The organism is Gemmata algarum (genome assembly GCF_034097035.1).
GTDB lineage: Bacteria > Planctomycetota > Planctomycetia > Gemmatales > Gemmataceae > Gemmata > Gemmata algarum.
The window spans coordinates 1-43,925 of record NZ_JAXBLV010000214.1 but is presented as its reverse complement, the minus strand read 5'-3'; the positions used below and the strand labels follow the sequence as shown (position 1 = coordinate 43,925).

Genomic DNA, 43,925 nt, shown 5'->3' with positions numbered 1-43,925 from the left:
GTGGGCTCGGCGCGCAGCAGGTCGGGCGTCCAACACCCGCAAACGTGTTCGCTCGGAAAGAGTGCCTTTCCCTGGGACCGCGGGCGTCCCGCCCGCCTGGGTGTCCCTGTGATACCGCTCGGCGGACGACCGCCAAGCGACGCCATATGTGCAGCAGCGGGCGGGACGCCCGCGGTCCCAGGGGAAGCGAGCCGAAGGCTACTCGGCCTTCGCGGTCTCGGCGTACTCCTTCAGCGCCTTCTCGTGCTTCACGAGGTCCGCCTTCAGCTCGCGCAGGCGCATCTGGCGCTTCTCGATCTCGGTCTCCTGGTCGTCGAACTTCTTCAGGTACCGCTTGAAGGTCTCCGACTCCTTCGGCGCCCGCTCGATGTTCTTGCGGAGCCGCTCCTGGTCGTCGGCGATCTCCTTGAGGGCCGCCTGCTCTTCCGCGATTCCCTTCTGCACGTCTTCCACTTTGCCGCGCAGGTCCAGCAGTTTCTTGAACACCTCGCGCACCGCCGGCTTCACGTCTTTCAGTGTCGCGTAGTCGCGGAGCTGATCGGCGCTGGCCGCCGTGAGGTTACGGTTCTCGGTCCCGGGCGCCTCTTCCGTGACTTCCAGCGTGCCCAGCGCCCCGGCCTTCACGGGCACCTCGAACCGGTAAAAGCTCCGGGTGCGGTCGTCCGGCTTGGCGGGGCTGACGAGCTTCCATTCCGTGCCCACCGGGTGCTCGACGATGACCACACGGTCCTGCGGGTTGCGGTTACGGACGAGGTACGTCGTCGTTTTCTTCTGCCCGGAGCGGATCGTCAGAAACCCGTCCGCGACCGCGGCCGACAGGAGCGTGCGCTGGATCGGAGCGACCTGGGGCACCACTTCTGTCCCGAGATCGATGGCATAGCTGATGAGCCGCGTTTCGTTCGGCTTGATGTCCGGGAGCCGCGCGTCGCCGGCGAACGTGCCGCCGTCGTACACCGTGACCGGCCCCTGCGCGAGGTGCAGCTTCGTCTTGTTCACGAGCTTCAACCCCAGCAGCGGGTACTTGGCCAACGTCTGCGCGTTGTAGATGCTCACCCGCGTGCCCTCGACCGCCTCGTTCACGAGCGGCACGAGCGCGGACTTCTGCTTCGCGAGCGTGATCGGCTCCTCGATCGTGTACTCGAACATGTCGCCCAGCGCGCCGTCGGCCACGGCGAGCGCCCCGGCCTTCTTGTCGAGCGGGTCGCGCACCGTCGGCTGCGCCGGGCGCTCGGAATCCGGCGGGGTCGAGTTCCCGCGCAGGCGGTTGACGTACTCGGAGTAGCTCAGCCGGTCGCCGTACAGGTCGCGGACGTTGGGCCGCGGCACCCGCGTCGGGTACACGCCGAAGTTGCCGAGCTGGTTACCGCCCTGAATGCCGAACTGACCGCCGAGGTTGCCGAACTGGCCGATCTGCCCGCCTTGAATGCCGGTGAATTGCCCGCCCTGGATGCCGCCGAGAAAGTTCGCGCCTCCCTGAAAATTCCCGGCGAACCCGCCGCCCGGCCCGTTCGCGTTCTGGCCCATCGCCGGGTTGCCGCCGTTGTTGCCCATCGCCATGCCCATCGGGTTCGCGAGCGGGTTCAGCCCGCCCTGGTACATCGGCGGGCGCAGCGACGCGAACAGGTCCGGTTCGACCATCGGGCGCGGCACGAACAGCGGGTCGTACAGGTCCATCTGGAACGACATCGGCCGCCCGGCCACGAGCCCGATCTTCACGTTGTTCCAGTCCTCGTCGGTGGTGTTCTCGACGGTCGCCCAGCCCTGGAGGCGCGTGGCCCCCTTGTCCTCGACCGACAGCCGGTAGCTCGGCTTCCAGAGCGGCGCCTCGGCGACGTAGCCCACCGCGACCTTGCGCTTGCCGGCCCCGCTGAACATCACGGACACGGCCTTCTTGTTGTCGCCGCGGGCCGTCGCGAGCAGTTCCAGCGCCTTCTTGAACTCCGCCTGCATTTCGGCCCGCACGAACTTGATCCGCTTGAGCTGCTTCAGCTCGGCGGTTTGCAGCCCGTCGTCGGTGAGCAGGTTCATGATCTCGCCCGGGTCCGGCCCCGTCGCGGGCACCGGCTGGCGCTCGACGCTCACGATCTGCCCGACGGTGACGACCCCGCCCTTGTCCGCGACCTCGACCTTCTCGCCGCGGAGCTGGTGCATGAGCTGCCCCATCGTCGGGTTCTCGGTCACGTCCACTGCGAGCCCCTTCAGGGTGACTTCGAGCGGCAGTCGGTTGTCGTAAGTGACGGCGCGGACCTTTCCGCCGTCCTTGTCCGTGAGCACCAGACTCTTGAGGAGGTCGTTGACGTCGCTCTCGTCGAACCGCAGGTCGAGGCGGGCGTCGCCGTTCACGTCCCCTTCGCGGTGGAAGTACGCCACCCCGGCGCTGAACAGCACCACCCGGGTGACCGGCAGTTTGGCCGCCGGCGGGAGGTTCGGGTCCGTGGCGGCCGGGGCAGGCGTCAGCCGCGCCTCGGGCTGTTTGGGTTGTTTGCCGTCCGGTTGACCGCCGCCGCGTGCGAGCGGCGCGAGGGCCATCAGGCCGAACGTCAGCCCGACGACCGGCAACAGGTGGGAGGGGCGCATCACATCGATTCCCGTGTGAGAATGGGGAGGGCCGAAAGCCGACGCGAGTGTAACGGAACGAACCCGCGTGCGTTGGTCGAGGCGCGGAAATGGCGCGGCCCCGCGCCGACGAGCGGCGCGAGGCCATCGACCCACAAGCTTAATGGAATGCGCAACCTGCGCCGACTTGCGCGGCGGAGCCGATTACGGCATCATGGGTCGGGCAGGGGCTCCCGGTTGGCGTGGCAAGGAGGGGATGGTGGACACGTCGATCGGCTGTCCGGTGTTCGGGTCGATCGGCGGGTGCTTCTCGTTGAGCACCTCGATCACGCGGGCGGTGATGTCCGCTTCCGGGGCGACGTAGAACGGCTGGGCCGCCGGCGGCTTCAGTTTCAGCTCCTTGATGTACGGGCTCTTCAGCTCCGCGGCCGTCGAGGCGTCGGGGTACGCGAACACGATCTGGAACCCGTTCTTCTTGGCGGTGCTGTCGACGGCGGCCTTAATCATGTCGTACAGGTCATTAATAATCACGCTAGCGTCATCATGAGTCTGCTTGTCCAGCTCGCGGCTCTTGTCCTCGATCTGGCGGGCCAGCTCCTGCACCTGCTTGGTCAGCTCGCTGTCCTTCGGCTGGTTCAGTTTCTCCCTGAGCGTGGTCTCGAGTTTGGCGTGTTCCGCGCGCAGGGCCTGGAGCGGCATCAGCCGCTCGCTCCGTCTCTGGTTCAGCACCCACACCTGATATTTCGCCTGGTTGAACTCCCACATGACCGAGGCCATGTTGAACACCGCACTCTTCTGGCCGGCGTCCGGCTTCGTTTCGTCCGCGGGCTTCGCGTGCGACGAGGTGGACGCACCGGAAACGACAACGGCCCCCAGGATCGCGCCCGCCGTGGCCACCAACACATACCGACTGCTCATGTGTACCCGTCCGTGGTGTCAAGCCCCGAAACCAGTTGAGATGGTACCGGAGCCACGGCGGGCGCCAAGAAAAATCGTTCGTGCGGGCCGTGCGGCGTCACGGTCTCATTGCCCGTCCGTGAGCATCGCGCGGAGCACCTTGTAATCGGTCTTCCCGGTGCCCAGCACCGGGAGCGCATCGAGCTGTTTCACGTCGTCGAGCCGCATTACCCCGCGGTGCCCCTCGCCCTGTAACAGCGCGTTCGCGTCGCGCAGGGAAATGGGTTCGGTGGTGAACAGAACAACGCGGCGCCCGCCGGGCGTTTCGATCCCCTCCACGGCGACTCGCGGCCCCTGGTCCGTCGGCGGGTACTTCTGCGCGAAGGGCTCCTCCAGCGCCGGGAGCGAAATCATCTCGCCGCCCGCTTTCAGGAACCGCTTCAGGCGGCCGTGGAACACGATCTCGCCGCGCTCGTCGATCGCCGCGAGGTCGCCCGTGACGTACCAGCGCGTCCCGTTGATCTCCTCGAACGGCGGCGGGCCGTCGTGGCCGATGTACCCGCCGAACACGTTGGGACCGGCGACGTGGAGCATCCCCATCTGGCCCTGCGGCAGCACGGCCTTCGTTTCGAGGTCGGTGACGCACACCTCCACATTCGGAAGCGGCGGCCCGATGGTGCCGTGCCGGTGACTCCCCGGGCGCACCACCGACACCACGGGCGCGCACTCGGTGATCCCGTAGCCCTCGATGATTTCCGCGTGCGGCGCGACCTGCTTGGCCTTCTCGAACAGTGTGTCGGACGCCTTCTCCGCGCCCACCACCACGAGCCGGAGCGAGTCCAGTTCGCCGGGCTTCGCGCGGTCCAGAATGTAGCTCACGAACGTCGGCGTCCCGGCCGCGAGGGTCGGTTTGTACGCCGCGATCTTGCGGGCCAGCGCGCCGGCGTCCGTGGGGTCCGGGTGGTGAACCACGCGCACGCCCACGAACAGCGGGAGCAGGCCGGTGATCGTCAGCCCGAAGCTGTGGAACATCGGCAGGAAGCCGAGCACCGAGTTGTTGCGGTCCACGTTGAGCGCGTCGAGGCAGCCCCTCTGGTCGCTGATGATGTTGGCGTGCGTGAGCGGCACCGCCTTCGGCGCCTTCTCGCTCCCGCTGGTGAACAGGATCACCGCGTGCCGGTTCGGGTCGCTCGGGATGCGGCCGAGCAGCGCCGACGCCGCCCACCCACCGAAGTACCGCACCGCGACCAGCCGGCGGAGCAGCCCGAACTTCCCGAGCGAAGCGCGCACGTCCTCAAGGAAAAGATATTGCGTCCCCGGCACTTCCACCCGCGTGCGGTCGATGAACGCCTTCGAGGTGACCACGTGCGTGAGGCCCATCAGCTTCGCCGCGTGCGCGAGGTTGCCCGGGCCAGTGGTCCAGTTCAGCATCACCGGCAGCTTCCCGGCGAGGTGCAGCCCCAGGAACGCGAGGTCGCACGCCACCGCCGCGGGCAACATGAGCCCCACGTTCGGCGCGTCGAGGTCGCGGAACTTCGACGCCATCGCCCAGGCGCCGACGATCATCTTCTCGTAGGTGACGCCGCCCGCGAGGTCGTCGGCCGCGATCACCTGGTCCTTGCGCCGCACGGCCTGGTTCAGGAACGCCGCGGGGAGCGTTTCGCCCAGAATTTCGAGCTTCGCGCTGTCCGCAGGCGGGGCGAACCAGCCCGGGGGCGGGGGCTTGGGCGGCGCGCTCTGCTGCAACCCCTCGGCCAGCGCCCACAGCCCGCCGATGGTGGTGGGGACGGTGTCGGAGCCGAACCCGAACCGCTGCTCCACCTGGAGCGACACGTCCATCGCGTCGAGGCTGTCTACCCCGAGCTGGTTCAGGCTTGCGTCGCCCGCGTTCTCCTCCGGAGCGAGGGGGCGCTTCAACTTCTCTTCCAGCAGTTGGGCGACCGCGGCCTTGGTTTCGGGCTTCACCTTCGAGAGGTCGAAATCGGGGGTCTCGACGACCGGCGGGGGAAAGGTGTGGATCCGCTCGCCGAACAGGAAGTGCCGCGGCACGAACGTCGGCTCCTCGCGCGGGGCGTCCGCATTGAACCACGCTTCGAGCCACTTGTTGACCAGTTCCCGCTTCGGCTCCGGGCGCTGGTCGGGGGTGAACGCTTCCAGCGTGAGCGTGACCGGGCGCCGGGGGGCCAGAACGAACAGGTTCGCGACCCACAGCCCGAAACCGCGGGTGACCCCGCGCGTGAGCGACGGCTTCCCGTCGGCCCAACTGAACATGCTGCCCCACAGCCCGCGGGTGCGGACCAGCACCACGGTCACGTTCGGTACGGCCGCGAGCACGTCGGCGGCGGTGCGGGCGCCGCCGAGCCGCTCGGTGCCGTCGCGCGAGAGCCGCCCGCTCGGCCACAGGATCACGTTACCGCCGCCGCGGAGCGTCGCGATCACCTCGCCCACCGCCTCCTCGGCCCGCCGCCGGTCCTCGGCCGACGCCTTCACGATGTCCGGCATCTTGATCGCGCGGAGCAGCCACGCGATCGGCGCGAACAAGGGGCCTTTAAAGTTGGACTCGAGCAGGAGCGGCCGGACCTTGAACCGCGGCCACAGGCGCACGAGCAGGTTCGGCGGGTCCGCGTACGCCGGGTGGTTCGGCATAAAGAGGTACGGCCCGGGGCGCTTGAGCACGTCCTCGGTACCGACCAGCGTTAGCTTGTAGCGGAGCGACAGCAGCGCCCGCAGGAACGCCCACGCCACCCACCGGACCGCCCACAGCATTGGTCACCCCTTGGCCCGCTCCCGACTCAGGTTCGCGGCGCCGGTCAACGGCCGCGGCCCGCTCGCCGCTGGTTGAGAACCTGAAACTCGGAACCGGCACCCCGTACCGTAGCTCATTCGGATTTGGAACGTGGAACTTGAGGCGGCCCCGGCAGACCAGCGGGGCCGCGGCCCGCCATGAAACGGGCACCGGCAGCGGACGTTATGCGTGAGATTAAGTTATTGACACGCCGCTCCGCGAGTGAGAACGTGAACCCGCTGTCCCCGACAGGAGTTCCGATGCGCGCAGCGGTTCTGGCTCTCGTCACGGTCGGGCTGATCGGTTCGCCGGGCACCGCCCGGGCGGCCGACGACTCCAAAGAACTCATCGTAGGCGCGTGGGAACTTGTCTTCAGCGACGCCAAGGATGTACCCGTCGGCACCCGGCTCGAATTCACCAGAGACGGCAAGGTGAAGATGACGGTGCGCACCGACGGTAACGGCCCCCCGGTCGAGGACACGTACAGCGTTGAGAAAGACGTTCTCACGCTCGGCGGTCCGGACCGCAACAAGCGGGGCGGCGATTCGGGCCGCATTCGCCTGCTGAACAAGACCACGCTCGTGCTCCACGACGAGCGCGAAGACAAGGTGCTCGTGTTGAAGCGCGTCCACTCCAAAAAATAGAGCCGACTCGATGAATCGTCGCGACCTGCTCCGGGCGTCCGCACTGGGCGCGCTCTCGACTGTTTCGGGGGACGTGGGCACGCCACGCGCCTTCGGTGCCGGCACGACTTCGGGCGACGAAGCGGTCCGCAAATACCTCGCGGGGGAAGCCCGGCGGATCTCCGTCATCGGGCTCGCCGGCGCGACCACGCGCGCCGAATGGGAGAAGGCCCGGCCGCGCCTGAAGCGCGAGTTTCTCGACATGCTGGGGCTCGACCCGCTGCCGGAGAGAAGCCCGCTGAAGGCGACCGTTACCGGGGCGCTCGACCGCGGCACCGTGACCGTCGAGAAACTGCACTATCAGAGCTGCCCGGGGCTGTACGTTACCGCAAATCTGTACCGCCCGAAGGACGTGGCCCGGGCCACGAAGCTCCCGGCAATCCTGTACGTGTGCGGGCACTCCGGCCGGGGCCGCGACGGCAACAAGACCGCGTTCCAGGACCACGGGCTGTGGTTCGCGTCCAACGGGTACGTGTGCCTCGTCGTGGACACGCTCCAGCTCGGCGAGATCGCGGGCAAGCACCACGGCACCTACAACCTGAACCGGTTCTGGTGGCACTCCCGGGGCTACACGCCGGCCGGCGTCGAGTGCTGGAACGGCGTCCGCGGAATCGACTATCTTTGCTCGCTCCCCTACGTCGACGCCGAAAAGATCGGGGTGACGGGCATCTCCGGCGGCGGCGCGACCACCAACTGGGTCGCCGCGGCCGACGACCGCGTGAAGGTGGCGGTCCCGGTTTCGGGCGTCAGCGATCTGGAGTGCTACGTCGGTGACGAAGTCGTCAACGGGCACTGCGACTGCATGTTCTTCCACAACCTTTACCAGTGGGAATGGACGACCGCGCTCGCACTTTTCGCCCCCAAACCGCTACTTTTCGCCAACAGCGACAGCGACGCGATCTTCCCGATGAGCGGCAACAAGCGCATCATCAAGCGGTTGCGGAAGTGCTACGCCCTGTTCGATGCCAAGGAGAAGGTGGACGAACACGTCTCGAAGGGCGGCCACGACTACCGGCCGGACCTGCGGATCGCCATCTTCAGCTTCTTCCACAAGCACCTCAAGGGCGACAACACCCCCGTCAAGGACGCCGATTTCCCGAAGATCGACGGCAAGGACTTGCGCGTCTTCCCGGAAGACAAGGACCTCCCGAAAGACGCGATCAACGCGACCGCCGATGAGGTGTTCGTTCCGGTCGCGAGAGTCGAAGTCCCGGCTGAGAAGAACTTCACGGACTGGAAAGCCGGGTTGCTGAAGCAACTCCATGAGCGGGTGTTCCGCGCGCTGCCGGAGCGGGTGCCGGAGATCCGCACCACGCGGGCTTGGAAGTCGGAGATCTCCGTCGCAGAGGACCACGCGCCGTTCTACGGCTTCACGCTCAGCGCCAAAACGGACGGCGACAAGGTACTCACCCTCCTCGTGCTGAACCCCGACGAGGAACCGGACCAGGTCGAGAGCGGATGGGGCAATCGGTTCGCGGGTAGCGTGTTGCGCGTGGCGGTGGCCCCGCGCGGCGGGTTCGGGTTGGCCTGGACCCGCAAGAACCCGCCGAACACCGTGGAGCGATCGTTCGCGCTGCTGGGGCGCACCGCGGACACGGGCCGCGTCCTCGACGTGATGGCCCTGCTGTCTCACTGGAAGAAGCTAACAACCGACGCCGACAAGCCGGTTCAGGTGCGCGTAGCGGGTCGCGGCCCCGCCGGGGTCATTGCGGCCTACGCCGCCATACTTGCTCCGGGCACTGTTCAGGAAGTCGTGCTCATCGACCCGCCCGTTACGCACCGCGACGGCCCGCATTTCCTGAACGTGATGCGGGTGTTCGATGTCCCGGACGCCCTCGGACTGCTCGCCCCGACCGTGCGCCTGACTTTGGCCGGCGAGCGCGCGAAAGACAAGGCGTTCGAGCGCACCGCGGCGGTTTTCGCGGCGGCCGGCGCCAAGGACAAGTTGAAGCGCGAGTAACGCCGTTTTTACATTTTCGCTCAAGTTCCCTTGCGGCCGGCGGGTGCGGCGTTATAAGGCCGACCGCAATCACGCCAAAACGCGGAGGGAACACGGAATGGCGCTTCTCAATGGTCGCCAGTTGGTGCGGGGGCTGGCGTTCGCCGGCGTTGCCACCGCGGGGTACGCGTTCGGGGTCACCAGCGACCGCGCCGCGGCCCAGCCCCAACCCCAACCCGCCGGACTGCCCGGCGCGCCGACGCTGCCGCCCGGCCCCGGACTCCAACCGCAGCCGAAAAACGCGGCCCCGCTCCCGCAGGCAGAACCGGACCGCCGAGTGGTTGCGTACATTCACGGCAACATTCCGATCACCCGCGGCGACCTGGGCGACTTCCTGATCGCCCGCGGCGGCCACGAAAAGCTCGAGCTGCTCGTCAACAAGCGGATCATCGAACTGGAAGCCGAGCGCCGCAAGATCGTCCTTACGACGGTCGAGATGAAAGCCGCGCTCGAAGAGGACGTGCGCGGGCTAGGCATCACCAAGGACGACTTCGTCAAGCACATCCTGCCGAAGTACGGCAAATCGCTGTACGAGTGGACCGAGGACGTGATTCGTCCGCGCATCCTGCTGACCAAGATGTGCCAGGGCCGCGTCCAGGTGTCCGACGAGGACATTCAGAAGACGTTCGAGAACCGCTTCGGCGAGCGCCGCGCGGCGAAGATCATCACCTGGAACGAGAACGACTTCCGCACCGCTCAGAAACAGTGGGACGAGGCCCGTAAGAGCGACGACGACTTCGACCGCGTCGCCCGGATGCAGGCGGACCCGAACTTGGCGGGCGCCGGCGGTCAGGTGCGGCCGATCGGCAAGCACTCGGAAACCGAGAACGACGCGGTCCATAAGGAGTTGTACAAGCTCCAGCCGGGTGAGCTGAGCGCCATCTTCAAGGTGCCGTCCGGGTTCATGTGCATCAAGTACGTCGCCCCGGTGCCGGCCGAAGCGAACGCTAAGCTGGACGAAAAAATGAAAGAAGCCCTCCGCAAGGAGCTGTTCGCCCAGCGGTTGGAGCGGGAAATTCCGAAGTGCTTCAAAGAACTGAAGGACGCGGCCCAACCCCAAGTGTACCTGAAGGGACCGCCCAGCGCGGCAGAGTTCCGTGAGGGCGTGAACCAGATCATCAATCAGGCCGGCGGCGTCCCGACGCTACCGGCGGCTCCCACCCCGCCCGCACCGAAGCCGTAAGCTTGCACGGGATCGGGGCGGATGATCGTGGGGCCTTGCTCGCCCTCGTGCATGTCACCGCTTCACAAAGACAGGTTTTGACAGGATCGAAGACAGATTGATTTGAAATCCTGTTTATCCTGTCGATCCTGTCAAAACCTGTCTGCTCAAAAGACTCGGGGGGCTCACGCCCCCCGCTCGCCTTCACTTGATCTTCTTTCGCTCCTTCAGATCGTACTTTTCACCCACGGTCACCTCTTCGTAGTCCTTGTCGCCGTCGGTAGCCTTCTTCGTGTCGTAGAACGCGACCTTCGTCCGGCCGATCACCTCGGCCACGCTTCCGCGAACGACCAGCGCGGTGCCCTCGTCGATGCCGATGCCCAGGTACTGCGGGTACCGCTTCATCAGCCCGGTCATGTCGGCCGTCCGCTTGCGCGCGAAGAAGTGCTGATCGACCGCGCAGCCGGGCAGGAACCCGAACCCGCGCTCGTAGCCCTCGGCGGCCATCACCGTGTTGCCCAGCGGGTGCCCGCGCGGCATGAACTCGCTCTGGATGCTCGCTCCGGCCGAGCTGCCACCGATGACGCCGCCCCGACCGAGCACCTCGCGGAACCGCTTTTCGGTGAGCGTCCCCTCGTAGGCGTCCACGAACCGCCACTGGCGCCCGCCGCTGAACCACACGCCCTTTGCCTTCGTGAGCACGTCCGAGAACTTCGGGTCGTCGGCCTCTTTGCGGTCGCGGGTGTGCAGCGCGACCACGTGCTTCGCCCCGTTCCGCTTGAGCGCCACCTCCTCGACCGATTCGGGCGCGAGCGGGTCTTCCATCGCGGTGGTGACGACCACCAGCGTCGAGTCCGGGCCGCCGGCCAGCTCGATAAACTTCTTCCAGATGTTCGCCCCCGCACCGCCCCCGCCGACGATCACCAGCGCGCCTGTCTTCACGTCCGGAGTGGGTGGTTTGACAGGCGGGAACGGCTCTTTCGCGGCGCGGTTGAGGGCCGCGCGCTGGAGTTGAACGAGGTCGAGCAGCGAGCCGGCCTTGTACTCGTCCGCCGCCGCGGCCCGGCCCGCGCCCTTCGCGATACAGACCGTGACCGTCGAATCGCCGATGACCCGCGCCACGCGCCCGCGCACGAGAACCGCCGTGCCCTCGTCGAGGCCCAGCCCGACGCGCGTCGGGTGCGACGCGATCACCCCTTCGAGCCGCTTCTCGCGCTTCCGGGCCACGAAGTGCTGATCGACCACGAACCCGGGGAGGAACCCGAACCCGTCGCCGAGTCTCGCGGTGTCGGTGCCGCCGGCGATCATGAGGTCGGTCATGACCGCGGCTCCGGCGGAGGTGCCGCCGATGATCCCGCCCCGCGCGTGCAGCCGGTGCAACTCCTTCTCGACCAGCGTGCCGCGGTACGCCGCCGTCAGTTTGTTCTGATCGCCCCCGCTGAACCAGACCGCGGTCGCCTCGGTGAGCGGCTTGACGAACGCAGGGTCGTTGGCCTTCTGCGCGTCCCGGGTGTGCAGCGCCACGACCGACGCGGGCTTCAGCTCCTCCCACGGCGTCAGAAACGAGCTCACCTTTTTTGGGTCGTCGACGTCGGCGCTGGCGGTTGGGATCACGACGATCTTCGCCCGGTCCTTACCGGCAACGTCCACGAACGCCCGGCGCGCGTCCGCGGGGAGCGTCCCGCCGCCGACGATCAGCAGCGGCCCGGGCAGCCCGCGTGGGTCGAGCGGGGCCGGCGGCGGAACCCCGGCTTCCGACGGCACCGGTGCGGCACCGGCGTGCGAGGCGAGGGCCGTAAAAAGCAGAACGAGCGCCGCGGCGCGAGCGGTCGGCATGCGGGCCTCCAAGGTGGTTGGTGCGGTCACAGCCCGATCACGCCCGGCCGCTTCCGGAGCTTGCGCACGAGCGCGGGCGGGAGCTTGTTGCTGCCCAGCGAGCAGGACGCGAGGTTCGGGAGCGTGCCCGGGTCGCCCAGCGCGGCGGGGCCGGTCTTCAGCCGGTTGTCGTCGAGGTCCAGCTCGATCAAGTTCTGAAGCGCGGGGGCCGCGAGCAGCCGGGCCACGGCCGCGTCGGTGAGCCGGCACTCGCGCAGCCCGAGCCGCCGGAGCGGCGCGAACTTCGGGCCGGTGAGCCGCCGCGCCGCCGTCGGGCCGACGGGCTGCCCGGACAGGTCCAGGTGCCGCAGGTCGGGCAGGTTCAACTTGGCGAGGAACCGGTCGAAGTGGCCCGCGGTCAGGGTGCCGGGGCCGCGGTACCCGGCCAGCCGCAGCGCCCGCAGCCCGGCCAGCGCGGGGTTCGCCGCGAGGCCCGCCAGGGCCGCCGGGCCGAACAGGCTGTTGTGCGACAGGTCGAGCTGCTGGAGGGCGGTGAGCCGCCGGCACACGGCGAGGGCCTTGAGGTCGCCCGGTGGCAGGGCGGTCCAGGTGAGTTTGAGGACGCGAAGGGCCGGCGCCCACGGGGCCGCCGCGAGGGCCGCGGCCGCGCCCGGGCTGAGCCCGCACGCGGTGACGCTCAGGGCCCGCAGGGCGAACCCGGTCGCGCCGGCGAGGGCCTCGAACCGCCCCTCGGTCATCATGTTGTACTCGCACTTCAGGTCGGCGAGCGCCGGGAACGCGCGGGACCGCGCGAACGCCTCCCACGCGGCCGGGGGGGCGGTGCTGCCGGCGAGCGTCAAGGTGTGCAGCCGCGGCAGCGGCGGGAGCCCGCACAGCGCCTCGAACACGTCGGCCGGGAACTGGCCGCCGACCGACAGCACGCGCAACTGGCGGAACCACGGCGCGGCGCCCAGCACGCGGAACCCGGCGGGCGACAGGTCGTTGCACGGCCCCGAGAACGTCTCGAGCCCGCCCCACGGGGCCGCCGCCAGCGCGTCGCACACCGCGTCCTCGAACCGGGACGCCAGGAACAGCCCACGCAGGTTCCGCAGGCGCGGGCACGCGGCCAGCGCCCGCACTGCGTCGCTCGTCTCTTCCACCGCGCCCGGGCGGAACTGGATCGTGAGCCGCCGCAGCCCTTCGAGCACCGGGTACTTGAGCAGCGCGAGCAACTGTTCGGGGCTGACGAACGTGAGCACCAGCCACCGGGTCGGGACCCGCTCGAAGGCCCGCGCGAGGGCGGCGGCGAGCGGGCGCACGGCCCGCACCCCGGGGTGCCGGTCGCCGTCGAACGAGAGGAACCGCGAGAACCCGCGGTGCGACACCCACCAGTGCGACTCGTCGCCGCCCGCGGCCAGCCCGCCGCCGAACTCCGGCCGCGACTCGGGCGCGTGGGCGGTGAGCCACAGCCGCAGCTCCTCGTCGCGCTCCAGCAGCTCCGGGTACTCCGGGTCCTCGGGCGTGGCCGCCGCGAGCCGGCACTGGGTGCGGATGAACTCGCCCTGCTCCGGGCGGCCGTTCTCCTGGAGCCAGTCGGCGTACACGAGGCGCGCGGTGTCGTCGTCCGGGTTGGAGACGATCGCGCGGAGCAGGGCGTCGGCGTCGGTGTCCGTCATGCGGCAGTGGAGCGGCGCGCGGGGGCCGGTTCTCGGGATCGAGCATCCTGAGCGGGGGCGCCGACCCCCGTACCACGCGCAACCCGGATGAGTGCTCACCCGGATTGGGATACGCGTGTGGTTGTGGAGGCAGTTTAGCGTTTGCGCCGGGGGGGTGATATTGCGAACCGCCGGCGTTCAGAAAATTTTGCCCCGGGCGCCGGGGCCGGGCCGCGCGATCACACCCACAGCCCGGGCCGCTTCCGGAGCTTGGCGTGGGCCTCTTTCGCGACCCGGCTGCCGCGCAGGTCGCAGTACCCGAGTCGCGGGAACGTTTTCGGGCTGGCCAGTTTGACCGGCCCCTTGCCCGCGTTGTTGTTCCCCAGGTCGAGCAGCGTCACGTCCGGCAGGCCCTCGGCCTCGCACAGCACGCGCGTCCCGGCCTCGCGCAGCCCGCACCCGTTGAGGTCGAGCTTCGTGACGCGCGAGAAGCCGCCGGCCGCCAGGGTCCGCGCCCCGGGCACCCCGACCGGCAGCTCGTCCAGCATCAGGTGCCGCAGCTCCGGCATGTCGAGCGCCGCCAAAAACGTCTGCACGGTGCTCGCGTTGAGCGGGCTCTTCGGGGGGTTGCACCGGTTCAGGTTGAGCAGCCGCAGCCCGCGCAGGTGCGGGCCGCGGGCGAGCGCGGTCAGCCCGCCCGGCCCCACCGGGTTGCCGCTCAGGTTCAGGTGCTTCAGCCCGGCGAGCCCGGGCGCCGCGGCGAGCGCCTGGACGCTCCCGACCGTGACCCGGCAGCCACTCAACTCCAGCACGCGGAGCGAACCGGCGAAGCCCGCCTTGACCAGCGCCGCGACCCCGTCCTTGCGCACCTCCACGCCCTCCAGCGACAGGTGCCGCAGCGGCCACGGGGCGCGGGCCAGTGCGTCCAACGGCACCCGGAGCTGGTTCAGTTCCAGCCGGGCGAGTCGCGGGAACGAGTCGGACGCGACGAACCGGCGGCTCGCGGCGGCCGTGGGCTCGACATCGCCCACGAGCGCGAGGTGAACCAGGTTCGGCATCGGCGGCAGCTCGCCGAGGGCGCGGAACGTGTCGCGGCTGTTCATCCACAGGCACAGCGACCGCAAGTTGCGGAACCACCCGGCCGTGCCCAGCGCTTTCAGCCCGGCGTAGGTGGTCTCGCCGAGCAGCAGGGCCTCCAGCGCGCCCAGGTTGGGGGCCTTCGCTAGCACACGCGACTCGTCCGGTGTGAGTTCGAACTCAAGGTCCAGTCGGCGCAAGTTGGTGAGATGCGACGAGCCGACGATCCCGCGCACCGCCGCGGCCTCGTCTTCGTCCGCGAAGTAATCCAGCGACAGCCCGCGGAGCCGGGCCGCCAGCGGGCCGTTGACCACGCCCGCGACCTCTTCCCCGTAGGCGTCTTCGAGCCGCAGCGTGCTGATGGTGGCGCTCCGAAACGCCTGCCCCAGGGCGGTCGTGATGCGGTCGATGTTCTCCTCGGGCTCCTCGTCGTAGTCGGTGTACTCGACCGCGTCCGGGAACCCGCGGCGGTACGCGCCATCGCCGCCGTAGGAGAAGCTCCGGCCCCACTCCAGATCGGCCGGCAGCTCGGGGTGCGTGTCGGCGGCGTGCGCGTCGAGCCACCGGGCCAGCTCCTCTTCGAGTTCGAGGAGGGCGGGGTACTCCGGGTCGTCGTAGGGGCGCTCGGCGAGCCGGCACTGCACCCGGATGTAATCGGCCCGCGCCGACGGGCCGCGGGCCGGGGACGGCTTCCCGTCGGGCGCGTGCTCGTCGAGCCAGTCGGCGTAGGCGAGCCGCGGGGTGTCCTCGTCGGGCTGCTCGCGGATCGCGTCCAGCAGCGCGGCCTGATCGCTCATGGGTCGTTCCGTTCGGTGCTACACCAGCCACCCCCGCGCGCGGTGGAGCGCGGCGCGGTCCGCGGGCCTGATCGGGTTGACGTCCAGGTTGAGCGCGGCGAGCAGGGGGAGCCGGTCCGGAACGAGCAGGGCCGCCGCCTTTTTCAGCGTATTGTTGTACACGCTCAGTTCGAGCAGGCCCTGGAGGTGCTGCGACCGGGCCAGCGCGGTGAGCCCGCGGTCACCGATTCCGCACCCCGCGAGGCGCAGGCGGGTCACGTTCGCGAGGTGCGGGTTGGCCGCGAGGGCCTTCGCGCCGGCGTCGCCGAGCGGCCACCCGCCGAGGTCCAGGTGCCGAAGGCGCGACAAGCTGAGCCCGGCCGCGAACCGGGCCAGCGCGTCCGGCCGCACGCGCGTGGGGCCGGCGGACAGGTCGAGCGCGGCGAGGGCTGGGAACCGCGCCCCGTTGCCGAGCGCGGCGAGCCCCGCCTTCGTGAACCGGTTACCCCACACCTTGAGCGCGCGCAAGCGGGGCGCGGCGGGGCTCGTTGACAGAGCCGCGGCGCTCGTATTGGTCAACCGTCCGCCGGACGAATCGAGCGTGTGCAGTTGCGGAAACCACCGCGCGCCGAGCAGCGGGGCGAACGTGTCGTCGTCCAGGCCGGAAATCGTGAGATCCGCGAGCCGCGGAAACCGGCCCCCGGCGAGCCGAGCCGCGATACGGCCGGTGTCGTCACAGAACTCGAAGGTGAGCCGGGCCAGTTCGGGAAACCCGGTGGCACTCCCGAGCGCCTTGAGCGCAGTCGGCTGGAGGTTCCAAACGGTCAGCGATTCGAGCCGCGGCGCCCCGGCCAGCGCCCCGAGCAGCGGCCCTTGCAGCGGGCGCTCCACGCGCCTCATGAGTACGTCCCGCAGTCCGCGGAACCACGCGGCTCGCGCTAGCGCTGGAATATCTTCCCGGCGCCCGGACAGCGCCGGGAGGGCGAGCGTGCGGAACCGGTCGGGGTTCGCGTTCAGTGCGGCCAAGCCGGCCACCGTGCTGGGGATGGACAGTTCCAGGTGTTCGAGGTTCGCGACCACCGGCGAGCGGCCGATCACGCGAATGAGCGCGTCCCCGCCCTCGGCGTCGGGCTCGATCGGGCTGACAGTCAGACCGGTGAGCACCCGCGCGGCCGGTTCTGCGAGCACGCGCGCTAGCACGTCTGGAGTCATTCGGTGTAGCGCGAGGTGGCGAACGGTCGTGTTCGCAACGAGATCGGGCAACCCGGCACATGCGCGGCCAACCTGCTCGTTGCCCGGCGGAACACGACCTTCATGATGGGAAGCGTGGTCTACCTCCCAATCGGCGACGGCGAAGTGCGGGAACCCCCGCCGGAACTCGCGCTCGTGCTTGAACCCTGGCGGCAGTTGTGGCGCGGTGAGCCGCAGCGCCAACCCGAACCGCAATTCGACCTCCGCGGACCGTTCGAGCAGCTCGGGGTATTCCGGATCGGCAACGGAGCAGCGCGCCAGCCGGCACTGCGTGCGAATAAACTCCGCCTGAATCGGCGCGTCGTGCTCGTCGAGCCAGTCGGCGTACACGAGCCGCGGGGTGTCGTCCCCCGCGTTCGCGATGACGGCTTTCAGCAGGGCGTCTTCCTCGCTCATGCCGCGATCATAGCCGACGACCAAATGGCACGCGAACAGGGGAACGAAAACGCGCGCCGGCGGTCCGCCGCTTGACCGCCCTCGGGTGCCGGTTTACGATACCCTGTAATCCCACCCAACCGCGCACGAACCCGCCCTACGGGCCGGCGCACCCTCGCTCGACCAGCCCACCGCGTCAGGCTCCTTCGGAGGCCCTCACCATGCGCCGGTTCACGTTCGGCCTCGCGGTCCTCTCCGTGATGGCCGGGAACCTCTCGGCCCAGCAGCCGCCGCCGGGGCTACCATCCCCCCGCGTGCAAAACGTATTCCCCGCCGGAACACGGGCCGGCACGTCGGTCGAAGTCACTGTCACCGGAACCGATCTGGAAGAGCCCGAAAAGCTGCTCTTCGCACACCCGGGACTGAAGGGAGAGTGGATCAAGCCGCCGACGGAGCCGACACCGGACCCCAAAGACCCGAAGAAGACCACACCACCGCCGAAGGTGAACCCCGCCGGCCCGCACAAGTTCAAAGTGACGGCCGCGGCCGACGTGCCGCCCGGCGTGTACGACTTGCGGGTCGTGGGCAAGTGGGGCGCGAGCAACCCGCGCTCGTTCGTCGTCGGCGATTTGCCGGAGGTGAGCGAGAAGGAACCGAACAACGACGTTCCGGACGCGCAAAAGATCGAAATCGGCACCACCGTCAACGGGGTCATCGCGAACCCGACGGACGTTGATTACACCGCGTTCACCGGAAAGAAGGGACAGCGGGTTCTGGTCTCGTGCCTCGCGACCAGCGTCGACAGTAAGGCGACGCCGATGATCGAGGTCTACGAGGCCACCGGCCGCAAACTTGCCACCAGCCGCAACTACCGCGAGTCGGACGCCCTCACCGATGTGGTGCTACCCGCCGACGGCGAGTACCTGATCCGGCTGTTCCAGTTCACCTACACCGCCGGCGGTCCAGATTACGTCTACCGTCTCACCGTGAGTACCGCCCCGTGGATCGACGCGGTGTTCCCGCCCGTGGTCGAACCGGGCAAGCCGACTCCGGTGACGCTGTACGGCCGCAACCTGCCCGGCGGCCAGCCGACGGAATACACCGCGGACGGCCGACCGCTCGAAAAGCTCACCGTGTCGGTGACCCCGCCGGGCGGCCCCGCCGCGGTCACCCAGCTCGCGACCCGCACGCACGTCGAACCGACCTGCGCCCTTCAGGACGGCTTCGGGTACAGCCTGAAAGGGCCGAACGGCACGTCGAACCCGGTCACGATTTACTTTGCCCGCGACAAGCTGACCATAAAGACGAAGTCTGCCGGCGGGCCGGACGCCGCGGAAGTCGTCCCGACGCCGGGCGAGGTCGCCGGGTTCCTCGCCCGGAGGGGCGAGCGCGACTGGGTCGCGTTCGTCGCGAAAAAGGGCGAGAAGGTGACCATCGATCTCGCCGCGGAGCGGATCGGGGCGAGCGGCGACTTCTTCTTCTCGGTCCGCGACGGCAAAGACCCGAAGCGCGACCTCAGCGGCGACCAGGACGACGACAACGACACGCTTCACCCGTCCGGGTTCTACACCCGCACCACGGACCCGGCTCCGTACCAGTTCACCGCGCCCGAGGACGGCAAATACCTGATCGCGATCGGCTGCCGCGAGTCGAGCTACCTGAACGGCCCGACGGCGGCCTACCGGCTGCGCATCGGGCAACCGCTCCCGGACTTCCGCGCGGTGGTGATGCCGTACAGCCGCTTCTACCAGACCGGCTCCGCGGCGTGGCAGGGCGGGACGCAGGCGTACCACGTGTTCGCTCACCGCACGGACGGCTACATCGGCGCGATCGGGGTGACGGTCGAGGGCCTGCCCGCGGGCGTAACCGCCCAGCCACTCACCATTGGCCCGTCGGCGCGCTGGGGCGTGCTGGTGCTCGATGTCGCCCCCGGCGCCGCTCCGACGACCGCCGCGATCACGGTCAAGCTCACCGGCACCGACACCGCCAGCAAAAAGCTCGAACGGGTCGCGCGCCCTGCCTCGGTCGTGTGGGGCACGAACCAGCCCGACCAAAACGTGCCCGTACTCGCCAAGCTCGACCAGTCGCTGATCGTCGCGGTGCGTGCCGAGAAGGCGCCGTTCAGCATCAAAGCGGACATACCCAACGCGGTCGTCAAGCCCGCAAGTGGGAAGGATAAGGAGGAGAAGGTCAACGGCCCCGTCATCGTGCTGCGTCAGGGCGATAAGGCGACCGTGCCGGTGAAAGTGAGCTGGGCGGTCCCTGAGAAGCCGAACGTCACACTGACAGCCGAGCCACTGGCGCAGAACCAGCAGAGTCAGCCGGTAACGGTCCAGTTCGCGGCCCAGCCGACGAAAGACAAGCCGGACGTGCTGGTGAACATCGACGTGAAGACCAGCAGCGTGCCGGGCACGTACACGATTGTCCTTCGCGGCGTGGCCCCGGTGGCGTTCGCAAAAGATCCAACGGCAAAGCAGAAGCCGAACGTTCCCGCGGAGGCGTTCGGCACGCCGATCACGGTCCTCGTGGTGCCGTCGGCCCTCGGGCGCTTCACCACCGGGCCGCTGCCGAACAACACGCTCAAACTCGGCACGAGCACCGATCTGCCGGTCAAGGTGGAGCGGCTCCACGACTTCGCGGGCGAGTACAAGGTGTCGTTCGTGCCCGCGAAGGACGCGGCCGGGGTCGCCGCGACCGACGTTGTGATTGCCGCGGGCAAGAACGAGGTGAAGTTGGTGCTCAAGACCGCTCCCGACGCCAAGCCCGGCGCGGTGGCCGGTACCGTTGTCGTCACGGCTCTCTACGGCGGGAAACACCCCGTTACTTACGAGAACAAAGTCAGCTTCACCCTGGCGAAGTAATCACGCTCCCCCCTCCGAGAAAGAGTTGGAGAGGGGTTCTTCAGACCGATTCAACCGCAAAGGAACCCTCTCAATGCGCCGGCTCGCTGCGCTCGTGTTCGTGCTGCTCGTCGCCCGGAGCGACGCGCAGGACAAGAAAGACGACCTGTACCCGCCGATCCCGACCGTCGACCTGAAGCGCAAGGAGCCGGTCGAGTACGCCAAGGACATCGAGCCGATCTTTGAGAACAAGTGCATGACGTGCCACGCCGGCGGCACCCTGCGCGGCAAGTACGACATGAGCACCTACGAGAAGGTGATGAAGGGCGGCAAGCGCGGGGCGAAGGTCATCGTCCCGGGCAAGGCGGACGAGAGCTTCTTCTTCCGCGCGTGCGCCCGCCTCGAACAGCCGATGATGCCGCCCAAAACCGACGAGCCGCTCAACTCGCAGGAGCTTTCGCTCATCAAACTGTGGATCGACCAGGGCGCGAAGGCCCCGACCAGCGTGCGCGTCAAGGAGCGGCCGGTCGTGAACCTGCCGCCGGTGCTGGTGAAACCGGTGCGGGCGGTCGCGGTGGCGCCGGACGGCAAGAGCATCGCCGCCAGCCGCGGGAACCAGGTTCACCTCTTCGAGTTGAAGACGGTTCCGGCCGCGAAGAAGGGCGACAAGGATAAGACCGAGTGGGCCTACGCCGCGTCCCTCTTCGACCCGCAGCTCAAGACCCCGGACGGGAAGCCCGCAAAGGCGGCGCACATCTCCCTCGTGGAGTCGATGGCGTTCAGCCCCGACGGCAAGACGCTCGCCACCGGCAGCTTCCAGGAGCTGACGCTCTGGGATGTTGCGAAGGGGGAGCCCCGGCAGCGCGTCGGCGGGTTCGTGGACCGCGTGTGCGCGATCGCCTACTCGGCCGACGGCAAGCGGTTCGCCACCGGCGGTGGCGCGCCGACCGAGGACGGCGAGATCAAGGTGTTCGACGCCGGCACCGCGAAGCTGGTCGCGGAAATCAAAGCGGGACACAGCGACACGGTGTTCGGGGTCGCGTTCAGCCCGGACAGCAAGCTGCTCGCCACCGGCGGCGCCGACAAGTTCGTGAAGGTGTTCGAGCTGCCCGCCGAAGCGGGGCAGCCGGCCAAGTTCGTGAAATCGTTCGAGGGCCACACGCACCACGTCATGGGCGTTGGCTGGACCCCGGACGGGAAAAAGCTGGCCTCGTGCGGGGCCGACAACTTCGTGAAGGTGTGGGACTACGAGAAGGGGGAAAAGATCCGCGACATGCAGGGGCACCAGAAGCAGGTAACGGCCCTCGCGTTCGTGGGCAAAACGTCCCAGTTCGTGACCGGCAGCGGGGACGCGAGCGTCCGCATGTGGAACGCGGACAACGGCGGCAACGTGCGGTCGTTCCCGGGCGCCAGCGACTTCGTGTACGCGGTCAGCGCGAGCCCCGATGGCGAGGTGGTCGTGAGCGGGTGCGAGGACGGCACCGTTCGCGTGTACAACGGCAAGAACGGTACGCTGCTGAAAGCCGCCCTGCCGCCCGACGCGGACCCGAAGAGCGGCGAGAAGAAGTAGTACCCGACGGTGGTGCCGTCGGACCATCTCAATGCGATCGCCACTCCATCGCAGCCACACCGAACGGTAGTCAATCCGGAGCAGAGGCGGTCTCTCCCCCGGACCGCGTGGCGAGAGCCGACAGAATCGAGTCGGCCTCGTACCGGACGAACTTCACGGACCCGTCGCAGAACGCAAAGTGTGCCCCGCCCGAGTGCCGGCTCCAGAAGTGGTAGGCGTGGCAAACGCTCGTCAGGTCGCCATCCGTGAACGAATACGGGCCGGGATCGCAGGACCGGTACGCCGCTCCGAGTGAGCTCCCTTCAGGTTCGCCACGCAACGCCTGCACGGGGAGGAAGGCCTCACTCGCGGTGTGCGCGTAACCCATGTACCACCAACCGCACAAGTAGTCCGGCGTTGGCGGGCGCTCGCCGAAGAGCAGCGTGTTGGTCGTGCCATCGGTCACGTCGGTGATGCGCGTACTCGACCCGCTGTAAATCACCCCCGACGGGCTTTTCTCGTCGCCGACACCGGAGACCCCGAGGTAGCCGGTGAGGGCCACGACAACGCCGCTCGGTGTGCGGTGGAGCCACGCTTGCCGATCGTCCGCCGGGCACTGGTAGGCTTTCACCAGCGTCCGCAGCCCGACGTGCGGCGGGGCGAGGTGGGTGATGGGCATGCTCGCACAGTCGGCTTGCGCTTGCCGGTACACCGCGTCCTGCTCGAGGTAGGGGAGCAGCGCGACGTGCGCGTTCAGGAAGTACAACGGGTCGGGGGGCGGGATGTCACCGGGGGGCAACGCGCCACGGGCCGATTCGTAGTTGTGGCAGGCGATGGCGATCTGCTTGAGGTTGTTGGCACATTGTATCCGGGCCGCCGCACCGCGCACCTTCTGCACCGCCGGTAGCAGAAGCCCGATGAGGACGGCGATGATGGCGATCACCACCAGGATCTCGATCAGCGTGAATGCGGAACGTTTGCGCATGGCCCCCCCCTTACGTTTGCGACCGTTTGCGACGAACCCACCACGTCAGAAGGACGGAAAGAGCGATGCAGGACACGCCGATTCCGCCCCACAAGCGCCAGTTGAACGGGGGGCGGTCTTCGTAAACGTCGAGAACCGGCGGCGGAGGCAAGTAATGCTCCAGCCGAAACTCGTCCGGGGAGGCGCCTTGTGCGGGGTACGTGTACCGAACCTTGGTCGTGTTGTCGCCAGAGTCAGCGGGAGTTGAGGAGAGCACCTGACTTGCTTCCGTCACAACGGGTCGCCCGTTCCGCGAGGTGAACTTCCGAGTCATCACACCACGTAGGGGACGCGACTTCTCACCTGGCTTCACAGGCAACTCATACTCAAATCGGGTAAGCAGGTACTGATTGCCGGTTGAGAACGTCAACATCCCCCGGTCAATCACGACATCACTTTGATCGGGGAGGGCACGAGAGTAGTGAAGTGTTACCAAATCAGTCCCGTCGCGAGTAAGCGACCCTGCCTTAAAGCCCGGACGGTTGAGGACATCAAGAACAGTACTCGATTGAACGGCAGCGGTGAGAGGGCGGTGCAACAGGTGCCTCTTGCCGACAGCTTCGCGAAAAGATTCTTCCATCTTGTTCCCGGGCTGTTTGTTCCCGAACTGGAAAAGGAGCGCGTACTGCCCAGATGTTGCTGTCTTTTCAACACCGAATGCCTCAGTTGGATTTAGGCAGAGTCGGCGGTTCTCCCAGGCCACGAGGGTAGAGTTGTCATGATGAAAAGTGACAAATGTGCCCTTTTCGGTCTTACCTCGGATAGTAAAATCACGTTCGGCTTGAACCGCCGGAATCTCCAACTCCCAGTTGCGTAGTTCCGCTTGCCCCTCCCGAATACGAACAAGCAGATCTTCGACTTCTCCAGCGGTGGCACCCTGAGCACAACCGAATACGAGGGCAAGTAAAAACCAGTATCGTTTCATGCCGCTGCTCGACTCGAATGAGTGGTGAACTTGTTGGTTGATACAGCGGAGCTGTCAACGGCCGCGGTCGAACGCGGCCACCGCCGTTGGTTACCGGTCATAGCTTTAGCCGCCGTGCGATTATCATCCGTTACCAAGTGACATACCCTATCGCATCGCACAAATCAACGATTTTCTCGAATCTAAAAATGCTCACATGTAATAGCAAACCGTTGCAGCACCGTGCTTGAGGACGTGTTCGGCCCGGGCGGCACGCGGTCCGGGCCGAACATGGAGATTGTGACCGATAGCCAAGGTGCAGAAACGAGACGACGGCGGGACAGCACCAGTTCAAGCTTCCCGGCCGCGCAGCAACCGGAAGCGGAACCAACAAAAGACGGGAAGGGCCATTCTGGCCGAGGACGAGCCGAGCGAGGCTCACGCGCCCGTGTCGGTCACCACCGCCAGAATCGCCCGCTCCCGCGTCGCGAGCCAGTGCCCCTCCCACGACAACACGACCCGGTAGACAAGTGCCGTAACGGCCAGAACGAAGAGCGACAGTAGCAGCGACACCGGGTACCCGCGGATGTCGGCCAGTTCGGCCAGCAGCACTTCCACCACAAGGGGTATCAGTACCGGCGCCAGAAGCAGCGGCAGCACCGACATCAGCACCAGTTGGAGCAGAACCGGCCCGAACTTGACCCGCGCCGGCTGGAGCGTCCCCGCCGCCATCGGAAACGGGGCCAGGATGGATTGCGCGTTCGCCAGGAGACAAAACAGAAGGTACGCGGTGACCAACTGGGCGAAGACCGCCGGGTAATGGTCCGCCCGCATCGGGTACACGGCCCCGACGATCGCCACCATCGTCCCGCTCAGTCCCAACCCGATCGGAGCGACGGCCAGGTTCTTGCCCAACAGGATCTCGCGCCGCGGAGCGGGGGACAGCACATACGCCCGGAACCCGGCGCGGTCGTAACCGAACTGGTTCCCCACGAGTTGCACCCCGCACAGCACCAGCACCATCACCCCGCCGCCGAGGACCAGCAGCGGGCGGTACTCGCTCGGCACCACCACGCGCGAACTCATCGCGCCGCCGAGCGACACACACAACAGGATCAGCGGCGTCAGAATGGCCATCTTCACCTCGGGCGCTCGCAGGAGCCCGCGAAACGCCGCGGTGGCGACCGCCGATGCGTGCTCGGAAACCCACGGTAACCGCCACTCTGTCAGCCGCAACCGGTTCGGGTCGGCGGGCGCCGGCCGCGCCGTTTCCGTTCGCCGCGATCCGGTGAACGCTCCCGTGTAGAGCCGGAGCGTCGTCCGGTACGCGCGCCGCAAGCTCACAACCCCGATCAGCCCCAACCCGCCGGTCCCCAGAAGGGCCGGCGCCACATCGCCGTGGCCGAGATCCGCCGCGCCGAGCGCCAGCCAACCCGGCGGGAACACGGTGCAAACGGTCCGAATCACGCCCGCAATGCGGTCCCGCGACTCGCGCGCCTTTTCGTCCCGCTTCTGCTTCTGCTCAACCTCCCACTGCGCCCGTTCGTCCGGGGTCAGGTCGGGCTTGGGCTGAGGCTGGTTCCGCTGATCCGCGGCCCAGGGGCGCGTCACGTTCAGCATGTTCGGCACTTGAGCCAGCATGACGAACCCGGCGGTCAGGGCCATGACGATCGTCCGCCGCCGGCGCGGGTTCACCATCAGCGCCGCGAGCCAGCCCTGAAACTGGTACGTGACCGCTGTCACCGCCAGGACGAACGCGGCCAGCAGCGGCAGCGCCAGCAGCGCGGCCACCGACCCGGCGCACGCCTGACCGAGGATCAGCCCGACCATACCGGGCACGAACACGATCAGGTTGACGCTGAACAGTGAGCTGAGGTAGTTGATCAGGAAGGCTCCGGCCGGGGACACCGGCAGGTGGAGCACCCGGTCGAGCACGACCCCTTCGGCGCGCTGAAGGTCACCCAGAAGGCCGATCACCCAGAAGAACAGGAACACGGCCCCCGCCCCGGCCCACACGACCAACCGCACCGCCGGTGATGCCGAAGGCAGGGCCTGAAACCCGGCAAAAAACCCGGCCACGAACAGACCGAGCGCGGCGCACAGCGCAAGCGCCATGAACACGAAGAAGATGACCAAGTTGATCGGGCCGGCCTTCCGGAACTGGTTCACCCGCAACCGCCAGCGGAGCCACAGGAACGCGCGAAACTGCTCGGTGTTCACTGGGCGACCTCCAGCCAGGCGAGTTTCGGCGCCGCAACCGCGTCCGCCCCAGCCAGTTGAATGAACCGGTTCTCCAGCGTGTCGCCCTGGCGGATCGACTCCAGGGACGCCTGCTCGACCAGCCGGCCGCCCGCAATGATCCCCACGTGCGTGCAGAGCCGCTCCACGATCTCCAGCACGTGCGAGGTCAGGAACACCGTCGAGCCGCGGGCCACGAACCCGGCCAGCAGGTCGCGGATCACCCGGGACGTGATCGCGTCCACCCCCTCGAACGGTTCGTCCAGGAACAGCAGGTCCGGGTTCGGCAGCAGTGCCGCGGCCAGCGCGAGCTTCTTCTTCATCCCGTGCGAGTATTCCAGGGAGAGCTTCGCCCCCTCGTCGGCCAGCCCCAGCAGGTCGAGCAACTCGTCGGCCCGCGCGCGGACCGTGGCCCGGGGCATCAGGTGCATCCGGCCGACGAACGTCAGGTACTCGCGGGCGGTCAGGTTGTCGAACAGGGACAGGTTCTCGGCGATCACCCCGATGTGCCGCCGCGCGTCGAGCGCCTGCGCATGGTCGCTCATGTCCCGGCCGAGCACGCGCACGGTGCCCGCGCTCGGGGCGAGCAAACCGGTGAGCATCTTGATGGTCGTCGATTTGCCGGCGCCGTTCGGTCCGAGGAACCCGTAGAAGGTGCCCCCCTCCACCCGCAGGTCGAGGCCGTCCACGGCACGAAAATCGCCGAAGTCACGGGCCAGTCGATGGGTCTCTATGGCCAGGCTCATGTTTCCCCCGGTTAAACGGCGCGGTACCGCCGAACGGTTCAACAGTGTCTTCGCCAGCGGTCCCAGTTTATCAGCAACGCAGGCGGGGAATCGGTCCGACCGGGCACGGCCTCAGCAAAACGGCGGCGGGAAGCGGCCCTTTCACGGGGCTCACGAGTCGGGCACCATCGGCAATGTGTCCGAATGGCGACGAAATGTAGGCACCGGCGCGCAAGAAACGGCACGGGGACTCGTCGGTATAATGGTTGCAGGCCGCCCGCCTTGTCCGGGGCGGGCGCGCCGCTATCAGTAACTTTACCTCTCCCTCCTGCCGCCCGTGCGTGCCCACCGGAGCTTGTAATGTTCAGCGAGAACGGCGAATACGTCGAAGCACAGTTCCGCCGGTGGCAGCAGGACAAAGACTCGGTCGATCAGACGTGGCAGGCGTTCTTCGCGGGAATGCAGTTCGCCGGCACGCTCCCCGGCGGGGCGGCGCCGGCCGGCGGAAGTGGAAGCGGGGCCGCGAGTTCGGCTGACCTCCGGGTACAAACGGGCGTCACACGGCTCGTGTTCTGGTACCGACAGGCCGGGCACCTTCAGGCCGACGTCGACCCGCTCGCCAGCGACCCGCCCCCCCCCTCGCCGCTCCTCAAACTCGAGAACTTCGGGCTCTCGGAAGCCGACCTCGACCGCACCGTCGACGGCAGCATGTACTTCGGGCTGAACAGCCCGGCCACCCTCCGCGACCTGCTCGCCACTCTCAAAGCCACCTACTGCGGCACCACCGGCTTCGAGTACATGCACATCGACTCGCTCGACGTGCGCTCCTGGATCGCGTCCCGCCTCGAACCGACCTGCAACCGGCCGATGCTCAAGCTGCGGCAGAAGTACCGCATCCTGCTCACCCTGCACCAGGCCGAGCTGTTCGAGAAGTTCCTGCACACCAAGTACGTGGGCCAGAAGCGGTTCTCGCTCGAGGGCGGCGAGACCCTCATCCCGGTGCTCGACGCGATCATCGAGAAGGGGCCGTCGCTCGGGGTGAAAGAGGTGGTCATCGGGATGGCCCACCGCGGCCGCCTGAACGTGCTCGCCAACACGCTGCACAAGCCGTTCAGCGAGATCTTCAACGAGTTCGAGGACAACTACCTCCCGCTCTCGACGCACGACGGCGACGGCGACGTGAAGTACCACCTCGGGTTCTCGGCGGACGTCGAGACGGCCGACGGGGGTAAGGTCCACCTTTCCGTCACCCCCAACCCGAGCCACCTGGAGATCGTGAACCCGGTGGTCGAGGGCCGGGTGCGGGCCAAGCAGCGCAAGCACGGCGACAAGGAGCGCGTCACCGGCGTGCCCGTGCTCATCCACGGCGACGCGGCGTTCGCGGGCCAGGGCGTCATCATGGAGACGTTCAACCTGATGAACCTCGCCGGGTACCGCACCGGCGGCACCATCCACATCGTGGTGAACAACCAGATCGGGTTCACCACCAACCCGCGCGACAGCCGCAGCACGCAGTACTGCACCGACATCGCGAAGTTCATCCAGGCGCCCATCCTGCACGTCAACGCGGAGGACCCGGAGGCGTGCGTCGCCGCCGCGGAGTTCGCGCTGGAGTTCCGCCAGCAGTTCAAGCGCGACGTGGTGATCGACCTCGTGTGCTACCGCCGGTGGGGCCACAACGAGGGCGACAACCCGGGCTACACCCAGCCCCTCCAGGCCAAGGTGATCGCGCAGAAGAAGCCGCTCTCCACCATCTACGCGGCGAAGCTCGCCGGCGCCACCGAGGACCCGAGCGTCACGGAGGCCGTGGTCGCGGACATCGTGCGCGAGTTCGACCAGAAGCTCTCCGAGTCCCTGCGCGACGCCGAGGCCGTCGCCGCGGCGTACCGCAACCAGCTCGAGGCGGCGCACCAGCAGGTCAAGGAGATGGTGAAGAAGGGCGAGACCAAGAAGCGCGGGATGGAGGGCTTCTCCGGGCGCTGGAAGGGGTTCACCAACCGCTACTCGCACGACCCGGTCGCCACCGGCATCGGCGACGCCGTTCTGGACCGCGTCGGCACCGCCCTCGGCACGTTCCCGGACGGGTTCACCGTCCACCCGAACCTGTTGAAGATCCTGCTCACCCGGTCCGAGAACATCAAGAAGCGGGGCAGCGTCGACTGGGGGACGGGCGAGGCGCTTGCGATCGGCTCGCTCGTGCTGGACGGCGTCCCCGTGCGGCTCAGCGGCCAGGACAGCCGCCGCGGGACGTTCACGCAGCGGCACGCGGTCGTGGTCGATTACGAGACCGGGTCCGACTACTACCCGCTCCAGAACCTCGACCCGAAGCAGGCGCCGTTCGACGTGATCGACAGCTCGCTGTCGGAGGCCGCGGTGATGGGGTTCGAGTTCGGGTACTCGCTGGACGACCCCGAATCGCTGGTGATGTGGGAGGCGCAGTTCGGCGACTTCGCCAACGGCGCGCAGGTCATCATCGACCAGTTCCTCACGTCCTGCGAGTCGAAGTGGAACCGGTCGAGCGGCCTAGTGCTGCTGCTCCCCCACGCCTACGAGGGCCAGGGGCCGGAGCACTCCTCCGCGCGGCTGGAGCGGTTCCTCCAGATGTGCGCCGAGGACAACATCCAAGTTGTGTACCCGACCACCCCGGCGCAGTACTTCCACCTGCTCCGGCGGCAGGTGAAGCGGGGCTTCCGCAAGCCGCTCGTGGTGATGACGCCCAAGAGCCTCCTGCGCCTGCCCGCGGCCGTGTCGCCGGTGAGCGAGTTCGCCGACGGCACCCACTTCCGCGAGGTGCTGGATGACGACCGGAGGGGGTCGCAGGGGGAACCCGCGGGGGGTTCCCCCTCACAAGACCGGAGGGGGTCGCAGGGGGAACCCGCGGGGGGTTCCCCCTCACAAGACCGGAGGGGGTCGCAGGGGGAACCCGCGGGGGGTTCCCCCTCGCACAAAGACAGCGCGGACCTCGTGACCCGCGTCCTGGTGTGCTCGGGCAAGGTCTACTACGACCTCGTGAAGAAGCGCGACGAGCTAAAAACGCAGGCGGTTGCGATCCTGCGGCTGGAGCAACTGTACCCGTGGCCGGAGGCCCAGCTCTCCGCGGCGCTGAGCAAATACCGCCGCGCCCGCGAGTTCCTCTGGGTGCAGGAAGAGTCCCAGAATATGGGGGGCTGGTCGTTCGTGGAGCCGCGGCTGCGGGCCATGAGCTTCCCGTTCGAGTACATCGGCCGCGACGCCAGCGCCAGCCCCGCCACCGGCTCGCACCACGTTCACGAGCTGGAGCAGAAGTTGCTCGTGGACGCGGCGTTCGCGCCGACGCCGTCGGGGCCGATCGGGCCGGGCTGGGTCGGGTGGAAGACCGCCGCGACCACGATCAACGGCGCGCACGCGAACGGGCACACCGGCGCCGCCGAAGACAAGACCGCGATAACCGGCGTGAAAGCCGGCGCGCCGGGGGCCTGAATAAATTGGTAGCGGGTGAGCGTGCGCCGCGCCCACGGATGCGTCCGTGGGCGTCTTCATACAGGGGTCGCGAATGGCAATCGAGCAGGTGGTGATGCCGAAGGGCGGCGAGTCGATCTCCGAGGGCACGCTGAACCGCTGGTTCAAGCCGGACGGGGCGTTCGTGAAGGCCGACGAGCCGCTCTTCGAGATGGGCACCGACAAGGCCTCTCAGGAAGTGGTCGCCCCGGTCGCCGGGGTCGTCAAGCACCTCGTCAAAGAAGGTGAGACGCTCCCGGTCGGCGCCGCCGTCGCCCAGATCGACACCGACGCGAAGGCGCCCGCCGCCGGCGCGGCTCCCGCGCCGGCGAAACCGCAAGCGGCCGCAGCGGCGCCCGCGCCCAAAGACGGGGCAATCCCTTCGCCGGCGGCGGCGCGCGTGCTGGCCGAGGCGGGTGTGAGTGCCGCAGACGTGAAAGGTACCGGGCCGAACGGGCGCATCCTGAAAGAGGACGCCGTCGCGGCCACGACCGCCAAGGCGCCCGACGCGAACGGCCGCCCCCCGGCGGAAGCGAAGCCGGCCCCGGCCGCCCCCAGCGCGCCCCCGCGGGCGCCGGGCGAGCGAGTCACCCGGGAGCCGATGTCGAAGATCCGCAAGACCATCGCCAACCGGCTGCTCGACAGTCAGAACACCACGGCCACGTTGACCACGTTCAACGAGGCCGACATGACCGCGATTCAGGACCTCCGCGCGAAGTACAACGACAAGTTCGAGAAGAAGTTCGGGGTGAAGCTCGGGTTCATGTCGGTGTTCGCCAAGGCGGCGGTGGAAGCGCTGAAGTCGTTCCCGCTCGTGAACGCCCGCATCGACGGGGACCAGATCGTTCACCAGCACTTCTACGACATCGGCGTCGCGGTCAGCACCGAGAAGGGGCTGATGGTCCCGGTGATCCGCGACGTGGACAAGCTCGGGTTCGCCGACATCGAGAAGTCGATCGCGGCCGTGGCGAAGAAGGCCCGGGACGGCAAAATCACCTACGCCGACCTCGAAGGCGGCACGTTCACCATCACGAACGGCGGCATCTTCGGGTCGATGATGAGCACGCCGATCCTGAACCCGCCGCAGGTGGCGATTCTGGGCATGCACAGCATCCAGAAGCGGGCCGTCGTGGTGAACGATCAGGTCGTGGTCCGGCCGATGATGTACCTGGCGCTCAGCTACGACCACCGGCTGATCGACGGCCGCGAAGCGGTGCAGTTCCTCGTGCGCATCAAGGACTGCGTGGAGAACCCGGAACGCATCCTGTTTGAAGTTTGAAATCCGGATTAGCCACAAAAAAGCACAAAGGGCACAAAAGTAAGCGAAGAGAGGAACGATCCTCTCTCTGTCTTGGTTTCCTTTTGTGCCCTTTGTGCTTTTTTGTGGCCATCAATCTTTTTGTTGGGGCATTCGATGGCGGACAGCTACGACCTCGTGGTGATCGGCGGCGGGCCCGGCGGGTACATGGCGGCCATTCGGGCGGCCCAGCTCGGGCTCAAGACCGCGTGCGTCGAGAAGCGCCCGAACAAGGCGCTCGGCGGCACGTGCCTCAACGTCGGCTGCATCCCGTCGAAGGCGCTGCTCGATTCGTCGGAAGCCTACGAACACACGCTGCACAAGCTCGCGCGGCACGGGGTGAAGGTCGGCAGCGTCGCGCTCGACCTCGACACCATGCTCAAGCGCAAGGACAAGGTCGTCGGCGACCTCACCGGCGGGGTCACGTTCCTGTTCAAGAAGTACGGCGTCACACCCGTTTATGGTTCGGGTAAGCTTCTTAAGGGCAATAAGGTTGAAGTGACCGCCGCGGACGGCGCGAAGAGCACGCTCGAAGCGAAGAACGTGCTGCTCGCGACCGGCAGCGAAAGCATCGAACTCCCGTTCCTGAAGTTCGACGGGAAGTACGTCGTCGGCAGCACCGAGGCGCTGAACTTCAACCCTGTGCCCAAGCACCTCATCATCGTCGGCGGCGGGTACATCGGGCTGGAGCTCGGGTCGGTCTGGAAAAGGCTCGGGGCGAAGGTCACGGTCATCGAGTTCCTGCCGCGCATCCTCACGATCAGTGACGGCGAGGTCGCGAATGAGGTCCACAAGCTGCTCGTGAAGCAGGGGTTCGAGTTCCACCTCGAAACGAAGGTGACCGGCGCCAAAGTGGAAGGCGACTCCGTTACCGTGACCGCGCAGGGCAAGGACGGCAAGGAGATCAAGGTCACCGGCGACCGGGTGCTCGTGTCGGTCGGGCGTCGGCCGTACACCGCGGGTCTCGGCCTGGACGAGGCCGGCGTGAAGTACGACCCCAAGAGCGGCCGCGTCGAGATCGACGCGCACTACCGCACCAATGTCCCCGGGGTGTACGCGATCGGCGACCTCGTCACCGGCCCGATGCTCGCCCACAAGGCGAGCGAAGAGGGGGTGGTGTTCGCCGAGACGCTCGCCGGGATGAAGCCGCACGTCAACTATGACGCGATCCCGAGCGTCATCTACATCTGGCCGGAAGTGGCCAGCGTGGGCCTCACCGAAGAGCAGTTGAAGGAAAAGGGCGTCGAGTACCGGGTGGGCAAGTTCAAGTTCGCCGCGACCGGGCGGGCGCAGGCGATGGACGAGCGCGACGGCTTCGTAAAGGTGCTCGCCGACGCGAAGACCGACCGCGTGCTCGGCGTTCACATCCTCGGCCCGCGGGCGTCCGACCTGATCGCCGAGTGCGTGACGATCATGGAGTACAAGGGCAGCGCGGAGGACATCGCCCGCTGCACGCACGCGCACCCGACCCTGAGCGAGGCCGTTGGAGAGGCGGCCCGGATGGCGTGGGCCGGTAAGCCGCTGAACTCGTGAGGCCGCGGCGATGACGGAAGAGGAGTGGTTGTCGGCACAAAACCCACTTAACCTCCTCATGTACGCACGTCGGAACGGTCCGACGCTGCGAACCAAAATGGGCCAGCGGAAATTCCGGCTGTTCGCGGTTGGTTGTGTGCGCAGGATTTGGCCGTCAATCGGTCAAATCGCCCAACAGCGAGCAGTCGAAATTGCAGAGCAGTTTGCCGACGGTATTGGAACGACAGATGATTTTTTGTGGAACGCCTGGGTGATGGCCGGACAGTCACTCGCCAAATCGGACCCAAAGCCGCTGCACGACATCCTGTTCGGTGTTTGCAGCGGCAAGGTGTGGGAAGCAGTAAAAGTCTGGCGGTTAACGTCCTCGGCACCGCTCAACTCCGCGCGGGGCAACAAGCCAACAGAAGAGAAACGGCAACTCGCGGCGCTCACACGTTGTGTTTTCGGCAACCCGTTCCGGCCGCCAGCGTTTGGCCTCGCGTGGCGCACCCCAACCGTTCTCGCATTAGCGAAGGGCATTTACGCCGACCGCGCGTTCGATCGGTTGCCGATCCTCGCGGACGCCCTCCAGGACGCGGGTTGTGATAACGACGACATCCTGAACCACTGCCGCGCCGACACGGTTCACGCTCGCGGGTGCTGGGTCGTGGATTTGGTGTTGGGGAAACGTAGAGGCGAACGGCGCGTGTGGCGAAGAACCCACCCCAACCCCTCCCTGCAGGGAGGGGAGTTCTGCAAAACACGCCCAACGTGTCAGATCCGCAGATCATTTCTCAAGGAGTTTGCTCCCCTCCCTGCAGGGAGGGGTTGGGGGTGGGTTCTCCGCGATTCGATTCCCTCTCCCTATTCGAGAAAGGAACAGGGGAGGGATACGAATGCGCCCGGCCGAGATCTTTCGCTTCTGCCCGCGGTGCGGCCACCCCCGTCCGGACGCCAACGTCGGGCGCACTCCGCTCCAGTGCCCGGGGTGCGGGTTCACGTTCTTCTTCAACCCCACTGTCGCGGGCGCGGCGTTCATCTTCCGGCCAGATGGCCAGATTTTGCTCATCCGCCGTGAGAAAGATCCCGCCGCCGGGAAGTTCGGCGTGCCCGGCGGGTTCCTCGATTTCGGCGAGTCCGCCGAAGAGGGCACCCGGCGTGAGGTCCGCGAGGAAGTGGGGCTCGAACTGCACAACCTGCGGTTCGTCACCTCGTTCCCCAACCTCTACCCCTATCGTGAGGTGCTCTACCCGGTCGTGGACCTGTACTTTGCGGCGGAAGCGATCGATCCCGACCGCGCCGCCGCCCTGGACGCGGTCCGCAGCATCGAATGGCGCCGCCTGGGTGACGTACCGGACGAGGAAATGGCCTTCGATTCCCTTCGCGTCGCGCTTCGCACGCTGCGGGCCGCAAATCCCGATCTGCGGTAGCCGCTGGTTTCTACCGCCGCGATGAGTTAGGATGATCCTGCGCTGCCATTTCTCGCTCACGTATTGTTGTCGACGCCGTGCTGATTCGCCGCGGGAGTGCCGAATGTCCGTGTCGTACACGTGTACCAACCCCGCGTGCGGGGTCGTGCTGAAAACTTCCAGCCGGATCGCGATCGGCAAGTCCGTGAACTGCCCCAAGTGCGGCCAAGCGTTCGTCCCGGAACCCGGCGGCGCGGCCGCCGGCACGCTCAAGCTCGTGGACGAGCCGAAGAAGCCCGAGCCGCCGAAGCCCAAACCGTTCGTTGACGACGACGAGGACGCCGAGTCGGTCAAAAAGGGGTACGGCGTCATCGCCGAGACCGAGGCGGAAAAGGAGCAGGCCGAGCGGAACAAGCCGTCGTTCAACGAGATCCAGGACAAGCACAAGAAGAGCGCCCGCGGCCCGGCCATGTCGCTGCTGGTCATGCCCAGCAACCTGCTCACGCTCGCGGGGTTGGCCACCGGCATCATCGGGCTGTTCATCCTCGTTGCGGGCGCCTTCCCGCTCATTTTCAATGACGCCCCGCCGGGCGAAGAGGAAACCGAAGAGGCCATCATCCAGATGACCATCGGGGTCACCGCCTTCTTCTGGGGGGCGATGCTGTGCTTCTGCGCCAGCCAGATGCAGGAGCTGGCGTCGTACCCGTGGGCCATGGTCGGGGCGGTCATGGGCATCGTCCCGTTCCTGGTCGGCATCTACGGCATCGTGATGCTCCAGAACCCCGAAGTGAAAGCCGGCTTCGAAGAAGTCGAAGGGTCCACCGACGAGGAAGAAGCGGACGGCAAGAAAGACGATGATGACGACGAGGACGACGACGAGGACGATGAGGACGACCGAAAGAAGAAACGCGGCGGGCAAAAGCTCACAAAGGGCGACAAGAGGATGCGTTCGTGAGCGGGGCCGAGAACAGCGATCCGCAGGGGCACGGGCGAATGGTCGCGGCAAGTGACACCGACACGGACCTCCTCCGCCGGTTCCAGGCGGGCGACTCGGGGGCGTTAGAAGCCCTGTTCGCCCGCTACGAGGAACCGGTGTTCCGCTTCCTGCTCGGCGTGCTCAAGGACCACCACGCGGCGGAGGACGCGCTCCAGGAAACGTTCGTCCAGGCCCTCCGGAACCTGGACGCGGTCGCGGCCGACACGTTCCGCGGGTGGCTGTTCACGATCGCTTACCGGCAGGCCATGCTGCTCAAGCGCAAGGCCAAGCGTGTCCCGACGCAGGCCGACCCGCTGGTCCTGCTCGGGCTGGTCGGCGACGGCCCGGCCGACCAGCGGGCCGACACCGCGGACGACGCCCGCCGGGTCCGCGAATTGCTCACGCTGTTGCCCGGCCCCCAGCGCGAGGTGATTCTGGCGCGGGTCATCGACGGCAAGACGTTCCGCGAGGTGGCGGCCGCTCTGGGCTGCCCGCTCAACACCGCACTGGCCCGGATGCACGACGGGCTGAAAAAGCTTCGGCAGCTTTGGGAGGCCCGATATGCCTGATCCGGCGCTCCAGTCCACCGCCCTCCGGTACGCGGCCGGCGACCTCGGGCCGGCCGAAGTGGCCACGTTCGAGGAGCGGCTCGCGTTCGATCAGGACGCCCGCGACGCGGTGGCCGAGGCCGTCCGGCTGTCGGCCGCGGCCCTGGGGCAGTCCGCCCCGAAGCCCGGCGCGGCGTTCCGCGCCGGCCTCCGCGAGCGGCTGACGTGGACCCCGTCGCGAGGGCTGACGTGGGCGACCGGCGGTGCGGCAGTAGCCGCGGTCTGCGCGCTGATCGGGCTCGCGCTCGCCGATCACGCCGAACCGCCGTCGTCTGCGGGACACACCCCGACGGCGTCTCACTTGGCACCGCCCGAAGCCGGAACCGAGCCGGACGCACCCGCGGGCACCCAGGAGGCGACCGCTATGGTCGCGGCCGAGTCACCGGGCGCGGCGTGCGGGGACGACCGAAGCGTGGCCGAAATTTGGGCCGAGCTGAGCAGCCATGAGCACGTCGAAAAGGCCCGCGACGACGAAGCCCGCTGGCGGCAAAAGGTTCAGCACTTGGCCCACCCGTCCCCTTTCTCGTCCGCGCACAAGACCGACGCTCCGTAAGGACGACCGGTCAGAAGTCGTCAGGTCAGCAACTCAGGAGACGTTGTCCCTCCTGAATTTGTGGCGTTACGACTTTCGGCGAGCGAACTTGTGACCGGAAGTCCTTAGCCTCACACTCCCGTCCGCCCGCTGCCGAACTCGCAAGGGACTCGCTCATGTCCGGAACGGTGTTCGTCCGAGCCGTCGGGCTCGTTCTCGGCGTGTGGGCGGCGTGCGCCGCGCGCGCCGGCGAGCCGCTCCCGCGCTTCACGGAAGAGCGCGAGGCCGCCGCCCTGCACTTCGTACGCAAGCACTGCCCGGACCTGACCCCGCTGCTCGAAGAGCTCAAACGAACGGCCCGCCCCGCTTACGAGCTTCAGATCCGTGAAACGTTCCACGTCTCGGAACTGCTCGCGGAAATCCAGGACGACGACCCGAAGCGGCACGAACTCGAGTTGAAGTTGTGGACCGCGGAGAACAAGGCACTGGTGCTCGTGGCCCGGCACACGACGGCGAAAGAAGACGAGCGCAAAGCGGTCGAGGAGCAGCTCCACGCCCTGGCGAAGGAACTGGTCGCCCTGGAGGTGCGATCGCTCGAGCACCGGGTAGAGATCTTGCAGTCCGAACTGACGCTCGCGAAAAGCGATCTGGCCAAGTTCCGCGACAACCTCGATGGCAACGCAAAGCAGCGGTACGAAGCGCTCCTGGAGCGAACGAAGAAGAAGAAGCCGTAGCCCCGGCCGCCATTCAAAAATCAACAAAACACATCAGCAACGGGTTCGATTTCGCGCCCGGACCCTTGACTCAGAACATGCGCGCGGCAACGATCGCATGTGTTTGAAATCTGACGCCGCGTGACCACCGAATCGCTCGCTCGGGAGTCTCCGGATGTGCCCTCTCCCACCCGGCGCCGCCGCGCGCTGTTATCCGGCACCGACACACAGTCGCCACGTGCTTTCCCCGCCCGGCCGCGTGCCCGTCGCCGGCTCGCGCACAGATTTTTACAATTCGCGGCGGGTGCGGGGCCGCCACTCACTTTCCCTTGATGAGATGCCGCGATGCCGGTCGGCTCATTCGACCGCGGCGCTCCGCTCGCGTCTGACGTGTGAGGTCCACTCAAGCGTTATCACCCCACGGAACCGTCCGCCGTGCCCACCGATCCAGTTGCCGCCCCGGCTGTCGGCCCCTCCGAGCCCATTAACGTCTCACCTCGCCGCCCGGACCGAGTCGGCACTCGTGTGCATCAACGAGAACCAAATCGTCCGCGTGTGGAACACGGCAGCGGTTCACCTCTTCGGCTCCGCGCCTGAAGAAGCGGTCTGGCCACCGCGGAAATCCCGGTGCGCACATTGAACACGACCGATTGCCCGGCGAGAAACTGCCCGCGTAGGAGCCGACCGATGATGACCGCGATCGCTGCCGTCAACATCCTGATCGTGGAAGACGATGTCGGGATCGCCGAACTGGAGCGCGACCGGCTCGAAGAAACCGGGTACGACGTGCAGGTGGCCGGCAGCGCCGAGGAAGCCCTCGAAGCGGTCGGCCGCGGCGGGGTGGACCTGGTGCTGCTCGACTACCGGCTCCCCGGGGGCATGAACGGCCTCGAGTTCTACGCCCGCGCGAAGGCCGCCGGGCACGATCTGCCGGTGATCCTGGTCACTGGGTTCGGCAACGAGGCGACCATCATTCAGGCGCTGCGGGTCGGGGTCCGGGACTTCGTCACCAAATCGCTGGAGTACCTCGATTACCTGCCGGAGGCGGTGGGCCGGGTGCTGCGCCAGGTCGGCACCGAGCGCCGGCTGGCCGAGTCCGAGGCCCGGCTGGCCGGGATCATCGAGTCGGCCAAGGACGCGGTGATCGTGGTCGAGGCGGACCGGACGGTGAGCCTGTTCAACCCGGCCGCCGAGCGCATGTTCCGGTGCCGTGCCGCGGACGCCGTCGGGCGCCCGTTCACCGACTTCATCCCGGACGAGGGGGCGGGGGCGGGGTCCCCGGAGACGTCGCTCAGCCACCGGCTGAAAACCGGCACCCGTGGGGTGCGCGACGACGGCGAGCGGTTCCCGCTGGAAGCCACGGTCTCTCCCGCGCGGGCGGCGGGCCGCCGGTTTTACACGGTGGTGGTGCGCGACATCACCGACCGCAAGAGGGCCGAAGAGGCGCTGCGCGCCGAGCGGGACCGGTTCGCGCGGGTGGCCGCGGTGGCTCCGGGGGCGATTTACTCGCTCCGGATGCCGCCGCGCGGCCCGTGGTGCCTGCCGTACGCCAGTCCCGGGTTGGAGCAGATCTACGGGGTGCGCCCCGAAGCGGCGGCCGGTAACATCGCCCCGCTCCTGGCCCGGGTCCACCCGGAGGACCTCGTGCGGGTGCTGACGACCAACTCGGCCGCCGCGCAGGCGATGTCGGTGTGGCACTGCGAGTACCGGGTCCGGCACCCGGACCGGGGTGACATCTGGGTCGAGGGCCGGGCCGCCCCGAGCCCCGAGCCGGACGGGGGCATCCTGTGGCACGGGGTGCTGACCGACGTGACCGAACGCAAGCAGGCGGAGGCGGCGGCGGCGCGGGCCCAGGAGCGGCTGCGGTACGCGGTCGCGTCCAGCCCGGCGGTGCTGTTCACGCTGGGGTTCAGCGCCGGCGGGCTGCAAGGCGTCGAGTGGATCAGTGACAACCTTCGCGACCTGTTCGGGTACGACCCGACCGAGGCGTTCGCGCCCGACTGGTGGACGGGCAACGTACACCCGGACGACCGCGACGTGGCGGCGGGCGCGGCGGCGGCGCTGCTCGCGAACGGCCGGGCCGCCCGCGAGTACCGGTTCCGGCACCGGGACGGCCGGTACCGCTGGGTCCGGGACGAGCTGCGGCTGGTGCGGGACGGGGCCGGGCGGCCGTCAAAGGCGGTCGGGTCGTGGTCCGACGTGACCGAGCGCCGGCGGCTCGAGGAACAGTTCCAGCAGTCCCAAAAAATGGAGGCGTTCGGGCAACTGGCGGGCGGGGTGGCGCACGACTTCAACAACCTCCTCACCGTCATCAACGGGTTCGCCGAGCTGCTCGGTGCCACGATCCCAGAAGGCTCCGCGGACCGGGAACTGCTCGACGCGATCCGGGAGGCCGGTGAGCGGGCCGCGGGGCTGACCCGGCAGTTGCTGGCGTCCAGCCGGCGGGCTGTGCTCGAGCCCAAGGTGCTGGACCCGAACGCGGTGGTGGCGGAAACGGGAAAGCTGCTCCGACGCCTGATCGGCGAAGACGTCGTGTTGGCCACCGCCTTACACCCACACGTGAGCCGGGTCCGGGTGGACCCGGGCCAGTTCGGCCAGGTGCTGATCAATCTGGCCGTTAACGCCCGGGACGCAATGCCGCGCGGGGGGATGCTGACCATCGAGACCCAGGGCACCGAGCTCGACGCAGAGTACGCGCGACTGCACCCGGACGTGCGACCGGGCGCGTACGTGCTGATCGCGGTCACGGACACCGGGGTTGGCATGTCGGCGGAGGTGAAGGCCCGCATCTTCGAGCCGTTTTTCACCACCAAGGGCGTGGGTCAGGGCACCGGGCTCGGGCTGGCGACGGTGTACGGCGTCGTTCAGCAATCGGGCGGGCACATCGACGTGTACAGCGAGCCCGGGGTCGGAACGTCGTTCAAGATCTACCTGCCGGCCGTTGACGGGCCGACGACCGACGTAGCGGACGACGCGAGTGCGGAGTGCGGGGGCACGGAAACGGTGCTCGTGGTCGAGGACCAAGAAGACGTGCGGAGGTTCGCCCGCCTCGTCCTCCAGGAGCGCGGGTATACGGTGCTTGCGGCGGCAAACGCAGACGACGCGTTGCGCCAGGTCGCACGCGCGGTGCGTCTCGACGTCATGGTAACCGATGTGGTGATGCCGGGAATGAGCGGTCCCGCGCTGGCGGACGTGCTGCGCGACCGGCACCCAGATCTCAAGGTGCTGTTCGTAAGCGGGTACACCGACGACGCCGTGGTCCGGCACGGGTTCGTCGAGGCGGCGGACGCGTTTCTCCAGAAGCCGTTCACTCCGCTCGCGCTGGCGCGAAAGGTTCGCGCCGTTCTCGACGTGCCCGGGTAGCGGTTTCGTTTACCCGGCCCGTTTTTGGGTGCCCACCGTGAGGCGCCCAAAACGGACAGCCACGAGCCACCGAATTGGCCGCCACGGGTGGCACGTTCGGAACCCGCCTTACCCCACCTACTCCACTTCCGGCCGGCTGCTCACGCCCCCACTTCCGTGCGTTCCCGCATCACATTCAGCTTCGCGCCGGCGGCCTCCTCACGTCGGGAATTCTCGTGAAATGGTACGGTTTTCGGGCCAACAGCCGTTGACCGGAGCGGCAGGCACGTTATCGTCCCGCGACTTTCCGCCACACAAGGGCGAGAGGGACCGCACACAGGGGATCGACCCGCCGGTTTGCCGCGGGTCAGGTCGGAGCAGGTTGGGGAGCCTGCACCGGCTGGTCGTTCACGCAGTCCGTCGAAGGGGGGAGCTGGGTTATGCGCATTCGGTACATCGGGGGGGCCGTGCTGGCGGCCGTGGTCGCGGTCGCATGTCCGGAACGGGCCGCCGCCCAAGAATCGTTCCCGACACCCATCAATAGCGGGGACTTTGCCGGCGGAGGGGCGTTCCCGATCCCGACCGGGCGTGCCGGGGACTCCGGGTTCTACACGTCTGCCGAGTTTACCATGCTCCGGCAGTCGAAAGCAATCGGCTCCCAGGACATCGGGTTCCGAGGCCTCTACGACACGATGGGAACCATCACCGGCATTCCCGGTACGTTCCTGGGCAGCGGTACGCCGGCCCTGAACACCAAGTCCGGTGGGGCCGGCACCTACCAGCCCGGGTTCGTCGCCGAGATCGGGTACAAGTTCGACACCGGTACCCGCGTTTACTTGAAGTACTTGCAGTTGTTCGACGCCCAGTACTCGTCCGGGGCGACCCAGTACCCGCTCGGGTTCCGGTCCAACGGGGACCTGACCGACACGTTCCTGTCGTCCCCCGTGTACAACTTCACCACGTTCTTCAACGGGCCGACCCAGGACACGAACTTCGATGTCGGCAACGCCGGGAACAACACCGCCGGCCTGTGGAACGCGGCCGACGTGATGGACACCAAGTTCACCCAGCGGTACCAGCAGGCCGAACTGGGGATGCGGATGCCGATGTTCGCGACCGAGTACAGCAGCGTCTACGGCCTCGGCGGGGCGCGGTTCGCTTGGTTCTTCGAGCGGTTCACTTGGCGCACCGTGGACCTGGACCAGAACGGCAACTCGACCCCGCAGAGCGCCGCGGAGTACTCCAACACGCTCTCGCAGCGGATGTACGGTTTGTTCGTCGGGTGCGGGCACGAGATCTACCTGGGGAGCATGTTCTCGCTCAGCTCCGACCTGACCGCCGCCGCGTACCTCGACGTGGTCAAGGGCCGGGCCAAGTATAAACTGGGCGACGACACCACCCAGTCTAAGTACGGCCGCAACACGTGGTCGCTGGTGCCCAGCCTGACCGCCGACGTGAACCTGTGGATGTACCCGATCGAAGGGGTGCAACTGCGGGTCGGGTACAGCGCGATGACGTTCTTCAACACGCGGTACATGAAGGACCCGGTCGGGTTCAACTTCGGGAACATCGACCCGAACTACGCGACCAAGTACTTCCGGTTGCTGCACGGGTTCAACCTCGGCGTCGGGTTCTTCTTCTAAACCTGTGCCGGGACGACCTCCCCATCCCCAGATGCGGTCGCCGCGTGCCCCGGCTAGGGCACGCGGCGCGCCGCGTTGTGGCGGTGACCCGGGGGACAGGCACCGAGACGAAGGACCGCAGGCCCGGCGGAGCAGGGAGTGGTGCGGGAGCGGCGCCGAACGGCACCAGTTTCCTTCCCTGAAACCCGACCCCGGCCTCTCGATTCCGGTCCCGACCCAGGGCAGATTGCCGCGTTCGCCGGGGCGGGTATAATCCCCCCCTGTCCCGCGGACGCCCACCGGCGCCGCAACTCGCAACGTCTCTGCCCCGAGGAGCCTGTATGGCCGACGGACACGAACAATCCGCCGGGTTCAGTTACCGCACGGCTCTGCCGTGGACCAACATCTTCCGCTGCTTCCAGGTCGCCCTGGACCCGCGCAAGTTGCTCGTCGCCGCACTCGGCATCTTCGTGATGTCGTTCTCCTGGTGGCTGCTGTCGAACATTTTTTACTACAAAGCGCCGATCCCGAACGACCCGGACTACAGCAACACGACGCTGGCCCGCGAGTTCGAGGGCAAGACCAAGGCGAACGAGCAGCAATACACTCAAGATGACTTCACCCGAATCGGCAAAGAACGGTTCGAGCGCGACTACAAGCAGTGGCAGCAGCTCGACGCGCTGGCCGGCCCCGGCGGGCGGCTCCGCACGCTCCCGTGGTACGAGTACCGCGGCCCGAACCCGTTCCTGCTCTTCACCGACCTGCTCGGCGGCAGCGCCGCGGACCGCGAGCACACGTCCCGCGAGTTCGTCAGCGGGTCCGTCCCGGTGCTCGTGGAGCCGCTGGTCAAGCTCCTGCTGCCGGTGGCGAAGCTGCTGTCGCCGGGGGTCAGCCTGCAAACCCGGTTCTACCTGTTCCTGGTGCTGCTGAGCAACGTGGCGGTGTGGGCGTTCTGCGGCGGCGTCATCACCCGGCTCGCGGCGGTGCAGCTCGCGAACAAGGGGCCGATCACGCTAAAACAGGCCGTGCTGTTCGTGGCGAACCGGTACGTGAGCTACCTGGGCGCGCCGCTGGTGCCGCTACTCATCATCGCCGTCGTGGTGCTCGGGCTGATCGGGTACGGGCTGCTGGCCCTGATCCCGTTCATCGGCGACATCGTGCTGCTCGGGTTCGGGCTGCCCGCGGTCATCATCGGCGGGGCCATCATGACGGTGTTCCTCATCGGGCTGGTCGGCTACCCGATGATGTACTGCACGCTGTCCGTCGAGGGCGACCAGAGCGACACGTTCGACGCGCTGAGCCGCTCGCTGAACTACGTCTACCAAGCGCCGTGGCACTACCTGTGGAACTGGCTGGTCGCGGTCGCCTACGGCGCGGCCGTGACGCTGTTCGTGCTGTTCTTCGCGTCCGTGGCGGTGTACGTCGGGAAGTGGGCCGTGGGCCTGACGGCCAGCGCCGTGTGGCAGGACCGCAAACCCGAGTACCTGTTCGTCTACGCGCCCGAGTCGTTCGGGTGGAAGGAACTGCTCACCAAGGACAGCCCGTACGCCGTGCAGGGGCGGTGGGTGCCCCTCGACCAGGACGGCAAGGAAACGGCCGACCCGGCCAAGCGGGTGCGCGAGGTGTACCAGTACGCCCCGGCGAACCCGGAAACGTACACGGCCGCGAAGCAAGAGTTCTGGGCGTACAACCGCTGGGGCGCCGGGATTGTGTGCTTCTGGCTCACGCTCGCGTTCCTGATGATGCTCGGGTTCAGCTACAGCTTCTTCTGGTCGTCCGCCACGATGATCTACTTCCTGATGCGGAAGAAGGTGGACGAGGCGGAACTGGAAGAGGTGTACGAAGACGAGGAACCGGCCCCCTTCGTTGAGGCGCCGAAACCGGCTCCCGCTCCGGCCCCTGCCCCCGCGGACGTTCCGGTTACGCTGGGCGGCCCGCTGAACAAGCCGGCCGCACCTGCGGCGAGCCCGGTGGTGCCCGAAACGTTACCGTACAACCCGCCGGCGGCCGTCAGCCCGCCCCCGGCGCCCAAGATCGAGGAACCGCCCCCGGCGCCCAAGATCGAAGAGCCGAAGAAACCCGCGACCGACCCGACAGGGCCGAGATCTCCAGCAGCCGGCAGACGT

Annotated in this window: 26 protein-coding genes and 1 pseudogene; 16 read left to right on the top strand and 11 right to left on the bottom strand. The window is 67.7% G+C overall.

Features of this window, described 5'->3' with window-relative positions; all coding sequences use genetic code 11:
- Nucleotides 1-198: 198 nt before the first annotated feature.
- The 3 genes from R5W23_RS25610 to R5W23_RS25600 form a co-directional block, all read right to left on the bottom strand.
- Nucleotides 199-2,577 (bottom strand): DUF4139 domain-containing protein, encoded by a 2,379-nt coding sequence (locus R5W23_RS25610; RefSeq protein WP_320688807.1) that lies wholly within the window; start codon nt 2,575-2,577, stop codon nt 199-201.
- A 183-nt stretch (nt 2,578-2,760) separates the two neighbouring features.
- Nucleotides 2,761-3,474, bottom strand: a complete 714-nt coding sequence (locus R5W23_RS25605) for an OmpH family outer membrane protein (RefSeq protein ID WP_320688806.1) — start codon at nt 3,472-3,474, stop codon at nt 2,761-2,763.
- 105 nt (nt 3,475-3,579) lie between these two features.
- Complete coding sequence (locus R5W23_RS25600) at nt 3,580-6,219, bottom strand: AMP-binding protein (protein ID WP_320688805.1); 2,640 nt, start codon at nt 6,217-6,219, stop codon at nt 3,580-3,582.
- A 279-nt stretch (nt 6,220-6,498) separates the two neighbouring features.
- Here R5W23_RS25600 and R5W23_RS25595 point away from each other — a divergent pair, with 279 nt between their 5' ends.
- The 3 genes from R5W23_RS25595 to R5W23_RS25585 all read left to right on the top strand — a co-directional run bounded on the left by R5W23_RS25595 (nt 6,499) and on the right by R5W23_RS25585 (nt 10,103).
- Complete coding sequence (locus R5W23_RS25595) at nt 6,499-6,882, top strand: hypothetical protein (protein WP_320688804.1); 384 nt, start codon at nt 6,499-6,501, stop codon at nt 6,880-6,882.
- 10 nt (nt 6,883-6,892) lie between these two features.
- Nucleotides 6,893-8,881, top strand: coding sequence for an alpha/beta hydrolase family protein (locus tag R5W23_RS25590; protein WP_320688803.1), 1,989 nt, complete (start codon nt 6,893-6,895; stop codon nt 8,879-8,881).
- A 97-nt stretch (nt 8,882-8,978) separates the two neighbouring features.
- Nucleotides 8,979-10,103 (top strand): peptidylprolyl isomerase, encoded by a 1,125-nt coding sequence (locus R5W23_RS25585; RefSeq protein ID WP_320688802.1) that lies wholly within the window; start codon nt 8,979-8,981, stop codon nt 10,101-10,103.
- Nucleotides 10,104-10,286: 183 nt separating this feature from the next.
- On the opposite strand, the gene R5W23_RS25580 is transcribed toward R5W23_RS25585, so the two are convergent.
- The 4 genes from R5W23_RS25580 to R5W23_RS25565 form a co-directional block, all read right to left on the bottom strand.
- On the bottom strand, nt 10,287-11,918 hold the full coding sequence (locus R5W23_RS25580) for a cyanophycinase (RefSeq protein ID WP_320688801.1): 1,632 nt from the start codon (nt 11,916-11,918) through the stop codon (nt 10,287-10,289).
- Between the two features lie 26 nt (nt 11,919-11,944).
- Complete coding sequence (locus R5W23_RS25575) at nt 11,945-13,573, bottom strand: TIGR02996 domain-containing protein (RefSeq protein ID WP_320688800.1); 1,629 nt, start codon at nt 13,571-13,573, stop codon at nt 11,945-11,947.
- Between the two features lie 218 nt (nt 13,574-13,791).
- Nucleotides 13,792-15,426 carry a TIGR02996 domain-containing protein gene (locus R5W23_RS25570; protein ID WP_320688799.1) on the bottom strand — a complete coding sequence of 545 codons (1,635 nt, stop codon included), beginning with the start codon at nt 15,424-15,426 and terminating at the stop codon, nt 13,792-13,794.
- A gap of 18 nt (nt 15,427-15,444) precedes the next feature.
- Nucleotides 15,445-17,052 carry a TIGR02996 domain-containing protein gene (locus R5W23_RS25565; RefSeq protein WP_320688798.1) on the bottom strand — a complete coding sequence of 536 codons (1,608 nt, stop codon included), beginning with the start codon at nt 17,050-17,052 and terminating at the stop codon, nt 15,445-15,447.
- Between the two features lie 200 nt (nt 17,053-17,252).
- On the opposite strand from R5W23_RS25565, the gene R5W23_RS25560 reads away from it, so the two are divergent.
- Both R5W23_RS25560 and R5W23_RS25555 read left to right on the top strand, forming a co-directional pair.
- The gene (locus R5W23_RS25560; protein ID WP_320688797.1) at nt 17,253-19,892 is read left to right on the top strand and encodes a hypothetical protein; all 2,640 of its coding nucleotides are present in this window, start codon (nt 17,253-17,255) and stop codon (nt 19,890-19,892) included.
- Between the two features lie 73 nt (nt 19,893-19,965).
- Nucleotides 19,966-21,441 (top strand): WD40 domain-containing protein, encoded by a 1,476-nt coding sequence (locus R5W23_RS25555; RefSeq protein WP_320688796.1) that lies wholly within the window; start codon nt 19,966-19,968, stop codon nt 21,439-21,441.
- Between the two features lie 70 nt (nt 21,442-21,511).
- On the opposite strand, the gene R5W23_RS25550 is transcribed toward R5W23_RS25555, so the two are convergent.
- The 4 genes from R5W23_RS25550 to R5W23_RS25535 all read right to left on the bottom strand — a co-directional run bounded on the left by R5W23_RS25550 (nt 21,512) and on the right by R5W23_RS25535 (nt 26,332).
- Nucleotides 21,512-22,405, bottom strand: coding sequence for a DUF1559 domain-containing protein (locus R5W23_RS25550; RefSeq protein WP_320688795.1), 894 nt, complete (start codon nt 22,403-22,405; stop codon nt 21,512-21,514).
- Nucleotides 22,406-22,415: 10 nt separating this feature from the next.
- A complete protein-coding gene (locus tag R5W23_RS25545; RefSeq protein ID WP_320688794.1) occupies nt 22,416-23,369 on the bottom strand; it encodes a hypothetical protein in 954 nt (317 codons plus the stop codon).
- Nucleotides 23,370-23,786: 417 nt separating this feature from the next.
- Complete coding sequence (locus tag R5W23_RS25540; RefSeq protein ID WP_320688793.1) at nt 23,787-25,568, bottom strand: hypothetical protein; 1,782 nt, start codon at nt 25,566-25,568, stop codon at nt 23,787-23,789.
- A complete protein-coding gene (locus R5W23_RS25535; RefSeq protein ID WP_320688792.1) occupies nt 25,565-26,332 on the bottom strand; it encodes an ABC transporter ATP-binding protein in 768 nt (255 codons plus the stop codon). The genes R5W23_RS25540 and R5W23_RS25535 overlap by 4 nt, the downstream gene beginning before the upstream one ends.
- Nucleotides 26,333-26,671: 339 nt before the next feature.
- On the opposite strand from R5W23_RS25535, the gene R5W23_RS25530 reads away from it, so the two are divergent.
- From R5W23_RS25530 to R5W23_RS25480, 11 genes and pseudogenes are all read left to right on the top strand, one after another.
- Complete coding sequence (locus tag R5W23_RS25530) at nt 26,672-29,770, top strand: 2-oxoglutarate dehydrogenase E1 component (RefSeq protein WP_320688791.1); 3,099 nt, start codon at nt 26,672-26,674, stop codon at nt 29,768-29,770.
- A gap of 73 nt (nt 29,771-29,843) precedes the next feature.
- Nucleotides 29,844-31,067 (top strand): 2-oxoglutarate dehydrogenase complex dihydrolipoyllysine-residue succinyltransferase, encoded by a 1,224-nt coding sequence (gene odhB / locus R5W23_RS25525; protein ID WP_320688790.1) that lies wholly within the window; start codon nt 29,844-29,846, stop codon nt 31,065-31,067.
- A gap of 135 nt (nt 31,068-31,202) precedes the next feature.
- Nucleotides 31,203-32,618 carry a dihydrolipoyl dehydrogenase gene (lpdA, locus tag R5W23_RS25520; protein WP_261186876.1) on the top strand — a complete coding sequence of 472 codons (1,416 nt, stop codon included), beginning with the start codon at nt 31,203-31,205 and terminating at the stop codon, nt 32,616-32,618.
- Nucleotides 32,619-33,493: 875 nt separating this feature from the next.
- Nucleotides 33,494-34,027 (top strand): NUDIX hydrolase, encoded by a 534-nt coding sequence (locus tag R5W23_RS25515; RefSeq protein WP_320688789.1) that lies wholly within the window; start codon nt 33,494-33,496, stop codon nt 34,025-34,027.
- A gap of 103 nt (nt 34,028-34,130) precedes the next feature.
- A complete protein-coding gene (locus tag R5W23_RS25510; protein ID WP_320688788.1) occupies nt 34,131-34,961 on the top strand; it encodes an IBR domain-containing protein in 831 nt (276 codons plus the stop codon).
- The gene (locus R5W23_RS25505; protein ID WP_261186880.1) at nt 34,958-35,551 is read left to right on the top strand and encodes an RNA polymerase sigma factor; all 594 of its coding nucleotides are present in this window, start codon (nt 34,958-34,960) and stop codon (nt 35,549-35,551) included. Before R5W23_RS25510 ends, R5W23_RS25505 begins: the two co-directional genes overlap by 4 nt.
- Entirely contained in the window at nt 35,544-36,143 is a 600-nt protein-coding gene (locus tag R5W23_RS25500; protein ID WP_261186881.1) for a hypothetical protein, read from the top strand. Before R5W23_RS25505 ends, R5W23_RS25500 begins: the two co-directional genes overlap by 8 nt.
- A 155-nt stretch (nt 36,144-36,298) precedes the next feature.
- The gene (locus R5W23_RS25495; RefSeq protein ID WP_261186882.1) at nt 36,299-36,856 is read left to right on the top strand and encodes a hypothetical protein; all 558 of its coding nucleotides are present in this window, start codon (nt 36,299-36,301) and stop codon (nt 36,854-36,856) included.
- A 666-nt stretch (nt 36,857-37,522) separates the two neighbouring features.
- Nucleotides 37,523-40,198 carry a response regulator gene (locus R5W23_RS25490; protein WP_320688787.1) on the top strand — a complete coding sequence of 892 codons (2,676 nt, stop codon included), beginning with the start codon at nt 37,523-37,525 and terminating at the stop codon, nt 40,196-40,198.
- 419 nt (nt 40,199-40,617) lie between these two features.
- Nucleotides 40,618-41,820: a hypothetical protein gene (locus tag R5W23_RS25485; RefSeq protein WP_261186884.1), complete on the top strand. Its 1,203-nt coding sequence runs from the start codon at nt 40,618-40,620 to the stop codon at nt 41,818-41,820.
- 320 nt (nt 41,821-42,140) lie between these two features.
- Nucleotides 42,141-43,925, top strand: a pseudogene (locus R5W23_RS25480) (hypothetical protein); the annotation flags it as partial.

What these genes read in the sequence shown, in the direction of transcription:
- R5W23_RS25510 (WP_320688788.1), top strand. Translation starts at nt 34,131, where the DNA reads ATGTCCGTGTCGTACACGTGTACCAACCCCGCGTGCGGGGTCGTGCTG.
- R5W23_RS25565 (WP_320688798.1), bottom strand. Translation starts at nt 17,052, where the DNA reads ATGAGCGAGGAAGACGCCCTGCTGAAAGCCGTCATCGCGAACGCGGGG.
- R5W23_RS25585 (WP_320688802.1), top strand. Translation starts at nt 8,979, where the DNA reads ATGGCGCTTCTCAATGGTCGCCAGTTGGTGCGGGGGCTGGCGTTCGCC.
- R5W23_RS25530 (WP_320688791.1), top strand. Translation starts at nt 26,672, where the DNA reads ATGTTCAGCGAGAACGGCGAATACGTCGAAGCACAGTTCCGCCGGTGG.
- R5W23_RS25605 (WP_320688806.1), bottom strand. Translation starts at nt 3,474, where the DNA reads ATGAGCAGTCGGTATGTGTTGGTGGCCACGGCGGGCGCGATCCTGGGG.
- R5W23_RS25580 (WP_320688801.1), bottom strand. Translation starts at nt 11,918, where the DNA reads ATGCCGACCGCTCGCGCCGCGGCGCTCGTTCTGCTTTTTACGGCCCTC.
- R5W23_RS25595 (WP_320688804.1), top strand. Translation starts at nt 6,499, where the DNA reads ATGCGCGCAGCGGTTCTGGCTCTCGTCACGGTCGGGCTGATCGGTTCG.
- R5W23_RS25515 (WP_320688789.1), top strand. Translation starts at nt 33,494, where the DNA reads ATGCGCCCGGCCGAGATCTTTCGCTTCTGCCCGCGGTGCGGCCACCCC.
- R5W23_RS25535 (WP_320688792.1), bottom strand. Translation starts at nt 26,332, where the DNA reads ATGAGCCTGGCCATAGAGACCCATCGACTGGCCCGTGACTTCGGCGAT.
- R5W23_RS25575 (WP_320688800.1), bottom strand. Translation starts at nt 13,573, where the DNA reads ATGACGGACACCGACGCCGACGCCCTGCTCCGCGCGATCGTCTCCAAC.
- R5W23_RS25550 (WP_320688795.1), bottom strand. Translation starts at nt 22,405, where the DNA reads ATGCGCAAACGTTCCGCATTCACGCTGATCGAGATCCTGGTGGTGATC.
- R5W23_RS25590 (WP_320688803.1), top strand. Translation starts at nt 6,893, where the DNA reads ATGAATCGTCGCGACCTGCTCCGGGCGTCCGCACTGGGCGCGCTCTCG.
- R5W23_RS25485 (WP_261186884.1), top strand. Translation starts at nt 40,618, where the DNA reads ATGCGCATTCGGTACATCGGGGGGGCCGTGCTGGCGGCCGTGGTCGCG.
- R5W23_RS25560 (WP_320688797.1), top strand. Translation starts at nt 17,253, where the DNA reads ATGCGCCGGTTCACGTTCGGCCTCGCGGTCCTCTCCGTGATGGCCGGG.
- R5W23_RS25545 (WP_320688794.1), bottom strand. Translation starts at nt 23,369, where the DNA reads ATGAAACGATACTGGTTTTTACTTGCCCTCGTATTCGGTTGTGCTCAG.
- odhB (WP_320688790.1), top strand. Translation starts at nt 29,844, where the DNA reads ATGGCAATCGAGCAGGTGGTGATGCCGAAGGGCGGCGAGTCGATCTCC.
- lpdA (WP_261186876.1), top strand. Translation starts at nt 31,203, where the DNA reads ATGGCGGACAGCTACGACCTCGTGGTGATCGGCGGCGGGCCCGGCGGG.
- R5W23_RS25495 (WP_261186882.1), top strand. Translation starts at nt 36,299, where the DNA reads ATGTCCGGAACGGTGTTCGTCCGAGCCGTCGGGCTCGTTCTCGGCGTG.
- R5W23_RS25490 (WP_320688787.1), top strand. Translation starts at nt 37,523, where the DNA reads ATGATGACCGCGATCGCTGCCGTCAACATCCTGATCGTGGAAGACGAT.
- R5W23_RS25570 (WP_320688799.1), bottom strand. Translation starts at nt 15,426, where the DNA reads ATGAGCGATCAGGCCGCGCTGCTGGACGCGATCCGCGAGCAGCCCGAC.
- R5W23_RS25555 (WP_320688796.1), top strand. Translation starts at nt 19,966, where the DNA reads ATGCGCCGGCTCGCTGCGCTCGTGTTCGTGCTGCTCGTCGCCCGGAGC.
- R5W23_RS25610 (WP_320688807.1), bottom strand. Translation starts at nt 2,577, where the DNA reads ATGCGCCCCTCCCACCTGTTGCCGGTCGTCGGGCTGACGTTCGGCCTG.
- R5W23_RS25600 (WP_320688805.1), bottom strand. Translation starts at nt 6,219, where the DNA reads ATGCTGTGGGCGGTCCGGTGGGTGGCGTGGGCGTTCCTGCGGGCGCTG.
- R5W23_RS25500 (WP_261186881.1), top strand. Translation starts at nt 35,544, where the DNA reads ATGCCTGATCCGGCGCTCCAGTCCACCGCCCTCCGGTACGCGGCCGGC.